General features: G+C 60.7%; 49 protein-coding genes (1 of these 49 running past the window's edge). 19 read left to right on the top strand and 30 right to left on the bottom strand.

The annotated features are described in order from the left end of the window. Positions 1–833, top strand: the 3' portion of a protein-coding gene (locus J4D28_RS18470) for a VWA domain-containing protein (RefSeq protein ID WP_007926886.1). The gene continues 346 nt to the left of window position 1, outside the view; 833 of the gene's 1,179 nt are visible here — the last part of the coding sequence; its start codon lies off the left edge, out of view; the stop codon is at positions 831–833. A 128-nt stretch (positions 834–961) separates the two neighbouring features. Here the strand turns inward: J4D28_RS18470 and J4D28_RS18465 are convergent, their stop codons facing one another. The 4 genes from J4D28_RS18465 to J4D28_RS18450 form a co-directional block, all read right to left on the bottom strand. Then, entirely contained in the window at positions 962–1,876 is a 915-nt protein-coding gene (locus tag J4D28_RS18465) for a biotin-dependent carboxyltransferase family protein (protein WP_103331389.1), read from the bottom strand. Next, positions 1,873–2,577: an allophanate hydrolase subunit 1 gene (locus J4D28_RS18460; protein WP_103331390.1), complete on the bottom strand. Its 705-nt coding sequence runs from the start codon at positions 2,575–2,577 to the stop codon at positions 1,873–1,875. Before J4D28_RS18460 ends, J4D28_RS18465 begins: the two co-directional genes overlap by 4 nt. Further along, positions 2,574–3,323 carry a 5-oxoprolinase subunit PxpA gene (locus J4D28_RS18455; protein ID WP_103331391.1) on the bottom strand — a complete coding sequence of 250 codons (750 nt, stop codon included), beginning with the start codon at positions 3,321–3,323 and terminating at the stop codon, positions 2,574–2,576. Before J4D28_RS18455 ends, J4D28_RS18460 begins: the two co-directional genes overlap by 4 nt. Before the next feature lie 69 nt (positions 3,324–3,392). Next, complete coding sequence (locus J4D28_RS18450; protein WP_103331392.1) at positions 3,393–4,679, bottom strand: MFS transporter; 1,287 nt, start codon at positions 4,677–4,679, stop codon at positions 3,393–3,395. A gap of 140 nt (positions 4,680–4,819) precedes the next feature. Here J4D28_RS18450 and J4D28_RS18445 point away from each other — a divergent pair, with 140 nt between their 5' ends. Next, complete coding sequence (locus tag J4D28_RS18445) at positions 4,820–5,734, top strand: LysR family transcriptional regulator (RefSeq protein ID WP_103331393.1); 915 nt, start codon at positions 4,820–4,822, stop codon at positions 5,732–5,734. 297 nt (positions 5,735–6,031) lie between these two features. Here J4D28_RS18445 and J4D28_RS18440 read toward each other — a convergent pair whose 3' ends face one another. The 3 genes from J4D28_RS18440 to J4D28_RS18430 are packed head-to-tail and all read right to left on the bottom strand — an operon-like array spanning position 6,032 to position 7,882. Continuing rightward, positions 6,032–6,574, bottom strand: a complete 543-nt coding sequence (locus tag J4D28_RS18440) for a DUF2937 family protein (RefSeq protein WP_038630922.1) — start codon at positions 6,572–6,574, stop codon at positions 6,032–6,034. An 11-nt stretch (positions 6,575–6,585) separates the two neighbouring features. Continuing rightward, a complete protein-coding gene (locus J4D28_RS18435) occupies positions 6,586–7,362 on the bottom strand; it encodes a class II glutamine amidotransferase (RefSeq protein WP_016703228.1) in 777 nt (258 codons plus the stop codon). Between the two features lie 25 nt (positions 7,363–7,387). Then, positions 7,388–7,882, bottom strand: a complete 495-nt coding sequence (locus J4D28_RS18430) for a hypothetical protein (protein WP_009047575.1) — start codon at positions 7,880–7,882, stop codon at positions 7,388–7,390. Positions 7,883–7,982: 100 nt separating this feature from the next. On the opposite strand from J4D28_RS18430, the gene J4D28_RS18425 reads away from it, so the two are divergent. Beyond that, entirely contained in the window at positions 7,983–10,037 is a 2,055-nt protein-coding gene (locus J4D28_RS18425) for a S9 family peptidase (protein WP_103331394.1), read from the top strand. A gap of 92 nt (positions 10,038–10,129) precedes the next feature. Beyond that, entirely contained in the window at positions 10,130–10,603 is a 474-nt protein-coding gene (locus J4D28_RS18420; protein WP_103331395.1) for a cyclic nucleotide-binding domain-containing protein, read from the top strand. On the opposite strand, the gene J4D28_RS18415 is transcribed toward J4D28_RS18420, so the two are convergent. After that, entirely contained in the window at positions 10,600–10,905 is a 306-nt protein-coding gene (locus J4D28_RS18415; RefSeq protein WP_009047572.1) for a hypothetical protein, read from the bottom strand. The two genes, J4D28_RS18420 and J4D28_RS18415, sit on opposite strands and share 4 nt — an antisense overlap. Before the next feature lie 75 nt (positions 10,906–10,980). Between J4D28_RS18415 and J4D28_RS18410 the strand changes: the two genes are divergently transcribed. The 4 genes from J4D28_RS18410 (at position 10,981) to J4D28_RS18395 (ending at position 13,187) form a co-directional block, all read left to right on the top strand. After that, positions 10,981–11,667, top strand: a complete 687-nt coding sequence (locus J4D28_RS18410; protein ID WP_009047571.1) for a hypothetical protein — start codon at positions 10,981–10,983, stop codon at positions 11,665–11,667. Positions 11,668–11,716: 49 nt separating this feature from the next. Beyond that, on the top strand, positions 11,717–12,082 hold the full coding sequence (locus tag J4D28_RS18405; RefSeq protein ID WP_009042617.1) for a YajD family HNH nuclease: 366 nt from the start codon (positions 11,717–11,719) through the stop codon (positions 12,080–12,082). A 165-nt stretch (positions 12,083–12,247) separates the two neighbouring features. Then, on the top strand, positions 12,248–12,715 hold the full coding sequence (locus tag J4D28_RS18400; protein ID WP_007926908.1) for an RNA methyltransferase: 468 nt from the start codon (positions 12,248–12,250) through the stop codon (positions 12,713–12,715). A gap of 100 nt (positions 12,716–12,815) precedes the next feature. Continuing rightward, on the top strand, positions 12,816–13,187 hold the full coding sequence (locus tag J4D28_RS18395) for a DUF2892 domain-containing protein (protein WP_009047570.1): 372 nt from the start codon (positions 12,816–12,818) through the stop codon (positions 13,185–13,187). A gap of 125 nt (positions 13,188–13,312) precedes the next feature. Here the strand turns inward: J4D28_RS18395 and J4D28_RS18390 are convergent, their stop codons facing one another. Together J4D28_RS18390 and J4D28_RS18385 are read right to left on the bottom strand one after the other, a co-directional pair. Continuing rightward, positions 13,313–14,551: a hypothetical protein gene (locus J4D28_RS18390; protein ID WP_103331396.1), complete on the bottom strand. Its 1,239-nt coding sequence runs from the start codon at positions 14,549–14,551 to the stop codon at positions 13,313–13,315. Between the two features lie 46 nt (positions 14,552–14,597). Further along, a complete protein-coding gene (locus J4D28_RS18385) occupies positions 14,598–15,047 on the bottom strand; it encodes a YcgN family cysteine cluster protein (RefSeq protein ID WP_007926912.1) in 450 nt (149 codons plus the stop codon). Positions 15,048–15,502: 455 nt separating this feature from the next. Between J4D28_RS18385 and J4D28_RS18380 the strand changes: the two genes are divergently transcribed. Continuing rightward, positions 15,503–16,096 carry a nitroreductase family protein gene (locus J4D28_RS18380; protein ID WP_009047568.1) on the top strand — a complete coding sequence of 198 codons (594 nt, stop codon included), beginning with the start codon at positions 15,503–15,505 and terminating at the stop codon, positions 16,094–16,096. Positions 16,097–16,256: 160 nt separating this feature from the next. Here J4D28_RS18380 and J4D28_RS18375 read toward each other — a convergent pair whose 3' ends face one another. From J4D28_RS18375 to J4D28_RS18355, 5 genes are all read right to left on the bottom strand, one after another. Beyond that, positions 16,257–17,189 (bottom strand): D-2-hydroxyacid dehydrogenase, encoded by a 933-nt coding sequence (locus tag J4D28_RS18375; protein ID WP_028681865.1) that lies wholly within the window; start codon positions 17,187–17,189, stop codon positions 16,257–16,259. A gap of 127 nt (positions 17,190–17,316) precedes the next feature. Further along, complete coding sequence (locus J4D28_RS18370; protein ID WP_009047566.1) at positions 17,317–17,610, bottom strand: YcgL domain-containing protein; 294 nt, start codon at positions 17,608–17,610, stop codon at positions 17,317–17,319. Next, positions 17,607–18,740 carry a ribonuclease D gene (gene rnd / locus J4D28_RS18365; protein ID WP_009047565.1) on the bottom strand — a complete coding sequence of 378 codons (1,134 nt, stop codon included), beginning with the start codon at positions 18,738–18,740 and terminating at the stop codon, positions 17,607–17,609. The genes J4D28_RS18370 and rnd overlap by 4 nt, the downstream gene beginning before the upstream one ends. 122 nt (positions 18,741–18,862) lie before the next feature. Beyond that, positions 18,863–19,546: a class I SAM-dependent methyltransferase gene (locus tag J4D28_RS18360; RefSeq protein WP_009047564.1), complete on the bottom strand. Its 684-nt coding sequence runs from the start codon at positions 19,544–19,546 to the stop codon at positions 18,863–18,865. An 84-nt stretch (positions 19,547–19,630) separates the two neighbouring features. Next, positions 19,631–21,280, bottom strand: coding sequence for a phosphoethanolamine transferase (locus J4D28_RS18355; RefSeq protein ID WP_009047563.1), 1,650 nt, complete (start codon positions 21,278–21,280; stop codon positions 19,631–19,633). A gap of 265 nt (positions 21,281–21,545) precedes the next feature. Here J4D28_RS18355 and J4D28_RS18350 point away from each other — a divergent pair, with 265 nt between their 5' ends. Next, positions 21,546–22,328, top strand: coding sequence for a transporter substrate-binding domain-containing protein (locus J4D28_RS18350; RefSeq protein WP_009047562.1), 783 nt, complete (start codon positions 21,546–21,548; stop codon positions 22,326–22,328). Here the strand turns inward: J4D28_RS18350 and cynR are convergent. Beyond that, entirely contained in the window at positions 22,301–23,191 is an 891-nt protein-coding gene (gene cynR, locus J4D28_RS18345) for a transcriptional regulator CynR (RefSeq protein ID WP_009047561.1), read from the bottom strand. The two genes, J4D28_RS18350 and cynR, sit on opposite strands and share 28 nt — an antisense overlap. Positions 23,192–23,302: 111 nt before the next feature. Between cynR and J4D28_RS18340 the strand changes: the two genes are divergently transcribed. From J4D28_RS18340 to J4D28_RS18320, 5 genes are all read left to right on the top strand, one after another. After that, on the top strand, positions 23,303–23,962 hold the full coding sequence (locus J4D28_RS18340; RefSeq protein ID WP_009047560.1) for a carbonic anhydrase: 660 nt from the start codon (positions 23,303–23,305) through the stop codon (positions 23,960–23,962). A gap of 90 nt (positions 23,963–24,052) precedes the next feature. Then, complete coding sequence (gene cynS / locus J4D28_RS18335) at positions 24,053–24,523, top strand: cyanase (protein WP_009042607.1); 471 nt, start codon at positions 24,053–24,055, stop codon at positions 24,521–24,523. A 222-nt stretch (positions 24,524–24,745) separates the two neighbouring features. Further along, positions 24,746–25,930 carry a cyanate transporter gene (locus J4D28_RS18330; protein ID WP_009047559.1) on the top strand — a complete coding sequence of 395 codons (1,185 nt, stop codon included), beginning with the start codon at positions 24,746–24,748 and terminating at the stop codon, positions 25,928–25,930. A gap of 16 nt (positions 25,931–25,946) precedes the next feature. After that, positions 25,947–26,855 (top strand): DMT family transporter, encoded by a 909-nt coding sequence (locus J4D28_RS18325; protein WP_103331397.1) that lies wholly within the window; start codon positions 25,947–25,949, stop codon positions 26,853–26,855. A gap of 184 nt (positions 26,856–27,039) precedes the next feature. Beyond that, positions 27,040–27,978 (top strand): LysR family transcriptional regulator, encoded by a 939-nt coding sequence (locus J4D28_RS18320; RefSeq protein WP_009047557.1) that lies wholly within the window; start codon positions 27,040–27,042, stop codon positions 27,976–27,978. Positions 27,979–28,002: 24 nt separating this feature from the next. Here J4D28_RS18320 and J4D28_RS18315 read toward each other — a convergent pair whose 3' ends face one another. The 9 genes from J4D28_RS18315 to J4D28_RS18275 all read right to left on the bottom strand — a co-directional run bounded on the left by J4D28_RS18315 (position 28,003) and on the right by J4D28_RS18275 (position 40,566). After that, entirely contained in the window at positions 28,003–28,365 is a 363-nt protein-coding gene (locus J4D28_RS18315; RefSeq protein WP_009047556.1) for a 5-carboxymethyl-2-hydroxymuconate Delta-isomerase, read from the bottom strand. Positions 28,366–28,459: 94 nt separating this feature from the next. Beyond that, positions 28,460–29,389, bottom strand: coding sequence for a LysR substrate-binding domain-containing protein (locus tag J4D28_RS18310; RefSeq protein WP_009047555.1), 930 nt, complete (start codon positions 29,387–29,389; stop codon positions 28,460–28,462). 93 nt (positions 29,390–29,482) lie between these two features. Continuing rightward, positions 29,483–30,655 (bottom strand): fimbrial protein, encoded by a 1,173-nt coding sequence (locus J4D28_RS18305; protein WP_103331398.1) that lies wholly within the window; start codon positions 30,653–30,655, stop codon positions 29,483–29,485. A gap of 188 nt (positions 30,656–30,843) precedes the next feature. Next, positions 30,844–33,870, bottom strand: a complete 3,027-nt coding sequence (locus tag J4D28_RS18300; protein ID WP_103331399.1) for a GLUG motif-containing protein — start codon at positions 33,868–33,870, stop codon at positions 30,844–30,846. A 73-nt stretch (positions 33,871–33,943) separates the two neighbouring features. After that, positions 33,944–35,629, bottom strand: coding sequence for a ShlB/FhaC/HecB family hemolysin secretion/activation protein (locus tag J4D28_RS18295; RefSeq protein ID WP_103331400.1), 1,686 nt, complete (start codon positions 35,627–35,629; stop codon positions 33,944–33,946). A gap of 64 nt (positions 35,630–35,693) precedes the next feature. Next, complete coding sequence (locus J4D28_RS18290; RefSeq protein WP_371920943.1) at positions 35,694–36,437, bottom strand: molecular chaperone; 744 nt, start codon at positions 36,435–36,437, stop codon at positions 35,694–35,696. Between the two features lie 35 nt (positions 36,438–36,472). Then, the gene (locus J4D28_RS18285) at positions 36,473–39,040 is read right to left on the bottom strand and encodes a fimbria/pilus outer membrane usher protein (RefSeq protein ID WP_103331402.1); all 2,568 of its coding nucleotides are present in this window, start codon (positions 39,038–39,040) and stop codon (positions 36,473–36,475) included. Positions 39,041–39,210: 170 nt separating this feature from the next. Further along, positions 39,211–39,978, bottom strand: a complete 768-nt coding sequence (locus tag J4D28_RS18280; protein ID WP_009047549.1) for a molecular chaperone — start codon at positions 39,976–39,978, stop codon at positions 39,211–39,213. A gap of 24 nt (positions 39,979–40,002) precedes the next feature. Continuing rightward, positions 40,003–40,566, bottom strand: coding sequence for a fimbrial protein (locus J4D28_RS18275; RefSeq protein WP_009047548.1), 564 nt, complete (start codon positions 40,564–40,566; stop codon positions 40,003–40,005). 520 nt (positions 40,567–41,086) lie between these two features. Between J4D28_RS18275 and J4D28_RS18270 the strand changes: the two genes are divergently transcribed. After that, positions 41,087–41,716, top strand: a complete 630-nt coding sequence (locus J4D28_RS18270) for a response regulator transcription factor (RefSeq protein ID WP_009047547.1) — start codon at positions 41,087–41,089, stop codon at positions 41,714–41,716. A 109-nt stretch (positions 41,717–41,825) separates the two neighbouring features. On the opposite strand, the gene J4D28_RS18265 is transcribed toward J4D28_RS18270, so the two are convergent. Further along, entirely contained in the window at positions 41,826–42,314 is a 489-nt protein-coding gene (locus J4D28_RS18265; protein WP_028681853.1) for an Hpt domain-containing protein, read from the bottom strand. Between the two features lie 787 nt (positions 42,315–43,101). On the opposite strand from J4D28_RS18265, the gene J4D28_RS18260 reads away from it, so the two are divergent. Next, positions 43,102–49,083: a VCBS domain-containing protein gene (locus tag J4D28_RS18260; protein ID WP_103331403.1), complete on the top strand. Its 5,982-nt coding sequence runs from the start codon at positions 43,102–43,104 to the stop codon at positions 49,081–49,083. A 583-nt stretch (positions 49,084–49,666) separates the two neighbouring features. Here J4D28_RS18260 and J4D28_RS18255 read toward each other — a convergent pair. Continuing rightward, entirely contained in the window at positions 49,667–52,078 is a 2,412-nt protein-coding gene (locus tag J4D28_RS18255; RefSeq protein WP_009047544.1) for a membrane-bound PQQ-dependent dehydrogenase, glucose/quinate/shikimate family, read from the bottom strand. 293 nt (positions 52,079–52,371) lie between these two features. Between J4D28_RS18255 and pqqA the strand changes: the two genes are divergently transcribed. Then, positions 52,372–52,446, top strand: a complete 75-nt coding sequence (pqqA, locus tag J4D28_RS18250; protein WP_080684161.1) for a pyrroloquinoline quinone precursor peptide PqqA — start codon at positions 52,372–52,374, stop codon at positions 52,444–52,446. A gap of 82 nt (positions 52,447–52,528) precedes the next feature. Here the strand turns inward: pqqA and J4D28_RS18245 are convergent, their stop codons facing one another. The 3 genes from J4D28_RS18245 to J4D28_RS30730 form a co-directional block, all read right to left on the bottom strand. After that, positions 52,529–54,412, bottom strand: a complete 1,884-nt coding sequence (locus tag J4D28_RS18245) for an FUSC family protein (RefSeq protein WP_232290996.1) — start codon at positions 54,410–54,412, stop codon at positions 52,529–52,531. 119 nt (positions 54,413–54,531) lie between these two features. After that, a complete protein-coding gene (gene mdtN / locus J4D28_RS18240; protein WP_037005677.1) occupies positions 54,532–55,584 on the bottom strand; it encodes a multidrug transporter subunit MdtN in 1,053 nt (350 codons plus the stop codon). A gap of 9 nt (positions 55,585–55,593) precedes the next feature. After that, positions 55,594–55,863, bottom strand: a complete 270-nt coding sequence (locus J4D28_RS30730; RefSeq protein ID WP_087945447.1) for a YtcA family lipoprotein — start codon at positions 55,861–55,863, stop codon at positions 55,594–55,596. Between the two features lie 224 nt (positions 55,864–56,087). Between J4D28_RS30730 and J4D28_RS18230 the strand changes: the two genes are divergently transcribed. Beyond that, complete coding sequence (locus J4D28_RS18230) at positions 56,088–57,371, top strand: CdaR family transcriptional regulator (RefSeq protein WP_009047541.1); 1,284 nt, start codon at positions 56,088–56,090, stop codon at positions 57,369–57,371. Positions 57,372–57,671: the final 300 nt, after the last annotated feature.

Here is a 57,671-nt window from a genome sequence, read left to right as displayed (position 1 = left end):
AACGCCTGGAAGAACAGAAGGAACGCCACGCCGGCGGCAACAAGTGGATCGGCACCGGCGGCACCAGCCCCTTCGGCTCCGGCGGCTTCAACCCGGAAGGCATCCGCGTCGGCGACGCCGGCAAGCGCCAGGGCAAGGCGGTCAAGGTCTGGGACCAGCGCGAATACAAGAACCTCGACGACTCGGTGGAACTGGGCACCCGCAACATCAAGGTGGCCCTGCGCCGTCTGCGCAAGTTCGCCCGCCAGGGCGCGGCGGACGAGCTGGACATCGATGGCACCATCGACCACACCGCCCGCGACGCCGGCCTGCTGAACATCCAGATGCGCCCGGAGCGGCGCAACAGCATCAAGCTGCTGTTGCTGTTCGATATCGGTGGCTCGATGGATGCCCACGTGAAGATCTGCGAGGAGCTGTTCTCGGCCTGCAAGACCGAGTTCAAGCACCTGGAGTACTACTACTTCCACAACTTCATCTATGAGTCGGTGTGGAAGAACAACCTGCGCCGCGGCTCGGAACGCACCTCGACCCAGGACGTGCTGCACAAGTACGGCGCCGACTACAAAGTGATCTTCGTCGGCGACGCCGCCATGGCGCCTTACGAAATCACCCAGGCCGGCGGCAGCGTCGAGCACTGGAACGAAGAAGCCGGCTACGTGTGGATGCAGCGCTTCATGGAGAAGTACAAGAAGCTCATCTGGATCAACCCCTACCCGAAAGACACCTGGGGCTATACCGCCTCGACCAACATCGTGCGCGAGCTGATCGAAGACCAGATGTACCCGCTGACCTTGCGCGGCCTGGAAGAAGGGATGCGGTTTCTCTCCAAATAGGATCCCGTCCAACGCGATCCCTGTAGCCGCTGCCGCAGGCTGCGATCGGCTGCGAAGCAGACGCGCTCTTGAGTCCGCTTGAAGGCCCTTCGGGCCTTATCGCAGCCTGCGGCAGCGGCTACATCGGTTCAGACAAACCGCCGTAAAAACTCGATCTGCTGCCGATACGCCGTCTCCTGCACCACCGGCATCAGGCGCACCTCGCTGCCCGGCAGGCATTGCGCCAGCCGCGCCAGCGCCAGGGGCGTCAAGGCTCCCAGCCGTGGATACCCGCCAATGGTCTGCCGGTCGTTGAGCAGGACAATCGGCTGGCCGTCCGGCGGCACCTGGATCGCCCCCAGGGGAATACCCTCGGAGATCATCGGCGCCCCTTGATAGCGCAGCTGCGGCCCCAGCAGACGCATGCCCATGCGATCGGCGCGGCTGTCCAGGGTCCAGGCGCTGAAGGCATCGAACAGGCTCTGCCCGCTGAACTGGCCGATCTGCGCCCCGAGAATCACCTCCAGCGGCGCCTTCGATTGCAGGTCCGGCAGTTGCTTGCCCGACAGTTCCTTGAGGTTCACCCCTGCCCCGGAATACTCCAGCCGCGCGCCCTCGGCCAGCGGCCGGCCGAAACCGTCGAGCCCGCCCAGTTCCTCGCGGACCACGCTGGCGCAACTGCCCAGCACCTTGGGCGCATTGAAACCGCCGGGCGCCGCCAGATAGGCCCGCGCGCCCAGGTACGGCTGGGTGAAACGCAGCCGCTGGCCTTTTTGCAGGATAAAACTGCGCCCCGGGCTGAGCGGACGCTCATCGATACAGGCCCCCAGGTCGGCCCCCGCCAGCGCCAGCAGGCACAGCTCCTCGGCGACCATGCTGAAGCCGCCCAGGGTGATCTCGATCACCGGCGCATCCAAAACGTTGCCCAGCAGCCAGTTGGCCCAGGACATCGACACCCAGTCCAGCGCGCCACCCTGGGTCACGCCCAGGTGCCGCACGCCAAAGCGACCGGCGTCCTGCAACAGGCACAGCGGTGTGCTGGCTTCGATCGTCAGGCGGCTCATGCCGGCACCTCCAGTGGCGTGTCGTCGCCGCCCAGGCGGATGAATTCGGCGTGTTCCACCGCGGCGAAACGCACGCTGTCGCCCGGTTGCATCAGGCTGTAGCCGTCGCGCTCGCGATCGAACAGCCGGCTTGGTGTGCGCCCGATCAGGTTCCAGCCACCCGGCGACACCACCGGATAAGCCGCGGTCTGCCGCTCGGCAATCCCCACGCTACCGGCCGCCACGCGCTTGCGCGGCGTATCCAGGCGCGGCGCGGCCAGCACTTCGTCCACCAGCCCCATAAAGGCGAAACCCGGCGCAAACCCCAGGGCGAACACCTGGTATTCACGCTCACTGTGGCAACGGATCACCTCGCTCACCGACAGGCCACTGCGTCGCGACAACAGGCTCAGCTCGGGGCCAACGCTGAGGTCGTACCAGACCGGCAGCACATGGCGCTGGCCACCGGTGCGCGAGTCCGGAGTCAGGTCGGTCAGCGCCACATCGATCAGCTCCCGGGCCTGGGACGGGCTCAAGGCCCGCAGGTCGTAGTGCACCATCAGCGTGGTGTAGGACGGCACCAGGTCGATCAACTGCCCGCCGAAGGCTGCCCGCAGGCGCTCGCTGGCGGCGAGCATCCACGGCATGTTGGCCTCGGCGATGGCATCGAACAGGCGCACCATCAGGCAATCGATGGCCACCACTTCAAGGCGTATTTTCATGCTGGCAACTGCGCAAGGGCCGCGCGGATACGCTGCACGGCGGCCACCGAACTGGCGTTGTCGCCGTGCACGCACAGGGTATTGGCCTGCAGGTGCAAGGCGCTGCCGTCGCTGGCCAGCAGCGCGTTGCCACGGGCGATGGTCAAGGCCTGGGCAATGATCTTTTCCGGGTCGTGATGCACCGCCCCTGGCAGTTGCCGCGACACCAGATGGCCGGCGTTGTCGTAGGCGCGGTCGGCGAAGGCTTCGAACCACAGGGTCACGCCGAACTCGTCGCCCAGGGCCTGGGCCGCGCTGTTGTCACGGGTGGCCATCAGCATCAACGGCAGCTGCCGGTCGTAGGCGGCCACCGCCTGGATCACCGCGCGCAACTGCGCTGGGTTGGCCATCATGTCGTTGTACATGGCGCCATGGGGTTTGACGTAGCTCACCCGGCTGCCCTGGGCCCGGCAGATACCGTCGAGGGCGCCGATCTGGTAATGCAGCAGGTCCTGCAGTTCCTGGGCGCCGTAGGCCATGGAACGGCGGCCGAAACCGGCCAGGTCCTGGTACGCAGGGTGCGCGCCGATGCGCACGCCATTGGCCAGGGCCAGGCTGACGGTCTTGCGCATGATGCTCGGGTCGCCGGCATGGAAACCGCAGGCGATGTTGGCGCAATCGATGAACGGCATCACCTCGGCATCCAGGCCCATGGTCCAGTTGCCAAAGCTTTCGCCGATGTCGCAATTCAATAACAGGCGGCTCACGGTCAGTGCTCCTGTAGCGTTTGTCGTTTTGGCTGCGGGGATCGCGGTGGGATGCCCACAGATTATCAGTTAGCGCGCTTCGAGTTGCTTGCCACGGGTTTCCGGCAGGCTCAGGGCCGCCAGCACCACGATGCCGTAGGACACGGCGGCGAAAGTGCCGATGGCCGCGCCCAGTGGAATGTGCTGGCTGAGCAGGCCGATCAGCAGCGGGAACAAGGCTGCCAGCGCCCGGCCGCTGTTGTAGCAGAAGCCCTGGCCCGAACCGCGGATCCGCGTGGGGAACAGCTCGGTCAGGAAGGCGCCCATGCCGCTGAAGATCCCCGAGGCGAAGAAGCCCAGGGGGAAGCCCAGCCACAGCATCACTGCGTTGCTCACCGGCATTTGCGTGTACAGCAGGACGATGGTGAAGGAGCCGGCGGCGAACAGGATGAAGTTCTTCTTGCGCCCGAGAATATCGGTCAGATAGGCGCTGATCACATAGCCCACATAGGAGCCGAAGATCACCATGGCCAGGTAGCCGCCGGTGCTCAGCACGCTCAAGCCCCGCTCGGTCTTGAGGAAGGTCGGCAGCCAGAACGTGATGGCGTAGTAGCCGCCCTGGGCGCCGGCCGCGAGCAGCGATGCGCGCAGGGTGGTGCTGAGAATGCCGGGGGCGAAAATCTCGTAGAAACGCGAGGGGTTGTCAGGCACTTCCCGGGCCCGGGTTTGCCGGTAGACCTCCGGGTCCTTGACCAGGCGACGGACGAAGATCACGAAGATCGCCGGCAGGATGCCCAGCAGGAACAGGGCGCGCCAGGCTTCTTCCGGCGGCAGCAGGGAATACATCAGCGCATACAGCAGTGCCGTGATGCCCCAGCCCAAGGCCCAGCCGGACTGCACCATGCCCACCGCCTTGCCGCGGTTTTCCGCGCGGATCACTTCGCCGATCAGCACTGCGCCGGCGGTCCACTCACCGCCGAAACCGAAGCCCATCAGGGTCCGGGCGATCAACAACTGCTCGTAGTTCTGCGCCAGGCCACAGAGGAAGGTGAAGAAGGCGAACCAGAGCACGGTCAGTTGCAAGGTGCGCACCCGGCCGATGCGATCGGACAGGATGCCGGCGATCCAGCCGCCCAGGGCGGAGGCCAGCAAGGTGCTGGTGTGGATCAGGCCGGCCTCGGCGGAGCTGATGCCCCACAGCGCAATCAGGGTCGGGATGACGAAGCTGAGCATCTGGGTGTCCATGCCATCCAGGCCGTAACCGGCCTTGCAGCTCCAGAACGTGCGGCGTTCCTGCTGGTTGATGTCGCGGTACCAGTCGAAGGGGCCGGCGCGGCCTTTGGCCTTGCTGGCGGCGAGCGTGTCGGGCGCACTCATGGCAAATCTCCACCTTGGTTTTATTGGTATTGTTCTGGGCCCCGACGACGCTTATCGTGAGACGCAGCGATTTTTGGCGCCCGCGCCCTGCCCCGTCCAACTAATAAAAACCGCCTCCAGACATAAGAAAAGTTGATCGCATGAACCTCAAGTTCCTTGAAACCTTTGTCTGGGTCGCGCGCCTGAAAAGCTTTCGCCTGACCGCCGACAAACTCTTCACCACCCAGGCGTCGATCTCCAGCCGCATCGCCGTGCTCGAGGGCGAACTCGGGGTGAAGCTGTTCCTGCGCGACTCGCGCGGCGTGACCCTGACCCCGGAAGGCCTCAAGGTGCTCGACTATGCCGAGCAGATGATGGACACCATGCAGGCGCTCAAGCAGTCGATCGAGACCCGTTCGAGCAAGATCGGGCGGATTCGCATCGGCGTCATGGACACGGTGATCCACACCTGGCTCAGCCCCCTGGTGGCGCGGATGATGGACAGCTATCCCCAGGTGGAAATCGAGCTGGTGGCCGACACCTCGCTGAACCTCTGCGACCAGTTGCAGAAAGGCTTTCTCGACCTGGTCCTGCAAACCGACCTGCTGCGCCAGGAATCCATTCGCAGCCTGGAACTGGCCTGCCACCCGATGGGCTGGATAGTCGCCAGCCACTCGATCTACAACCGCGAGTACGCCAACCTGGCCGAGCTGGCCCGGGAACGCATCATCACCTACTCGAAGAACTCCCTGCCGCACCAGGAAGTGCTGAGCCTGATGCAGGCCAACGGCGTGAGCGCGCCACGGCTCAACTGCGTGAACTCGGTGTCGGCCATCACTCGCCTGTTGCGCGACGGTTTCGGCATCGGCGCCTTGCCGCCGGTACTGGTCAGCGAAGAGCTGGCGCGCGGCGAACTGACCCTGCTGACCATCGACCAGCGCCCGCCGAACCTGCAGGTGGTGGTGTCGTGGCGGGTGGGTGTCGAACTGGTGGAAGAGGTGGTGGTGCTGTGCCAGCAGGTGCTGGAGCAATATGCGCGCAAGGTGGGGCCGGACTATATCGTGCTGGCGGGCTGATCCACCGCGAAGGCCTTTGCAGCCGCTGCCGAAGGCTGCGAATGCGGGCGCAGCCTGCGTGAATCGGCTCGATGAGGGGTTGTGGGCCAGCCATCTTTGCGGTTGCTGCGCAACCGATCGCAGCCTGCGGCAGCGGCTACAGGGATCGCGGCGTCCGTGTAGCCGCTGCCGAGCCTGCGAGGCTGCGAACGGCAACGCAGTTGCCGCACAACCTGCATCCGCGATCTGCCTGGAAAAACGCGTCGGCTGGTTTACGACGGCTGCGCCGTCGATCGCAGCCTGCGGCAGCGGCTACGGTCACAACCCCTTCAGGTCACGCTCTTCGATCGGCCGGCTCTGGCGCAGGCGCTTGCCGCCGAGCACCACCCAGTCGATCAGGCGATACAGACACTCCAGGCCGAACGACAGCAGCAAGGCGCCACTCATGGCCCAGATCATCGCCTCCGGGGTCAGCAGGATCTGGTAGCTGTAGCCGTTCCAGGTTTCCTTGCGGATATCCGGGTCGGCGGCCAGCACCACTTGCAACAGGCGGATGTACCAGGGGCCCTGCATGGCCTGGAACTGCTTGTCCAGGGCGCGCTGGCGAACCAGAAGATTGCCCAGGCTGTCGGCATCGCTGCGGAACACCGGATCGTCGCTGGCCCGATAGTGGGCGACCAGCGCCTGCAGATCGCCCTTGAAGAACTGGTTGGCGGTGCCCTGGAACCCCTGAAGGCTGGCCTGGGCCTCGATCAGGTGAGCCTCGACACGCTTGGCGTAATCGTTGATGAACCCCGGCACCTGGACGCCGATCAACAGGCCGGCCGCAAACAACACCAGCCGCAGATAACTGAGCAACATAGGGGATGTCCTTATTCGGTCTGGCCGTGCAGCACGCATTCACCGCGCCGCCACAGGCTCCATTGGCCCGGCTCGTAGCGAGTCCAGGTTTCGTTTTCGGTCAGGGGTTCGGTGGCGATCACCGTCACCACGTCGTTGGGCGTGGTTTCCGCCTGGAAATCGACGATCACGTCGACATCCTTCAGGCGGGCCGGACCAAAGGGCGCACGGCGGGTGATCTGCGCCAGCTTGGTCGAGCAGTAGCAGAACAGCCAGTCGCCATCGCTGAGCAGGCAGTTGAACACGCCCTTGCTGCGATATTCGGCGCAGGCGGCCACCAGCGATGGCAGCAATTCCTCGACTTCCACCGGCTCGGGAAAGGCTTCGCGCACCCGGTTGAGCAGATCGCAGAAGGCCGCTTCGCTGTCGGTATCGCCCACCGGACGATAGAAGCTGATGGCCGGCTGGAAGTCCGCCAGCTGGCCGTTGTGGGCGAAACACCAGTTGCGCCCCCACAGCTCGCGCACGAACGGATGAGTATTGGACAGGCAGACCTTGCCGACGTTGGCCTGGCGAATGTGGCCGATCACCACTTCGCTCTTGATCGGGTAGCGCTGCACCAGGTTGGCCACTTCCGACTCGCTGCTCGCCGCCGGGTCCTGGAACAGGCGCAGGCCACGGCCCTCGTAGAACGCGATGCCCCAGCCGTCGCGATGCGGGCCGGTGCGCCCGCCACGCTGCATCAGCCCGGTAAAGCTGAACACGATATCGGTCGGTACATTGGCGCTCATGCCCAATAACTCACACATGCTCGGACTCTCGCTTCAATGCGTGTTACAGACGCGGCTCGATCCGCGAACGCTGGGGGTTGCTGGGCACTGGCGGGCGGCCATAACGATCGTCGCCGGCGCCGCCGAAAGGCTGGTCGTCCGGCTCTTCGGCGCGGGCCGCGGCCTTGGCGGCCTCGGCCTGTTCCTTGCGGGCCTTGGAGGCGCGCTCGATCGGCCAGCGGATCAGCACGAACACCAGGTAGATGCCGAAGGCGATGACGCCGTACATGAACAGGTCGGAAACCGCGCGCCAGGCGTTGTTGCCGACCTTGAACAGCATGTCCAGGGCGGTGATGGCCACGGCCGGGGCGAACATCTCCTTGGCCGGGTCGACCACGGTCGGGCTGAACAGCAGCACCGCCACCAGCACGCGCAGCGGTTCGCGCAGCCAGCGCCACATCCAGCGGGTCAGGCGCATCCACACCAGCAGGCAGCCCAAGGCGGCGAAGGCGTAGAGCCCCCAAGCGATCAGATAGTCGTTCTCGGTCATGGTGTCCATGGCAAGGCAGGCAAAGAGGCGCTTATGATAACGGCTTTTCGCATGTCAGGCTGCACCGCCGTCTGCGCGCCCTTAATTGTCACCGCCCCGAGAGCCCTTCATGCCCGTATCCGCCCACGTCACCAGCGCCCCGATCGCCCGCAAGGCCGAAGGCCCGGACCCGTACGCCTGGCTCCAGGAGCGCGACACCGACGCCGTGCTCGATTACCTGAAGGCCGAAAACAGCTACCAGGAAGCCGCCCTCGCCGACCAGGCGGCGCTGCGCGAAACCCTGTTCCAGGAAATCAAGGGACGGATCCTCGAGACCGACCTCTCGCTGCCTTCGCCCTGGGGCCCGTACCTGTATTACACCCGCACCACCGCCGGCGACGAATACGCCCGGCACTACCGCTGCCCGCGCCCGGCCGACGACAGCCTGAGCGTCGACGAAAGCCAGGAACAACTGCTGCTGGATCCGAACGAGCTGGCCAAGGGTGGATTCTTCTCCCTCGGCGCCTTCAGCATCAGCCCCGACCACCAGCGCCTGGCCTACAGCCTCGATACCAGCGGCGAAGAGGTCTACACCCTGTTCGTCAAGGAACTGTCCAACGGCAAGGTCAGCGAGCTGGCGTTCAGCGATTGCGACGGCAGCATGACCTGGGCCAACGACAGCCTGACCCTGTTCTTCGGCGAGCTGGACGACACCCATCGCCCGCACAAGCTGTTCCGCTATCGCCTGGACGGCACCGCCGCCGAAGAGGTGTTCCATGAGCCGGACGGGCGTTTCTTCCTCCATTGCTACCGCTCAAGCTCGGAGAAACAGCTGCTGCTGTCCCTGGGCAGCAAGACCACCAGCGAGGTCTGGGTACTCGACGCCGCGCAGCCGCAGCACGCCTTCACCTGCCTGGCGCCGCGGGTCGAGCACCATGAGTACGACGTCGACCACGGCCTGCTCGACGGCCAGTGGACCTGGTTTATCCGCAGCAACCGCGACGGCATCAACTTCGCCCTCTACCAGGCGCCGGACCTGGGCACGGTGCCAGGCCAGGCCGACTGGCAGAACCTGATCCCCCACAGCGACAGCGTGATGCTCGAAGGCCTGAGCCTGAACGACTCGGCCATGACCCTGAGCCTGCGCGAAGGCGGCCTGCCGATCATCGAGGTGCACCCCGAGGGCCTGCCGGCCTATCGCGTGCAACTGCCGGATGCGGCCTACAGCCTGCATGTGCAGAACAGCCTGGAGTTCGTCAGCCAGCGCATCCGCCTGCGCTACGAAGCGCTGAATCGCCCGGCGCAGATCCGCCAGCTGGAACTGGCCGGCGGCGGACAGAAAGTGCTCAAGGAAACCCCGGTGCTGGGCGTCTTCGACCCGGATGCCTATGTCAGCCAGCGCCTGTGGGCGACCGCCGCCGATGGCACCCAGGTGCCGATCAGCCTGGTGATCAAGCGCGAGGCCCTGGGCCGGCCGGCACCGCTGTACCTCTATGGCTACGGCGCCTACGGCGAAAGCCTCGACCCGTGGTTTTCCCATGCGCGCCTGAGCCTGCTGGAGCGCGGCGTGGCCTTCGCCATCGCCCACGTGCGTGGCGGCGGCGAACTGGGCGAAGCCTGGTACCGCGCCGGCAAGCAGGAACACAAGCAGAACACCTTCAGCGACTTCATCGCCTGCGCCGAACACCTGATCGCCCAGGGCCTGACCACTTCCGGGCAACTGGCCATCAGCGGCGGCAGTGCCGGCGGCCTGTTGATCGGCGCAGTGCTCAACCAGCGCCCGGAGCTGTTCAAGGCGGCGATCGCCGAGGTGCCGTTCGTCGATGTGCTCAACACCATGCTCGACCCCGAGCTGCCGCTGACCGTCACCGAGTACGACGAATGGGGCAACCCGGAGGAGCCGGAGGTCTATGCGCGGATCAAGGCCTACGCGCCCTACGAGAATGTCGAGGCCAAGGCCTATCCGGCGACCCTGGTGATCGCCGGCTACAACGACAGCCGTGTGCAGTACTGGGAAGCGGCCAAGTGGGTGGCCCGGCTGCGCGCCACCAAGACCGACGACAACCTGCTGCTGCTCAAGACCGAGCTGGGCGCCGGCCATGGCGGCATGAGCGGGCGTTACCAGGGATTGCGTGACGTAGCGCTCGAATATGCATTTGTTTTCAAGATTCTGGGCATCGCCTGAGGAACTCCGGCCGGCGCTCCTGTCTTAAACACAGGACCGCCGGCCCCCGGCCATACCGACCGCAACAGACACAAGAAAAAGACCGTGACGACATGCCAGAACCCACCTTGTTGAACAACGAAATCCGCGACTGGCTGATGGACTGCGGATTGTTCGATCAGCTCTTGCCGGCCGACTTCAATGCCGCCGCCGGTTACTTCAGCATCAGCAGCATCGCCCAAGGCCAGGAGATCTTCCGCGAAGGCGACGCCGGCAGCTTCATGTGCATCATCCATTCCGGCCAGGTGGCCGTGCAGAAGACCAACAGCGAAGGCGTGCGGGTGACCATCGCCACCCTGCGCAGCGGTCGGGCCTTTGGCGAGATGGCGGTGCTCGATGGCGAGCGGCGTTCGGCCACCTGCGTGGCCGCCAGCGATTGCCGGCTGCTCAACCTGGGCAAGGACTCGCTGGAAAAAATGCTCAACGACGCACCGAAGATCGCCGCCAAGATCATCCGCGCCCTCGCCGTGTCACTGTCCAAGCGCCTGCGTATGGCCGACGGGCAACTGCTGTCGCAACAAGTCTAGCCACCCGGCGTCTTGGTTTTCGTCCCGTTCTGCTCCAACCCTGGCAAGGTCTGATCCTTCGGCGGCTTGGGCATGTCGATCGGCGGCAGCAAGGGCGCACCGCCATGGGCCGTGGCCTTGGGGGTGCTGGGGGGCGTGATCTGCGGATAAGGGGTCGGGGTCGCGGTGCCGGGCGAGCCGGCGGCGGGAACCGGAGTCACGGGCACGGCCTGCAGTTCCTCGGCGTGCACGGCGCTCATCGCGAGCGCCGCACTTAGCAAGAGCGCTGTGCGGGCAATGACCGTTAGAATAGTGCGCTTCATCAATGGCTCCATCGCTATTGTCAGCCCTCAGGCTACTCCCAACCGGGCCGGTTTGCCTTCCTCATTGAGACCCTCATGAAACGTTTCGTTCTGCTGGACACCACCCCGATTCCCGAAAATGGCGGTGCCTTGTGCCTGTTCGAATACGGCGAGGATTTTGTCATCAAGATCCAGGGCGGCGACGGCGGGCAACTGATGAACACGCGCATGCACGGCTCCGAAGACGCCCTGGCGGAAATCCCCTGCCGCAAGGTCGCCGGGCGCCCGAATTCGCGGGTGCTGATCGGCGGCCTGGGCATGGGTTTCACCCTCGCCTCGGCCCTCAAGCACCTGGGCAAGGGCGCCGAAGTGGTGGTCGCCGAGCTGGTGCCGGGGGTGGTGGAATGGAACCGCGGGCCGCTGGGGGAAAAATCCGGCCGACCGCTGCTCGACCCGCGCACGGTGATCCGCATGGAAGACGTGGCCAAGGTGCTGCAGGCCGAGCCCCAGGGGTTCGACGCGATCATGCTCGACGTCGACAACGGCCCCGAAGGCCTGACCCAGAAAGCCAACAGCTGGCTGTACTCCGCCGCCGGGCTGGCGGCCTGCGCCCGGGCCCTGCGGCCCAAGGGCGTGCTGGCCGTGTGGTCGGCCAGCGCCGACAAGCAGTATTCCGACAAGCTGCGCAAGGCCGGCTTCAAGGCGGAGCAAGTGCAGGTCTTCGCCCATGGCAACAAGGGCACCCGCCACACCATCTGGATTGCCGAGAAGCTCAAGGCCTGAGCTAAACTTGGCTCATTACCGTCATTAGTCTTTGCATAAAGGTGAACCCATGAGTTCGACCAACACGTCCAAGCTCGACCGCATCCTCGCCGACGCCCAGCGCGACCGCGAGATGGGCTACCGCGACAAGGCCCTGAAGATGTACCCGCACGTCTGTGGGCGCTGCGCCCGCGAGTTCTCCGGCAAGCGCCTGAGCGAGCTGACCGTGCACCACCGCGACCACAACCACGACAACAACCCGCAGGACGGCTCCAACTGGGAACTGCTGTGCCTGTACTGCCACGACAACGAACACTCGCGCTACACCGACCAGCAGTACTTCGGCGAAGGCTCCCTGAGCACGCCGAAAGTCGCCAAGGCCACCCACAACCCCTTCGCCGCGCTGGCGGGGTTGATGAAGAAAGACGAAGAGTAACCTTCGTCCTCTGCGGTCCAACTGGACCGGCCTCTCGCGGGCAAGCGGCGCACCGGCAGACACTGATCCTGCAGGTGCGCCGCTTGCCCGCGATGCGTTTGCCGGATCCAACCGCCGGCCGACAATCCCCGTATAATCGCGATTTTTCTCGAAGGCACCCCGCTCGTGGCAAACAAAAGGTACAGCTGCATTGGTTTGTATAACCCCAAGTCACCGGAGAACGTCGGTTCGGTGATGCGCGCCGCCGGCTGCTATGGCGTCGCGTCGGTGTTCTACACCGGCAAGCGCTATGAACGGGCCCGCGACTTCGTCACCGACACCAAGAAGGTCCACCAGGACATTCCGCTGATCGGCATCGACGACCTGAAGAAGATCCTGCCCCTGGGCTGCGTGCCGGTGGCGGTGGAACTGGTGGAAGGCGCCCGCTCGCTGCCGGAGTACACCCATCCGGATCGCGCGCTGTACATCTTCGGCCCGGAAGACGGCTCCCTGGACAAGGACATCCGCGACTGGTGCGAAGACGTGGTCTACATCCCGACCACCGGTTGCATGAACCTCGCCGCCACCGTCAACGTGGTGCTCTACGACCGCCTGGCCAAGGGCAACAACACCCGCTCCGGTCCTAAGTTTTAAGCGCTGTTCTGAGCGCTGTTCCGAGTTCGCGGCACATTCGATGGAACAAGCGACGCGCCAGCGCAGTCAGCTTTATATCCATCCCCCCTGGAGACAGATCATGAGCGACAGCAAACAACTGGAACCCATCGCAACCACCCCTTTCCAGAGCCCAGCGGAGCAGAACGTACAAGGCTGGGAGCGCATCGGCTCGCTGGCCGGCGGCGTGGTGATGGTCGGCAAGGGCCTGCGCCGTGGCGGTGTGTTCGGCCTGATCCAGGTGGCCATCGGCGGGGTCGCCCTGGCCCGTGGCATCACCGGCCACAGCTCGGCGAAAAGCCTGCTGGAGAAAAGCCGCCAGGACATGCAGAACGTGCGGGCGAAGATCGAGCGCGCCGGCGCGGAGCTGAAAACCCTCAAGGCCAATGCCGAGGCGGCGAAGCGTACCGCGACAGGCAACGATTCGCTGAAATCGCCCAAGGCCGGGGTCTGATAGTCGGACGCGAAACTCGTGTTGAATGACAGGACGCTATCGCGAGCAAGCTTCGCTCCTACAAAAGCTGTGCTGCCCTGTAGGAGCGAAGCTTGCTCGCGATGACCGCAAAGCGGTCGATTCCACTAGCGCAACAAATCGCTGTCGAGCACCTTCGACGAGCCGTCCAGCACCGTCTCGCTGAGCTGGATAAACTCCTTGGTGCTGACACGCTCCAGATGCATCACCGCCCGAGTCACATCATCCAGCGAACGCTTGTTGCGGGTCTTCAGGCGGATCTCCCGATCCAGCTCCTGCAACAGCAGCACGGCCCTGGCCACCACCGACGCGTCCACCTGCTCGCCGCGCAGGCTGCCGACGCCGTGGCCGCTCTTGGCCAGCCGAGCCTCCAGGGCCTGATAACGCTCGTCGCTCATGCCGCCGGCGCGGCGCATCAATTCGATGGCGTAGTACTCCGCCAGCCCTTCGCCGATCCAGTCACTGCGCTCGCTATCGTTGATCCGGGCAAAGGCCTGGATCACCTCGCGCAACAGCGGGCTGGTGCCGCTCTCGCTGACCAGCGGCAGGCGGCTGTGCAAGAACAGCGAATCGTGTCCGGCCAGGCTGCCGCGCCACATCGGGTCGGCCGCGCCGACGATCAGCAACTTGCTTGGGTGGCGGGGAAAGGTCGCCTGGATCTGCGGCCAGACGAAGGTCAGCAGGGTCAGCACATCCATGCGTCGCATGCCCTGCCCTTGCGGCGAGGCCACCGTGACTTCGGTTTCCCCCAGCCGGGTGCGGCGGCTGCCCAGGGCGCCGGCCAGCATCCAGCCGGTGGGCCGGTCGAACAGGCGCGCGGGGTTATCGATACGGAAACGGTTCTTGCCGATCCGCGGCCAGGCGGTCTCCACGCTTTTCCAGCCCGCGGGCGACTCGAACTCCAGGCGCGACACCAACTCGATGCCGTCCTGCTGGTCGAGCTTCGCCGCCGGCACCAGCGTGTCGCCACGCAACAAGGCCCAGTGCGGGGTCATGCGGCTGTCGAAGCTGTCTTTCTTCAGGCTGTGGCTGATCCGCACCCGGTAGCTGAGGCTGGCCTTGCCGCTGGCCGGGCGCCATATGCCACGCTGCAGCGCGGAAGGCTTGGCCGCGTCGGACTGCCATTGGCCATCGGCCTTGAAGTTGCTGTAATCGCCATGCTTGCCCAGGTTGAAATCCAGGCTGCGCACCGCCGCGCCGTCCGCCAGGGTCAGGCGCACTTCCGCCTGGTCGCTCTGCGGCAACAGACGCACGTGGTAATCCAGATCGACTTTTTTCGCCGCCCACCCCGGCGCACTGAGCACCAGCAGCCAGCCGGCCAGCGCCAGCCTTGCCCCCACAGCCATACACACTCCTTCGTGAAACAACCTTGAACGCGAGCGCGGCGTACCTTCAGCCGGCGCGGAAAATCAGATGATCTTCCCAGTCCTCTTCGGCCACGCTGCCTTCGGCGAGCATGCGTCCGGATTGGGAAATACGCTCGTGGTGCACCGCATCGCGGTCACCGCACACCAGATGGTGCCAGAGCGGCAGGTCCTTGCCTTCGCTGACCAGGCGATAACCGCAGGTCGGCGGCAGCCATTTGAACTCATCGGCCTTGCCCGGGGTGAGCTGGATGCAATCCGGCACCGAGGCGCGGCGGTTGGCGTAGTCGCTGCACTGGCAGGTCTTCAGGTCCAGCAGTTTGCAGGCGATGCGGGTGTAGTAGACGCTGTTGTCTTCTTCATCCTCGAGCTTCTGCAGGCAGCACAGGCCACAACCATCGCACAACGACTCCCACTCCTCCTGATCGAGTTGTTCGAGGGTTTTACGGATCCAGAAGGGTTCAACTTTGGCGGCCATGGCTCAGGTAATCGGTATCGGACAGGGAAAAGGCCGCCAGTCTAGTGCCCAAGGCCGCGCGGGCCAAGCGCTGGCGACTGTCGGTAAGGCACTACTTGTCAGGCCGCATGCGGCGCAGTAGCTTTGCCTGTCGCAAAGCCCTATGTCCGCGTGCCAGGAGCTGAACGAAAAGTCGGCGAGCGAAGGTCAGGCAAGGCAAAAACAGGCGAGGAACGGCCGGGGTCGCGCCCGACTGTAGGGGCCTACATGAGCATTCCGAGCCTGTTTTTAACGCAGCATGACCTGCGTAGCGCCGAAGGCGCCCAGCGCGCAGCCACTTTTCGTTCAGCTCCTAACGCTCGACCGCGTCGCACCGGTGAACCGCCCAGGGCCAGGAAAAAACCCCATTGCTCAGTTCAACTGCGCTCGCCGGTTTATCCACATTTCATTCTCAAACGTAGCCAGGAATCTCTGTCATGAGCGCCAATCCCCGCGTTGCCGAGTACGCCATTCACCCACAGTTCACCGATCGCTGGTCGCCGCGCGCCTTCACCGGCGAGGCCATTCCCGAGGAAACCCTGCTGAGCTTCTTCGAAGCCGCGCGCTGGGCGCCGTCGGCCTACAACTCGCAGCCGTGGCGCTTCCTGTATGCGCGCCGCGACACGCCGAACTGGGAACGTTTCCTCGGCCTGCTCAACGAGTTCAACCGTGGCTGGGCGCAGCACGCCTCGGCGCTGGTGATCGTGATCTCGAAAACCACCTTCACCGCGCCCGGCGCCAGCGAAGAAACCCCGGCCCTGTGGCACACCTTCGACACCGGCTCGGCCTGGGGCCATCTGGCGCTGCAAGCCAGCATCAGCGGCTGGCACACCCACGGCATGGCCGGGTTCGACCAGGAACTGACCCGCAAGGAGCTGAAGATTCCAGAAGGTTATGCCCTGCATGCCGCCGTGGCCGTCGGCAAGCTGGGTGACAAGGCGAGCCTCGCCGAATACCTGCAGGCCCGCGAAGAGCCAAGCCCGCGTCGCCCGCTGAGCGAAACCGCGGCCGAAGGCGACTTCAGCCTGTAAGCCTGCTGCAATCCCTGTAGCCGCTGCCGCAGGCTGCGATAAGGCCCGAAGGGCCTTCCGAGGCCCTCAAGAGCACGTCTCCTTCGGAGCCGATCGCAGCCTGTGGCAGCGGCTACAGGGTCCACGCAAAAGGCGGCATCAGCCCCCTCTGCGCAGCGCCTCAATACCCCCGCGCGAAATCCACTTCGCCACGCAACGCCGCATTGGCCTGATAGGCCTGCAGGTTGTCGATGAACAGCTGCGCCATCAGGGTCGGCGAAGTCGGCGCCGAGCTGTGGCCGGTCAGCAGCAGGCCCCAGGCAGTCCAGAACGGATGGCGTTGCGGCAGCGGTTCCTGGCGACAGACGTCGATCACCGCCCCCGCCAGATGCCCTTCCTTCAAGGCTTCCACCAGATCCGCATCGACCACCGCGACACCGCGACCGACGTTGATGAACAGGCCGGTCGGCTTGAACTGCTTGAACAGCGCCGCGTCGTACAGGTCATGGGTGTGCGGGGTGTTGGGCAGCAGGTTGATCACATAATCCACCTCGCCGACCAAACGTCCCAGGTCCGCCAAGGCCGCCACTTCGATAAACGGCGCCTGCTCCCGGGCTTCGCTGGCGATGCCGTACAGCTCGACGCCGAATGGCAGCAGGAACTGCGCCACGCTCTGGCCGATATCGCCCGCACCGACGATCAGCACCTTGCGCCCGGCCAGGCTCTGGCCCGTGCGGTTATCCCACTTGCGCTCGACCTGGCTGACCAGGCGCGCGAGGACTTCGCGCTCGTGGCCGAGCATGTAGGTGAGCACGTATTCGGCCATGACCTGGCCGAAGATCCCCACGGCGCGGGTCAGCCGGTAATGACGCGGCAGGCCGTCGGCGAGCAGCGGCGTGATGCCGGCCCAGGTCGATTGCAGCCACTGTGGCTGGTGGCCCTGGCGCAACAGGGTGGCCAGCAGGTCCGGCTGGCCGAGCCAGACCGGACAGTCCGCAGCCAGCTTCGACAATTCGGCGGAATCGCCGCTGGTGAGCACTTCCAGGTCAGGTGCCAGCTGACGCAACAAACGGGCATAAATAGCGTGATCGTGTTCGGCAATCAGAACGCGCATGGTTCAAACCTTACAAAACGGTGCAGGCGGCCGCCGACGGAGTATCGCTCCATCGATCGCGACAGCCGCCAGATAGAGTCAGTTCCATTTTCAACGATGCCCTGGACAGGGCATCTACAGGTGTCCGTCAGACCGGATCATTACGGCGCAACAGCTCTTCGGGCAGGTGCTCGATGTACTCGTCCTCGGCCGGTGGCATCTGCAGGTGGTAACCCTGCTTCTCGAGGTTCTCCAGCACCTGGTGAATGTCCTCGCGCGACAGCTTGCGCTCCGGGCTCAGCACCAGGTCGAAGGCGTGCTGCGGCTTGCCGAACGCCAGCAGCAGGTTTTCCGGCACGCGCTCCAGGGCATCGCTCTTGAGCACGTAGAGGTACATCTCGTTCTTGCGCGGGCTTTTGTAGATCGAGCAGATACGTTTCATGGCTGTTCTCCGGCGGTGGCCAGGCTGTCGAGCAGCGCCTGGCCCATCAATTCGCGGCGCCAGCCACGCAGCGAATCGGGCAATTGGTAGGGTCCGTTGGGGAAGCCGCTCTTGAGTAGGCTTTCCAGGGTTTTCTTGCGCAGCATCAGTTCCGGGGCGATGCCCAGGCGCTCGGCTTCGGCCTGGCCCACGGCGCGCAGGCGCTTGAGCAGAGGCGAGGCGTCCATCGGCAAGGGCTCGGGCACCACCGGCGGCCACTGGTCGGGGCTGACGCTGGCGGCACGCTTGATCAGGCCCAGCAGGAACTCGCCGTCCTGGCGCACGGTGCGCGGGTGCATGTCTTCGATTTTCGCCAGGGCGCCAAGGCTGTCCGGCTGGCTCTTGGCCAACGGCCACAGCGAGTGCTCGCGCACGATCCGGTTGCGCGGCAAGTCCCGCGCCCGCGCCTCGCGCTCGCGCCAGGCGCAGAGTTCACGCAGGACTGCCAGCTGCGCGCGGGACAGTTTCCAGGCCAGCTTGGCCTCGCGGTAGACCTCGTAGGGGTCGACTTCGCGGCGCAGGTTGGCCACCAGCTCGGCGCCGTCTTCCAGCACCCAGTTGTATTTGTCCTCGGACAGTTTCGGCCGCAGCTGAGTGAAAACCTCGGCCAGGTGCACGGCGTCTTCGGCGGCGTAGCTGACCTGGGTTTCCGAGAGCGGACGCTGCAGCCAGTCGGAACGAGTCTCGCCCTTGGGCAACTCGATGCCCAGCACTTCCTGGACCAGCCGCGAGTAACCCATGGAGAACCCCAGGTTCAGGTAGGCGGCCGCCAGTTGCGTGTCGAACAACGGCGCCGGCAGGCTGCCGGTCAGGCGCAGCAGGACTTCGAGGTCCTCGCTGCAGGCGTGCACCACCTTGACCACCGCGCTGTTCTCCAGCAAGGCCGCCAGTGGCTGCCAGTCGTCGATGGTCAAGGGGTCGATGAGGTAAGCACGCTGGCCATCGCCAACCTGCAACAGGCCGGCGATCGGATAAAAGGTGTCGACCCGCATGAATTCGGTGTCGAGGGCGACGAATGGCAGCTTCTGCCACTCGGTGCAGAATTGACCGAGGCTATCGTTGTCGCGAATCCAGTGAATATCGATGGCCACACGGCTCTCCCTTGAAGAATGGCGCGCAGTATATATCGCCCTCGGCGATTTCTGAGCATTCACTCGACAAGAGCCTGCGCGAAATCGGCACCCGGCCACAAGAATAATCCGCCCGCCGTCGGCTAACCCTGTTTGCGCAGTACGTAAACCCGCCAGGCGGCACAGCCGGGAATGAAATCCTGGTGGCTGAGCACTTCGAATCCCGCGTCCTTGAACTCGGCCTCGACCCGCGCCCGGCTGGTCTGCCCCCATGGTTCAGGCTGCAGTTGCCGGGTGTGGTCGCCCAGCAGCCGGTCCTGCAGCCCCTTGAGACGACTGTCGATGCGCACCGCGAGGATCACCGAGTCGCGGCTGACCCGATGAAACTCGCCCAGCAACGCCAGGCGCGCCTCGCTGCTGGCGATATGCGGAAACAGTTGCAGGCAGACGATGCAATCCACCGCGTTGGCCGACAGGCCGATGCTGAACGACGAACTCTGGAAAGTCCTGACCCGCCTGAGCAGGCCGGCCGGGTGGTGGGTCTGGGCGTGGTTGAGCATGTCCTGGGACGGGTCCGCCGCCAGGATCACCCGATTACCGTGTTCGCCCAGCACCGGCCAGAAGCGCCCCGCGCCACAGGCCAGGTCGAGAATCAGCCCGGGCTCGCCCGCCACCTTCAGCGCGTGGCGGACCAGCCATTCGTCGCGCCACAGCGACAGGCGCCGCCCCAGCCCGAGCGGACGTTCGTCGCCACAGACGCGCGCATGCGCCTGGTCATAGCGCCTGGCGAACTCGAGCTCGAGGGGGGATGGAGGGTGCGCGGACATGAATCTGCTGGCTCTTGTAGGTCTTGGATGAAAAACAGGTTACCGCCCCGATCGTGAAAAAAAGGTCGAACGCCGATCAAGGCTTCATTGCCGCGCCAGCACGCCATCGACCACGCTGCCCCGGCAGCCGGCGAACAGGTCCAGGTCGGGCTGGTAAACCTGGCTGTCGACCTCCAGCAGGCCAAGCATCGAGTGGAACAGGTTGTCCTGGCTCAGCGGTTTTTCCCGGCTCAGTTGCAGGCAATGGGTGTCCACCGAGAACGCCTTCTGATAGCTGTCCGAGAACCAGGCCAGCATCGCCACGTGTTTTTGCTGCGACGGCGCAAGCATGTAGGGCGTGCCATGCAGGAACAGGTTGTATTCGCCCAGTGACTCGCCGTGGTCCGACAGATAGAGCATGGCGGTATCGACTTTGTCCTGGTTGCTGCGCAGCAGGTCGATCAGGGTCGCCAGCACGTGGTCGGTGTACAGCAACGTATTGTCGTAGCCGTTGACGATGCTCTCGCGGCTGCAATTGTTCAGGGCATTGCTCTGGCACACCGGGGTGAAGCGTTCGTATTCCTTGGGGTAGCGCTTGAAGTATTCCGGCCCGTGGCTGCCCATCTGGTGCAGGACCAGCACGGTGTCCTTGTCCAGGCTATCGATGAAATGCTGCAGGCCCTGGAGCAGGATCTCGTCGCGGCATTCGCTGTTGGCACAGAGCACCGGGTCCTTGAGGTTGCTGACATCGTCCAGGGTCACCCGGTCGCAGGTGCCCTTGCAGCCGGACTGGTTGTCCCGCCAGATCACCTCGAGCCCGGCACGCTTGAGCACGTCCAGCAGCCCTTCTTCGTTCTTCGCCTTGCTGGCGTCGTAGTTCTTGCGCCCCATGTTGGAGAACATGCAGGGCACCGAGACCGCAGTCTCGGTGCCACAGGACGACACGTCGGTGAAAGCGATCAGGCCGTTTTCCTGGCTGAGTTTCGGCGTGGTGTCGCGCTCGTAGCCCAGCACGCCGAAGTTCTCGGCCCGGGCACTCTCGCCGACCACCAGCACCGTCAGCGACTTGCGCGCGTGGTTTTGCCAGGTCGGATTGCGCTGGGCATCTTCACCGATCTTGACGAAGGGCTGGCGCGCCGAGACCACTTGCTCACGCAGGTAACCGAAGGAAGCGCCCACGTAGTTGCTCGGCACGATCATCAGGCGCAATTCATGGTGATTGCGAAACAGCGAGGCCAGCCCCTGATAGTTGGCCAGGGCGACCCCGCCAATGGCCGCCGCGCAAATAAAGGAAACCAGCAACTTGCTGAATAACTCGCGGTGCCAGCGTCGATAATTAATCGGGGTTTTCCACAATAACCAGGAAGGCAATACGCCCAGCAACAGTATATAAACAAGCAACTTCAGCGAGAGTAAGTCACGCACTTCCGTTGCATTGGTTTCGGCAAAGTTGCGAAACATTCCGGCATCTATCAGCACTCCGTACTGGTTCATGAAATAAGCTACGCCGGCACTGACCATAAACAACAGAACCAGCACCGGCTTAAGTACTCGGCGAAACGCCAGCCAGGTCAGAATGAGGTTGAAGGCGCAGAAGATCATCACCCCGAAGGCCACGCGCATGGCGATACCACGGGCGTCCGAGGCGGTAATGCTAAACAGGTGCTGCCAGAGCACAAAGTTGCAGCCCAGTAATAAAAAGGCGCAGGCAATCAGCGTCACCCATTCAGGACGCAGGGGTTTGATGTTTAGCATGATGATCGGCGTGTTCCTTGAAAGAAGTGCGTCGTCAACATGCCCGTTATTCAATGACTGCCCACGACAGCACGAACTTTAGGTAGCCGACCATCAACGTTTCGTGAAAAAGAAGCCAACAAATAGTTGGCATGGCCCTTTGCCAAAACTTTTTCGGCGAAAACAATCCGCAACGCCCTGGCAAGCGATGCGCCTTGCCCCGTTCGAGCCCGGCGCAAATAATGAGCCGCCCTCGGCCACTCCCTCGTCATCAAGGATCGACCGCATGAAAGCACGCCTCCTGCTCTGCTCGCTGCTGACCCTCAGCGCCCCGGCATTTGCCGCACCCAACGCCTCGCACCTGGACCAGGTCATCGAACGTGGCCACCTGAACGTCTGCACCACCGGCGACTACAAGCCCTACACCTACCTGCGCGCGGACGGTGCCTACGAAGGCATCGATATCTCGATGGCGCAGTCCCTGGCGCAAAGCCTGGGAGTCGAGGTGAAGTGGGTGAAGACCACCTGGAAAACCCTGATGCCGGACTTCCTGGCAAACCAGTGCGACATCGCCGTGGGCGGTATTTCCGTGTCCCTGGAGCGGCAGAAGAAAGCCTTCTTCAGCGACACCCTGGGCGTCGACGGGAAGATCCCCCTGGTGCGTTGCGCCGACAAGCAGCGCTACCAGACCGTCGAGCAGATCAACCAGCCTTCGGTGCGCCTGATCGAGCCACCGGGCGGCACCAACGAAGTCTTCGCCCGGGCCCACCTGCCCAAGGCCAGCCTGACCCTGTTTCCTGACAACGTGACCATCTTCGAGCAACTGCTGGAAAACAAGGCCGACGTGATGATCACCGACGCTTCCGAAGCGCGCTTCCAGCAGAAGCTCAAGCCGGGGTTGTGCGCGGTGAACCCCGAGCGGTACCTGCAATACAGTGAAAAAGCCTTCCTCCTGCCACGGGACGACGTCGCCTGGAAAAGCTACGTCGACCAGTGGCTGCACCTGAGCAAGGCCACCGGCTTCTACACCGGCGTGGTCAATCAGTGGCTGGCGGCGCCCACGCCCTGAGTCGTCAGCAGCTCGCGAAAAGCCTGGCACGCGGCGCTGCGATAGGCGCCCTTGCGCCCCAGCAACGCCACGCTGCGGGGCGCCAGGGCCGGTTGCAGGAGCACCGGGCGCAGGCCCGGCTGTTCCTGGGTGATGGCCAGCGGCAGGATGGTCGCCAGTTGCCCGCGGCGGACGATCTCGACAATGGCGCCGATGGAGTTGGCTTCGATGGCGATGCGCGGCGTGATCCCCTGCTCGCGGCAATAACGGTCGATATGCTGGCGGGTGGCGAAATCACCGCTGAGCAACACCAGCGGCTGCCGCTCCAGCTCGGCCGCCGTCAGCTGCCGCGGTCGCTCGGGCTGTTGCTCGCGGCTCACCATCAGGCTCAGGCTCTCCTCGAACAACCACTGGCTGTCGATGTCCGGCAGGTGCTGCCCGGCAAAGGCGATGCCCAGGTCCAGGCGATCTTCGGCCAGGGCCGCTTCCAGCCGGTCCTGGGTCATTTCTTCGAGGCTCAGGGCGATTCCCGGATAACGCTGGTTGAAACGGGTCAGCAGCGGCCCCGCCAGGTAAGTGATGAAAGTCGGGGTCATGCCCAGGCGCAACGATCCGCGCTGCAGATCCTGCACGTCATGCATCGCTCGCTTGGCCGCCTCCAGCTCCTGCAGGGCCCGCCGCGCATAACGCATATAGGCCTCGCCGGCGTCGGTCAGGCGCACGGTGCGCCCCGAACGATCGAACAGCGGCGCGCCGAGGCTGTCCTCCAGCTGCTTGATCTGTTGCGACAGCGTCGGCTGGGACACGTGCAAGGCTTCGGCGGCGCGGGTGAAGTTGCAGTGCTCGGCGACGGCCAGCAGGTAACGGATATGGCGTAGCAGCATGCTGGACTCCAAACTATAGGCAGTACTTATGGAGATCATAACAAGCCGGTCTTGGACGCTATAGCTTAAATTTTCCATCCTTGCACCATCAGCGATGCAAGGAGAACCACCATGCAGCACATCATCGACGGCTTCCTCAAGTTCCAGCGCGAAGCCTTTCCCAAACGCAGCGAGCTGTTCAAACAACTGGCCACCACCCAGAACCCGGGCACCCTGTTCGTCACCTGCTCCGACAGCCGGGTGGTGCCGGAACTGCTGACCCAGCAGGAACCGGGCGATCTGTTCGTGATCCGCAACGCCGGCAATATCGTGCCCTCCTACGGGCCGGAACCGGGCGGCGTGTCGGCCACCGTGGAATACGCAGTGGCCGTGCTCGGGGTTAGCGACATCGTGATCTGCGGGCATTCGGACTGCGGCGCCATGACCGCCATTTCCACCTGCAAATGCCTGGACCACCTGCCCGCCGTGGCCAGCTGGCTGCGCCATGCCGAGTCGGCCAAGGTGGTCAATGCCGCCCGCAGCCATGCCTCGGACGAGGCACGCCTGGATGCCCTGGTGCGGGAAAACGTAATCGCCCAGCTGGCTAACCTGAAGACGCATCCGGCGGTCGCCCTGGCCCTGGAACAGGGCCGGCTGAACCTGCACGGCTGGGTCTACGACATCGCCAGCGGCGACATTGCCGCGCTGGATGGCCCGAGCCAGGGCTTCGTGTCCCTGGCCGAACACCCCGACACCTGCGCCTTGGTCGGCAAACCGCGACACGCGGCTTGAGCGCTGCCTTTCTTAACAGCTTCTTTTCAACAGCTTCTGTTCAACAACTCGTTCAACAACCGCTTCACCATCCCCAAAGAGGAACTCCACATGCTGCAATCCCAATTCGCCCAAGCCCCACGCCTGGCCCTGGCCGACACCATCATCGATGCCAAGGCGCGCAAGAACCTGTCGTGGCAACAGCTCACCGACGGCACCGGCCTGAGCCTGGCCTTCGTCACCGCTGCCCTGCTCGGCCAGCACGCCTTGCCGGCCGCGGCCGCCGACCTGGTCTGCAGCAAACTCGACCTGGACCAGGACGCCAGCCGCCTGCTGCAAAGCATCCCGTCGCGCGGCAGCATCCCCGGCGGCATCCCCACCGACCCGACCGTGTACCGCTTCTATGAAATGCTCCAGGTCTACGGTTCGACCCTCAAGGCGCTGGTCCACGAGCAGTTCGGCGACGGCATCATCAGCGCCATCAACTTCAAGCTCGACATCAAGAAAGTCGAAGACCCGGAAGGCGGTTCCCGCGCGGTGATCACCCTGGATGGCAAGTACCTGCCGACCAAGCCGTTCTGATCCCCGCCCCTGTAGGAGCGAGCTTGCTCGCGATAGCTGCGCAGCAGCGGTGTATCCGACGCTGCGCGTTATCGTTGCGGATTGATCGCGAGCAAGCTCGCTCCTACAGGGATATGCATCCACGGCAGTATTTAGTTTTTAAATACTGTCGCTGACTTTCTGATTTGCCGGCCTTGCGCCGGCCATCGCCTAATCAGCGCCTGAATTGTTCAAGGCCTGGTTATGGAAAACGTTCGTGCGACAACCCGTCCCGCCTTCTGGCTGATGCTCAGCGTGATTCTGGTGGCCTTGAACCTGCGGCCATCGATGGCCGCTGTCGGCCCCCTGCTGTCCGGCATCCGTGGCGATATCGCCCTGAGCTTCAGCGGCGCCGCGCTGCTGACCATGCTGCCGGTCATGGCCATGGGCCTGGCGATGTTCTTCGGCGTGCGCATCGGCCAGCGCCTGGGCGAGCACCGCAGCGTGGTGGTTTCGCTGCTGGTCATTGGCCTGGCCACCCTGTCACGGTTGTTCCTCGATTCGGCCGCCGAGCTGATCCTCAGCGCCGTGCTCGCCGGCCTCGGCATCGCCCTGATCCAGGCGCTGATACCGGCGCTGATCAAGTCGCGCTTTCCCGACAATGTCTCGCTGTTCATGGGTCTGTACGTCACCTCGATCATGGGCGGTGCGGCGGTCGCGGCGTCCTTCGCCCCGCTGGTGATGAGCCGCACCGGCAGCTGGCGCCTGGGCCTGGCGATCTGGGCGGCGCTGGCGGTCCTGGCGCTGCTGTTCTGGTACGCGCAACAGGCGGCCATGCCGAAACTGCCGGGCGCCGCGACCCACCACGAAGCCTTCGCCAGCAACCGCCGCGCCTGGCTGCTGGCAATCTTCTTCGGCCTGGGCACGGCGTCCTACACCTGTGTCCTGGCGTGGCTGGCCCCCTACTACGTGGAACAAGGCTGGAGCGAACAGAACGCCGGCCTGCTGCTGGGTTTTCTCACCGCCATGGAAGTGGTCTCGGGCCTGGTGACGCCGGCCATCGCCAATCGCAGCCAGGACCGCCGCCTGGTGTTGGTGGCGCTGCTGATGCTGATCATCGCCGGCTTCTGCGGGCTGATTCTCAGCCCGCAGCACCTGAGCCTGCTCTGGCCGTGCCTGCTCGGCCTGGGTATCGGCGGCTTGTTTCCCATGAGCCTGATCGTGTCCCTCGACCACCTGGACAATCCGCGCCGCGCCGGTGGCCTGACCGCCTTCGTGCAGGGCATCGGCTACCTGATCGCCGGCCTGTCGCCGCTGCTCGCCGGGATCATCCGCGACCGCCTGGGCAGTTTCGAATGGGCCTGGTGGTCGCTGACCGCGATCATGGCGCTGATGATCCTGATGGTCCTGCGCTTCGATCCGCGGCACTACCACCGCCACTTCCAATGACCCGGGACACGCTCCGATGAAACCCGCCAGCTTCCTCAACGCCCATCTCGGCATGCTGCTGTGGGCGGTACTGATCGCCGCCTCGTTCTTCGCCGCGGCCCAGGTCAGCCAGGCCGTCGACCCGCTGTTGCTGACGGGCCTGCGCCTGCTGCTGTCGGCCCTGATGTTCGTGCCGTCGCTGTGGCTCAACGGCGGTTTCCGGATCACCCGCGCCGGGTTGCGGGCGCATGCGCTGCTGGGCCTGTTGCTGGCGATCTACTTCGCCTCGCTGTTCGAAGCGCTGAGGCATACCTCGGCGGTCAACACCGGCATCCTGTTTGCCCTGGTGCCGCTGCTGACCCTGCTGTTCGAGGGTGTCCTGCTGAGCGGCGACCCTGCGAAAAACCGCCTGTTGCCGATGCTGCTGGCGGCCGCCGGGGCCATGCTGCTGACCTTCAAGGGCGGCGCCGAGGGCATGCCGTCGCTCTACGCGGTCGGCGTCTATGGGGTCGGCTGCCTGGCCATGGCCGGTTATTCGCCACTGAGCCAACGGCTGAAAGCCACCAGCCTGAAAGATCGCAGCCCGGCCGCCATGACCTTCTGGAACATGCTGTTCGGCGCGCTGTTCCTGTTCGCCTTCTGCCTGCCCGGTGGCGCCTGGCGCAGCGCCGTCCTGCTCACTCTCGACGACGGCCTGTGGCTGCTGTACCTGGCTTTGTTCGCCACCCTGGCGACCTTCTGGTTGCTGCACCGGGCCATCGGGGTGATCGCGCCGGCCACGGTGATTTCCTACATCTACCTGAGCACCCTGTTCATCACCCTCTTCCATTGGTTCGGGCTGGGCCGGCAACCCTTGCCGAGCGAGTTGCTCGGCGCGCTGCTGGTGGGCCTGGGCATGTTCGCGCTGATCCTCGGCAGCCGCCGGCCGGCACCGGCGCTCGGCTGAACGCACAAAGCACAGGGACAAGCCGCTACGCGCTGCGCCACACTGCGCAGGTCGTGTTCTCGGAATTAATTGTCCCCTTGCTGTCCATGAAACCCCGGGGCAAGGATTCAATTAGGACGATCGTTCCGTTAGCATCAGGCGAGTTTGCGCACGACCGCGCGAGGTGCTTAACGAGACGGAACTGATGCTGAACAGTAACTTGCTTAGAAAGCTCGATATGCAGGACCTGATGGTGTTCGTCGCCGTGTACGAGCAAAGCAGCGTGACCGGGGTCTCGGAAACCCTGTGCGTGAGTCAGTCGACCGTCAGTTACTGCCTGAAAAAACTGCGCACCGGCTTCGAGGACGAGCTGTTCATCAACACCCGCACCGGCATGCGTCCGACCTACAAAGCCACCACCATGTACAGCCACGTGCTGAAGATTCTCGAGAGCATCAACCTGTGCCACTCCGGGGTCCAGGCTTTCGACCCGACCCGCCAGGCCGTCACCTTCAACATCTGCGCGCCGGAATATTTCGAACTGCTGATCCTGCCCCGCCTGCTCAAGGGCTTCGACTTCGCCGACCTGCCGGTGTCGGTCAATGTGCACAAGCTGGAAACCGACATCCCCGCCGATGAGCTGCGCGACGGCAGCCTGGACCTGGTGATCTGCTTCGGCCCGAACTTTCACCACAACCACCCCGACCTCAAGTCGCAGGTGCTGCTCGAGGATGACCTGGTGTGTGTCTTCGACAAGCGCGCGACGCCGCCGCTGGAGCCGCGTTTCAGCCTGCAGTCGTTCGTCGAGCGCCGGCATGTCTACCCCACGCCCTGGACCTCGACCACCAACATGGTCGACGGCTGGCTGGCCCGCCAGGCCCACCGGCGGCAGATCGTCGCGCGCTCCAACAGCTACAGCGCGGCGCTGAAGATGATCACCGGCACCGACTTCATCCTGACTCTGCCGCGGCGCATCCAGGCGCTGCTGACCAACGACGCGGTGTTCAGCCATTGCGAAGCGCCCAACGGCCTGCCGGGCTTTACCCTGGACATGCAATGGAGCGCGCACACCGACCAGGACAGCGCCAACACCTGGTTCCGCGAGCAGGTGGTCAAGGTCTGCGCGCAGCAGGGCCTATTGTAGGTTCAGGCCCTGCCGCATTCCGGCTCAGTGACCGATGCTGAGCTTGCCGTAGGAGTCGCGGTCGATATCGAGGATCTCCACCGCCAGTTGCAACTCGACGCCGGCCGGCCACTCGCAGAGTTCCTGCAGCACCGTCAGCAGGCTTTGCGAAAGCTGCTTCTTGATCTGTGGCGAACGCCCGCTGAGCAACGACAGCTTCACATGCACGAACCCCCGCTCGCCGAGACCGGTGCCGACGCGAAACGTCTCGACCTTGCGCGCGCGGCTCTTGATGTCGTATTCAGCGAACTGCCCGGACGCCACCAACGCGTGGTTGAACCGCAGCAGGGCCTTGTCGGCATCCAGTTGCGGCAGGTTGGCGGTGTATTCCATATACAGATGAGGCATGGCAGAGCTCCCTGAAAGGTGGCGTGAAAAAGGCGCTCCATACTACACGCCCCGCGACGGCCTGCCTGAAATCATCGACCCAGGGATAGGAAGCTCAACGGGCCTTGAGCGGCGCCTGGTCGCGGTCGCTCATGAACGCCTCCAGCCGCGAACGCAACCAGCGCTCGGCCGGGTCGGTATCGACATGGCTGAGCCAGACCATGGACAGGTCCAGGGTCGGGGTCTTGAACGGGAACGGCTCCTGGAACAATTGCCCCGACGCCGCCATGGCCGCCGCCGCGTAGTCCGGCAGGCTGGCGATCATGTCGGTCCCCGCCAGCAACGCCGGCAGCGCACTGTATTGCGGCACCGACAGCACCACCTGGCGCTGCCGGCCGATCTCGGCCAGCCACTCATCGGCAAAACCGCTGACATTGGCTGTGTGCGACACCAGCACGTGCGGGCGGGAACAGTATTCGTCGAGGGTCAGCGGCGTGTCGCTGGCATCGGCGCGCAGCACGCTGGGCTGGATATGCCGCAGCAGCTTGCGCTTGGCGTTGGCCGGCAGCCCACGGGTCTGGCTGATGCCCACGGTGATGTCGCCGGCGGCCAGCAGGTCCGGGATCCGCCAGTAGTCGGCATGTTGCACCACGAACACCACCTTCGGCGCTTCCTGGCGCAAGGCCCGCAACAGCGGCGGCAACAGGCCGAACTCGACGTCGTCGGACAGGCCGATGCGAAAGGTCATGGTGCTGCTGGCGGGATCGAAATCATGGGTCAGGCTCAAGGCCGAGGACAAGGCATCCAGCGCCGGCGACAGGTGCTGGATCAGCTCCTCGGCGCGGGCGGTCGGCTCCATCCGGTGGCCCACGCGAATGAACAGCGGATCGTTGAAGATCGCGCGCAAGCGATTGAGCGCCGAGCTGATGGTCGGCTGGCCGAGAAACAGCTTCTCCGCCGCCCGGGTCACATTGCGCTCGAGCATCAGGGTTTCGAACACCACCATCAGGTTGATATCGGCCTTGCGCAGTTCGTTGCGATTCATCCGTGTGCTCCATCCCCAGGTCGGAGCCCAGTGTAGAAAGGCCCCGCAATGGCGTCCATCGTCATCGAAGGGCCTTCATTCAAGCCTGAATGGCTAAGGGAAGGTAAAGGTGAACTCCGCCGCGCCATCGGCATCGCCGACCTTGACTTCGGCATCGCTGCCGGTGCGGATGTAGCCGGCCCGCAGCGGGATGATCGCGCTGTCGCCCACCCGTTGCATGTCGTAGAGGGTGCCGTCGTACTTGATCCGCTGCTGGTTCAGGTCGTTGATCATGATGATGCCGAAGCCCTTGGCGCTGTTGGGCGAAGCCGTCAGGTTGAGCACCGACGGGTCGGTGTGACCGGCGACCTTGTCGGTGAAAGTGATTTGTGGCTTGGCATTCAACGCGCACTGGCTCAGCTCGATGCGAAATGGCACCGGTGACGAGGTGGAACCCACCTTGGGAAAGTCCGCCAGGGAGAAACGCCCGAGCTTCACCGGGATGGTCTTGTACGACTCCACCTCGCATTTGTTGGGAATAATGGGCCCGGGCCCGCCACCCATATTGATGATGGCGGGCCCCATCAACGGGTAGGGTTTGCGGCAGATGCCGATGGGTATGTTGTCGTTCGGGATGCTGACCTCTTCGCCCAGGCTAGCCACACCCTTGAGCAAGTCGACCGCATACAGCGTCAGCCGCGAGCTGCCATCCACCTGCTTGACGATCAACTCGCCGCTGGGTAACTGGCTGGGGGGAACCGTCAGGATCAGAGACTGTATGTAGTTGGTCACCATCACCGAGCGCTGGTTCTGGCCAGCGCCGGGGTCAAACATGACCTGGTTCTTTTCCTGCGCGACGGGTTTGTTAGTCTGGGAAATCTCCCTGAGCACTCCGTCCGAGGAGTTCACGGCAATCTTGAAACCGATGCCGCTGATATTGGTTGGCGCAATGCCATCGGGCAATGGCGTGCCCGCGCTCCAGTGCCCGGCAGATACCAGCTCATGGGCCTTGTTGCCGGTGCCGCCGCCATATTTGTAGTTGGTGATCAGGGCCACCGGTCGTTGCCACAGGACGGCGCCTACCGGGGTGGCGCTGGTCAATGGCGTCACTTCCACCCAGGGCAGGCCGGCGTTGTTACTGAACGAGCAGTCGATCGCCTGGCTTTCCACCATGTCAGCCTGTGCCGTCGCACCGATCAAGCCCGGGAGCAGGCACGCCAATGCCTGGACAGTACGGTAAAGCCGACGCCTGCGGCAGCCAGGCCTGAACGCCAATGGGTGGATCATGGGGGGCATTCTCCATGTTCTGCTTGAGCGCGGCCGTGTTGGCCGACCGGCCTTGGTTGTGCATGGACGACCCGCGTCGCAGGGCATCCGGAAAGAGGTAATGGATCCTGAAAAAGCCGATACGCCATGCCGCGGCATGGCGTATCGAGAACCCGCGATACCTGGGTATCAGCGGGTCGTGCTGCTGGTTACTGAATGACCCCGTAGTTGAGGCCGGCCAGAGGTACCTGGGCCGCTTCACCCGATACCGAGTTGAACCTCATCTCGCCGTAGTTGACGCCCACCAGACCGCCGTAGGTCTGGCCGATACGAGGATTGAAGTTGATCTTGCCGGTGGCCACCGATTGACGAACGTTGCCCATGTTCAATCCGACCAGACCGCCCAGGTTGGCGTAGTAACCACCACTCACCGTGCCCAGGGCCAGGGAGTTGAGGATCTGGCCATGGTTCTGCCCTACCAGCCCGCCGACATTGCTGCGTTGGTCACCAAAGACCGGGCCCTTGGCCGTGGCGGTTTCGATGTTGGCGCCCTGGGTGCGACCGTTGGTGCCCACCAGGCCACCCACGAAGCTGTTGGTCCCGCCCCTGACTTCGCCACTGGCTTCGACCGAACTCAGATCGCCGTCGTTGTTGCCGATCAATCCACCGACATGGCTGTTGGTGCCCGCCATGACCTTGCCACGGGCCACTGCGTGACTCACGGTACCGCGATAGTTGTTGCCGATCAGGCCGCCGGTGCTGCTGTTGGCGCCGGCGGTGACATTGCCCAGAGCCTCGGCGGTATCGATCTGGCCGTAGTAGTTCTGGCCGACCAGGCCGCCCACGTTGGCGCCCGAGTTGTCATAGACTGCACCGGTGGCCTTGACGTCGTTCAGGGTGCTGTTCTGGTTGTAGCCGACCAGACCGCCTGCCGAGGCACTGCCGTAGCCAGTCACCGCGCCGCTGGCGCTGGACTCCCTGATCGCACTGTTGGTGTTGAACCCGACCAGGCCGCCGATGTTGCTGGCGGCATTACCCCGCACCGCTGCCGAGGAGCTCGAGCGCTCGAGCGTGCCATTCTGGTTGTAGCCGACCAGACCGCCAATGTTCAGGCCGCCGTAGCTGCTGGTGATGGTGCCGCTGCTCGAAGAGTCAGCGATATAGCCACCCTTGTTGCTGCCCACCAGCCCGCCCACGCTACCTGTGGTATTGCGCTGCATGTAACCCGAAATATTGACGTTAGTCGTGCTGTTGGTGATGCTGCCGACTCCGGCCAGGCCGATAATGTTTTCACCGACAAGCCCACCGATCGAAGAGGTGTAGGTGTTGCCGGTCACGTAGGAGGTAGGCCCCACCGACGCACGATCGATAGCGCCACCCGCGTTGAGACCGACCAGGCCGCCCACGACGTTGGTGTTCGCCGCGCTGGCGTTGACGCGCAGGCCAGTGGCGCTGATGTTGGTCAGCGTGCCGCTGTTGAGTCCTACCAGGCCACCGATATTGCTGAAACCGGTCCCCGAGGTAGTGCCATTGACGGTCATGCTGGCCAGCTTCAGGTTGCTGATGCTGCCCGAGTTGGCGGCAAACAGACCGACGTTAGGCCCGGTATTGGTCACCGTGAAACCGCTGACGGTGTTGCCCAGGCCATCGAAAACGCCAGAGAACTGGCTATTGCCGCCAATGGACTTGAAGGCGCCGTAACCCTTGATATTGGTACCCAGGACATACAGGCCGTTGAGGTTGTTATTGACCGCCTGCAACTGCGCGGTGTTCTGGATGACGCCATATTGCGAGCCATTGGAGTCGAACGCCGCGCCCGTACCGGACAGGGTCACTGTTGCGTTCTGCCCCAGGGCATAGCCATCGCCATGGTTCAGCCCGAGGCTACCGTTGGCCCCGCTGAGGGTCACGTTGCCATTGAGCCGGACCCTTTTCTCGGCGTTCATTTCGACCCGGGCATTGGCTCCGGTGGCGGTCAGCCCGCCATTGAGTTCAATATCGCCCTTGGAAGACAGCTTCAACCGATTGCCGCTGTTCCAGGTGACAGGACCGCCCACCACCACATCGCCGGAACTGCTGGCCAGCTCGATATTGGTGGTCGCCAGATTGCTCGACAGGGTATCAGCGTAGGCCGTATCGCTGCCCGATGCCGCGGTCGGGTTGACCTTGGCGGTGTTCGACGTGATCTTCCAGTTGCCTGTCTGGCCGTTGCTGGCCTGGGTATTGACCCGGCTCGCCAGTTGCACCTCGGTGTTCGCGCCCTTGGTCTCGATCAAGCCGCCGTTGCCCACGGTACCGATAGCACTGGCGGTCATGGAGCCAGCCACCAGCACCTTGCCCACATCGCCACCGTCGAGGGTGATCTTGCCGGCGTTGCCGCGCAGAGTATTGGCCTCGATGGAGCCCTGGTTGTTGACCACGGTCTGCAACATGTCGCTCGCGCTCTTGGCGGTCATCAGCACCTGGCCGCCGTCGGCCTTGAGCAGGCCGCCGTTTTTCACCAGGGCATCCACTGCGGCACCCTCGACTTGCAGGTTGAGCAGGTTGTTGCCGTCGAAGTTCAGGGTGAACTTGTCCCCCGCGCCCAGCGCCACCCGGCCCATTTGCGCCTGGATCACCCCATCGTTGCGCACGTTGGCCCCCAGCAGCGCGACGTTGCCGCCCTGGGCGGCAATGATGTCGCCGTTGTTGATGATCTGCGCCGGCGAGCTGCCCGAGAACGTGTAGTTGCCGGCCTCGAAGTCTTTATTGTCAATGTCCCGAGTCGAAGCCACCAGGCCACCCACGTTGACCTGGGCACCCTGGCCGAACACTACGCCGTTGGGGTTGACCAGAAACACCTGGCCATTGGCATTGATCTGGCCCTGGATATCACTGGCATTGGTACCGACGACGCGGTTCAGTGCAACCGAGTTTTTAGTGGGCTGGTGGAAGGAGACCTTCTCGCCCTTTTTGACGCTGAAGTCGTTCCAGTTGGTGATCAGCTTGTCACTTTTCTGGTTGATCGACATTTCCTTGCCATCGTTGAAGGTCAGGATATTGGCTTCCCCGGAGACATGGGTATTTCCCGTCGGCAGAGCGAATGCCGACGACATGGCGCCCACTCCCAGCAGGCTGACAGCCGCCACGACCATGCCCTTGCGCGCACCCGACTTGCGCCGGCGACGTGCCCCTTCATGAGCCACATTCCAGCACGCCAGGGCCTGGTTCCAAACCAGTGCATACATCTTGTTCACGATGCTTCCTCTTCTTTAAAAAACGCTCTGCAAACCATTTGCAGGGCGACACCACTCCTGCTACGAGCAGGTACTAGAAATATTGCGTCGCGTTCATCCAGACCTGGGGACGGCGCTCCGGCTTATCCCGGGTCTTGCCGTTGTCATGCAACGGCCAGGCGAGTGTCAGGTTGACTTGCTGCGAAGGCCCCACCCAGTTGGCGCCGATACCGGTCGCGGTGATCCGGCGGGTGTTGTTCTCGGAGGTCCAGGGCTGGCGGTTGACCTTGACCGTGCCGCTGTCGGCGAAGGCGCTGAGCTGCCAGCGCGGTGCCAGGGCATAGCGCAGTTCGGCGCTGGCCTGCCAACCCTGGTCGCCGCTGCCGGCGCCCACCGGATAGCCGCGCACACCGTAGGGGCCGCCAAGGCCGAGCTTTTCCGAGCTGTCCAGGTTGTCGTTGGCCCATTGCGCACTCAGCCGGGTGTAGAGCTGGAAGCGATCGCTCAGGCGCTGCAGGCGCGCCGCATTGAGATTGAGCTTGGCGAACTCGCCCGAGGTGCCCGCGGTGCGGCCATCCTGGACTTCTTCCTCGCGGTCGCCGAAGCGCAACCGCCCGCTGCCGTAGGACAGATCGAAGAAGTTCTGGCCGCCCCCGAAAAAACGGTCCTGGCTGTTGCCGCTGAGGCTCAGGGTCCACAGGTCGATCTGTTTGCGACTGCTGAATTCGACCAGGTCGATGTCGTCACGCAGCCGCTTGTCTTCGTATTGCAGTTGCGCAGTGAGGTCGAAGGTGCGGCTGCGCACCAGCGGCTGGGCGACGAAGAAACTGCGGAAGCTGGCGACACCGTGGTAATCCAGTACCTCGAAGTTCCTGCCCAGGCGGTAGCTCATTTCCGAGTACGCCCCGCCGATGCGGGTCGACCAGGGGCCGACCGGCAACTGGTAGGCCGCGCGGAAATAACGCTGCGACTCGTCGCTGCGCATCGCGCGCAGGCTCAGCTGGTCGCCAAGACGCAAGGGGTTGTTGAGGTTGAGGCTGCCCCCCAGGCGGTATTCGCCGGTGTAATAACCGCCGAAGTTGTCCGCCTCCAGGGTGCCGTTCAACAGTGGCCCGGATTCGGTATCGACCACCAGGTCGGTGGTCCCGTATTCCTGGCCAGGACGCAGGGTACCTCGGGCCTGGACCCCGGGCAGGTCGCTCAACAGCAAGAGACTGCGTTCCAGGTCCGCGTCGTATACCGCCTCGCCGCTGTTCAGCGACGACAGCGGCGCCCGCACCACTTGATCCAGGGCGCGCGAACGGTTCTGCACTTCGATGCGCCCGTAACGCCCCTCGACCACAGCGATCCGCACCAGGCCGTTTTCAATGTCCTGGGGTGGCAGGAAAGCGCGGGCCAATACATAACCCTGCTTCTGGTAATAGTCGGTAATCCGCTGTGCAGCTCCACGCAAACCAGCCAGGTCCAACTCCTTGTCGTGCAGGTCGGCCAGCAGTGCCTGCAAGCGCTCGGTGGTGAAAACCTGGTTGCCCTCGATGGCAAACGTCTTGACCTGCAGCCGGATTCCGGAGGTGTCCGGGGCTGCCGGCGCGGCGGGTGTCTCGGCCTTGGGCAGGTCCAACTCCAGCTCCGAAGGAGCAGGCTGCGCCGGCTGGACCGACTCGATGTCACGCATCGCCTGGCCGGCGTTGGGCACCTGCAAAGCCAGGGCGATATCGGGTACTGCCAGTGGCAGCAGCGCCGCCAGGACCAAACACGACCCGCGCCACCCCGGACTCATGCCCACAGGCGCTCGGCCACTGCCGCATGGCGACGTACTCGTCACGAATCTGCCCATCGCAAAACTACTGTTGTAACCGCGCACTTCCACTCAGCGTCTCCCCGCTGTCTACCGCCACCTGGTAACGAACGACCGTCGCACTGGCGACGGCTGCCTTTTTTGCTGCGGGCAGGGCGATACGGGTCGTGCCGAAAGGCTCGAGCGTGATCCCCTGCCAACTGATCGATTGAGTCCCGCTGCCCAGCTCCAACTGCGAGATGGACACGTAGTAAGGCGCCCGACTGGTGGCCAGCAGCGCCATCTGCCCGTCCGGCCCCGGGGTCTTGTCGAGGCTCCAGAGCACCTGCCCGATTGCCTCGTTCGCCTTGCCGGCAAGGCCCGCAGGGCGGTACAGCAGCTTCATGCGCATGCGATAGGCCAGGCGCAGCACATTGCTGTCGGTGGTCGTCACCGGCGGCACTTCGAGGAAGTTGATCCAGAACACCGACTCGCGATCGCCGGGCAAGGGTTCGCCGGTGTAACGCACCACCAGGGCGCTGCGCTGTTGTGGGTCGAGCCGTGAAATCGGTGGCGACAGGACGAACGGCACCGTCAGGCGACTCGGGTCGGTGTGCGTATCCCCCCGGTCCAGCCAGGCTTGCAGGAGGATCGGCGCATCGCCGGTGTTGCCGACCCTGACCGTCAACGCCGAGGCATTGGCCGGGTAGATGAAGCGCGTGCCGGTAATGGCCAGCGCCGCCTGGGCGTCGACGCACAGCGACATCAGCAACCAGGCCGACAGCAGGCCGCCACGGATCCGCCGAGCCATGGCCGAGGAGCGGCGCAAGCCGCATGCCTGTTGCATCAGCCGTTCCTCGCCTGGGCGGGTGCCCCGCCAGCGTCGGGAGGTACCGGGCGGCATGGCAGGTCGAACACCTCATAACCCTTCGCCTCGACAGTCTTGGCAGGCGCCGCATCGCGCTCGGGCAGGCGGTAGTCGATCAGGCATTGCTGCCCGGGCTGGTCACCCCATTCGACGCGGATCGAACCCTGGTTCTTTTCGCTGCGCAGCACCAGGCGACTGCCCTGGCCGACCGCGCCCATTTCCCCCCCGCTCTCGGCATCGGTGGCGATCGCGGCAAACGGCAGGAGCGCACCATTGGGTTGCAGGCTGTTGATCAGGAACGAGCGCGCCTTGCGGGTCGGGTACGACAGCATCACCACGGCCCCCGCCACCGGCGCGGTGTTGCGCGAGCTCACCTGCAGCTCGACGTCGTCGGGCATGCCCTGCGGGTCGATATCCACGGTGTTGAGCTGGAAAGGCGTCAGGCTGGGCACCACTGCGTAACCGCTGCCATTCACCCGCGCGCCGCTGTAGCCGACCCCTGCGCCCTTGGCATGAGGCGCGTAGACCAGGCCGCTGGTCTCACTCAGGGTCTGGGCAAACGTCAGCCCTCCGGGGTGCAGGATCATGCCGCCGGAAGCGCCGATGGACGCCTGGCGGTAATCGCTGCCCTGGGAAAAACTGGAACTCAAGGCCACCTGGGGCAAGGAATAATTGAGACTGGCGTTGTGGCTGGTTTCCCGTTGCTTGTCATCACGGGAAACGGCCACGGCATAGGAGGCTTTGCCCGCGTCGTCCACTGTTCCGGAAACGCCGCTGGTCAAATGGGTTCCCGTGCTCTGGTCGTGACTGACGAAGTTATTGAGCACCGTTGCACCCCGGGTCTCACGGCCCAGCGGGATCGTAAGGGTCAAACTCAAGGTCGTATTGCTACTGACTGCCCGACGCCCTGAAGACCGGTTCTGTCCCAAGGTGCGCTGTACGGCGAAGGAATAGCTGTTGCCCCGCCACTGATTGCTATAACCCGTGGAAAAACTCAGGGTCTTGCCTTGTCTATTCCAGTAATTGAGCGCCGAACCACTGGCATAGAAATGCCCACCAGTGGCCTTCAACTGCTGGCTGATATTCACATCCAGCCGGTCACGCATTCGGGAGAAGGCTTCCACCCGTTCGCCGTCCTCGACGAAGTCCTGCAACGCGACCGCGTCATGCAGTCCCAAATAACCACGGGTCGAGTAGCGATAAGCCAGTAACGAGAAGTTGGTACCGCTATTGGGCAGGTTCTTGCTATAGGAAAGACGCAGGCTCGTCCCCTTCAGACGACCCCTTCTGGGCACGTTGGTTTTGGCCTGGGTCACATCGAAGGCAAAGCCCCCCACATCGGTATTGAGCGCGCTCCCCATCAGTACCGACATATAACTGCCCGTGACAGCACTGCCGATGTATCCGGTAATGTCGTTATCCAGACCGTGCTGGGCTGTCCCTTGCAGCACATACTGGTTACTGCCGCGCAGCCCGGGATCGATGATCTGGCCGGCGGTGAAGCTGTATCGGGAGTTTCCAGGGCGCAGTAATTGAACAGTCGTGGCGAAGGGCACGGTAAAGCTGCTTCTCTTCCCGTTGGCCTCGGTCACAGTGACGTTCAAGTCGCCGCCGAAGCTGGCGGCTTGAAGATCGCTGATTTCGAACGGTCCCGGCGCAACGGACGTTTCCGAAATCAAGTAACCACGTTGATAAATAGAGACCTTGGCGTTCGAGCTGGCCGTCCCCCGGACAACAGGCGCATAAAAACGCTCGTTGTCGGGCAGCATCCGGTCATCGCTGGTCAGTTGGGCGCCGCGAAACGATACGGAGTCGAACAGATCGGCATTGGTGACGCTTTCGCCCACCAGCAACTGTGAGCGCCATGCCGGCAATTCGGTCTGGCCGTAGATGGAGCCACGCTGATAACGGCTACCCGCTTCCGGAGACCAGGTCAGGGTGCCGTTATGCCGCAAGCGCACCGACCCCATATTGAGCCCCATGTTCAGACCGGCGTAAGCGTCGGTCTGGGTTCGGCCGTTATTCTGTGCACTGAACAGGTTGGTGTTGTAGTTGAGCAGCCCTGCAGAAATGCCGCGATCCCAATTCGCCGGATCGACATAGGTTTTCGACCGGCCTTTCTGCAGGAAATATTGCGGGACCGAAAGATCGATCGTCAGCTTCTTGAGATCGATCTTCGTGGTGAGACCAGGAATGTAGCGAGCCAGGTCGGCGCAGTAGGTGCCCTCCGGCATGCTTTCGGCGGAAGGTTGCGCCGAAGCCTTGTCCAGATCGATACCGGCACGGACCAGCAACGAACGCTCATAACAGGGCTGGCCCCCTTGCGGCCCATGGGTGTCGCGAAACTCGATGTTCTGCGTGGCACGCCACTGGCCATTTACCAGCAGGTCGATGCGGTAATTGCCCGGAATGAGAAATCCCTGGCGCTCAAAGCGGCTGGTATCGATGGGGGCACCTTCGGTCTGAAACAACATCTGCGAATCGAATACCACGCCCTGCCCCGCAGGCTCGGCAGTGGAAGTTTCGGCCCATGTTTCAGTCGCCATGACAATCGCCGCCGTAGAAACAAGACCTAGAAAAAACCGAACTGGGCTCCAACCGTACGAAACTAACGCACAAGCAAAAACAGCCAGATGACTACGCTGGACGTTCAACATATTCGATACCGGCATGCAGCCAGGTCATAGAGATGACAAAAACTGCAGGGTGAGAAAAGTTACAGGGGCAATGGTTTTTCAAGCACCCGCCGCCCACCGAAGTCATTAATGACCTCGTAATGAACAGAGGCTTTGCGATAGGTCTGAGGAGCCCGTTCGGGTAATGGGAAAAACCCACTACTGAAAGGTGCGATCATTTCATCTTTAACTGCAACCCGTCGCCCATCCAGAGCAACTTCTATCTTGCCGAAAGAAACGTAATATGCAGTCGGATTAGTCACCTGAACTCCCAGGCGATTCTCGACTTTACCTTTTCCATCTGGATGCCTGGCCTGTTTGAATTGCCAATCGAGCTTGTTCGCCACCAAGTCCACATCCGACTTCAGGTTCTTGGGTCGAAAGAACACTTTGATTCGGGTTCTGAAGGTAAACTGCAAGACATTTTCATCGACTTCCTTGCGTGGAGGTGTTTCCAGTACATTGAGCCAGAACAAGGATTCCCGATCTTCTGCAAGTTTTTCACCCGTGAAGGAAACACGCAGTGAAGCTGAACTGTCCGAATCCAGGCGAATCACCGCCGGGGACACCAAAAATGGAACTTTCATTTCCTCGGGCCCCTTAGTTGAATCGCCATCATCAATCCAACTTTGGACCAATACAGCAGAGGCACCGGTATTGTTCACTTTTATTGTCACTTCACGAGCATCCGACGGATAAACCAACCGAGTACCCTGGATGACTACCGACGCCTGTACGATTCCAGAACATACGCCCAAGAACATGACGCCGAGAACGAAAGAAGAAAAAATACGCGCTTTCGGCGTCATGAATCACTCCTCGGGCGCTGGTCTTTACTTATACGACAGGGTGTATCGAACGAAGGAGTTACCCGAACCCGCGCCAACACTAGCCGCGGTTGCAACATAGTTCGCCTTGAACTTGAGGGTTGCAGTGTTGGCTGCAACGGTGGCGACCTGTGGCGTGGCTTCCGACTGACCGAGCGGGATTTTCGTGCCAGCAGCGACATTGTCGTTGAACACCTGGATCTGCACGCCGGTGGCAGGCGCTGCGCCGATCAGCTTGAGGTTTCCGGTCGCCGAGTCGACGTTGCCCACTTGGTCAAAATCAACGACGACCTTGGTTCCATTGGCACATTGCGCGCCGGACAGCACCAACGCGAACTTCTCGAACGGAGAAGCATCGCCAATGGCCTTGAAGATCGAAGGAGAGATGCGCCCCAGTTCCACGTTGGTGATGTTGTTTTCACCCGGTGCCTGGCCGTTGATATTGCAAGTCACGTCAGAGATGCTGCCAGAGAAGTTAACCACGCCATCAGTGGCATGAGATAACGAAGGAACAAGCGCAGCAAGCATCAAGCTGGAAGTTGCCAGGGACAGTAAAGATGTGCGTTTCATGTGATTTCCTTGTTCACGTTGATCGGCAAAAGAAGTGCAATCTATTTGATTGTTCTCCCGGTTCAGCCATGACCAAATCACACCGGCCATGGCAGCCCAAGCCTCTCTCACTCAAAGTCTAAGTCAATGGGTCGACAACAATAGCAAGCTCCTTTAGGTGCCCCATGAAGAACCCCCAAAGGAAGCCGTAGCTTACCGATCAGCCTTCGAATTTGAATTGAGAGACGGCCGAAGCACCCATCAGAAATATCTTAATAAACCGCTCATTGATTTCGTCTTTACTTATGAGACAAGACTGTGTACTTCTTCAACGCGCGCGTGTTAGCTGAACTCTACCAAGTGCTCGCATCGCAGTAGCCTGAACCAGGCCAACTCGCTACTCAATAAAAAATTAAAGGAGTCTACCCGTAGGCCTGCGCAATGAGCGCCGACAAAAAGGCCCAACCTCAATGAGAAGAATTGAATATAGAGAGTAAGAATATAAAACCTACACGCATAACCAATATAGAGAGAGCACACTATGGGATCCATAGTCATAGTCGACGACCACCCCCTGGTCAGGATTGCATTGAAAGTCATACTTGAGCGTAACGGGCACCATATCGCCGCCGAAGCAGACAATGGCGTCGACGCCATTCAAGTTGTTCGTACCCATAAGCCGGACTTGGTAATACTTGACCTCGATCTACCGCAACTGGACGGGCTATCCGTACTTACTCACTTCAAGGCCAATAACTTCCTGGTAAAAACACTGATATTGACTTCCAGCGACTCAAAGAACTTTGCCGTACGTTGTTTGCATGGGGGCGCAGCAGGGTTCATCTGCAAGGACGAAGCGCTGGATGAGGTGGGAGATGCAGTAAAAGCATTGTTATCAGGACATACCTATTTTCCTGAAAGTTCTCTGCTCCTGTTGCAGGAAAGCATTCACACCAACCAGATGCAAAGCATTGCCGCCTCCCAGCTGACCAACAGGGAAATCACCACATTAAGGTTATTGGCACAGGGTCTTAACAACAGGGAGATTGCAGCGACTCTGCTTATCAGTCACAAAACGGTCAGTACTTACAAAGTAAGACTCTTGAAGAAGTTCAACACCACCAACCTTCTGGCCCTGATTGAAATAGCCAGGCAGAAAGGAATCATATAGGCCTCTTGCGAACCCCAGCAACGCATGGACATCTGTCTGTTCCAGAATCAGCGTCTTATCGGTTTTGCGACGGGACATCGAGCACTACTCCCTTGGAGCAGCAGAGGAATCAGCGCTCACGAGGCAGTTCTCTCAGATTGATTGGCCCATCATCCTGTATGGCTACAAGACAGATGTCCTTGAGGTTGAGCAGCGCCTGCTCGACCCACTGCGCCCTTTCCAGCAGCACTGGCCAGGTCCCTGCGATACTGATTTCCCTCAGGCGCTGGCAGCTGGAGATCAGCGGCTGGTACTTCAATACACAAGCCGCACCCGCCATCTTGTGGCACAGCCTGGCAATGGCTTGCCGATCTTTTTGTTCGCAGTACGCCCGCAACAGTTCAAGGTCTTTGATCTGGTAAGTCCGTACCTCCTCGATGAGCCGTCGGGCGACTTGCTCATTGTCGCCAGCAAGGTCCATGAGCCTGCCAAGCACCTCCAGCAACGACTCGGCGGAACCGACCCGAATAGCGTGAAACACCTCCTCATCCACGCTTCCCCCTGCGTTGAAGCTTGGTGTCTCCGGCGTTGCGCCGGCCTGTGCATCCTGCCTATTCATATCTGCCTCCTTGCTCACTTGAATATGCCGCAGCCCGTTCATCGAATACGGGTCAGGCTAGGCAAAACTCCTGGAGGCGAATATCAGACGTTTCTCAAAGCGCTGAATAGGGCGGCTTTACTGAGGGAGTCCCCAGACATTGAAGTCCGGAGAGCATGAAAAAACCCCGCCAGAAAAATGCTCTGCCGGTTTTTTTTAATAACTGACGCTGCAACTTGCGGCCACCCAGCACTGGCATGAGTCAGCCAGCCCTTGCCGCATAAGGGTTTCAGCCAATTGAGCCGCATCAGTGCCGGGTACCTGCGAGCATTTCGCCAAAAACACATCGACACAATATTGACACCAAAACACCCGCCCGTCGGAATATTGGCACTTCGTACTGTTACTCCCGGTTAACACCTTTACAAGGCCTGCCCCCACAACTAAACAACTATCCAACTGATATCAGGAATGGCCGTATCCCTGGATCAGAATGACCCAGATTCATCCAGCCATTACTTCAGGAGTCCCTTTCATATGGGTGCTCTCAGGCTATTGCGCACCCTGCGCAGCGCAGCTCCAGGCTTGGGCTCATGTTCGCCCAACCGCTCCTGCGACTCGCTTTTCAAGTACGGCGAACTTCTTCACCTGCACGCCACCTGCGTCCCTCTTCCGGCAGGCCCAGACGGCCGACGATGTCCGGGATCAGCTCGCACCGCTCCTTGACACCCTGAGCGGTACAAGCATGGGACTTCGTCCTGTCAGCAGGACCTGGCGATTCTAAAAAAAGCATTCTCGGGAGAAAGACATGGCTACCACTACAACGACCAGCGGCGGCACCACCACTTCGTTTTCCAATACACCGCAGGCGCAGGACGACATTTTCACTACAGGTGTCATTGGCACGAGCAGCGCAGCCATCACTGAAGACCTGCTGGGGATCGTGTATCTGGACGTCATGTCCAATGACCTGGGCGGCAATGCAAAGACACTCTGGTCACTCGATAACGCGACCAGCCTTTCTACTGCTACCAAGATTTATGCTCCGGCCGATCTCCTGGTCCAGGACACGAGCAGAGTCGAGGCGACGAGTTCCGACACCAGCTTCAATGGTGCAAAAATCTGGATTACGTCGGATGGAAAAGTCGGCTACGACGCCGCGACCTTATCGACGGCTTTCAAGGCGCAACTTCAAGCGCTTGCTGCCGGAGCGTCCCTGACAGACAGCTTTACGTACGCGATTCGTCTCGGCAATGGCACACTCAGTTGGGCCACTGCGCAGGTGCAATTTGCCGGTGCGAATGACAGTGTGACGATGAGCTTCGGCACACAGGCCGGTACCGTGACCGAAGATGCGGCCACGACAGCGAGCCCGACCGACTCGCACAGCGCGACGGGCACGATTGCCTTTAGCGATGTCGATCTGAGCGACACGCATACCGCCTCGTTCGTGGCGGCACAAGGCAATGCCACAGCGCTGGGCAACTTCGCCCTCGCCTCTGTGACGGAAGCCGCCGATACGGCCAACGGCACCGTCAACTGGACTTACACCCTGGATAACGCGGCAGCCCAGTCCCTGGCTCAGGGTCAGACGGTCAGCGAAACTTATGTGGTCACCGTCAGTGACGGGCATGGCTCGTCGACAACGCAGAATGTGACCATCACCATCACCGGTACCAACGACCAGGTGCAGATCACCAGCGGCGTACAGAGCGGAGATGCCAAGGAAGACAGCGGCGACTACGCTGCCAGCGGCAACATCACCTTTACCGACGCCGACCTGATCGACAGCCACAGCGTTACCGTCACGCCGGGCGCTTCGGGCTACCTGGGCAGCTTCACTACAGACCCGCTGAACGACAGCACCGGCACGGGCAGCGGCTCGCTGGACTGGCACTTCGCGGTAGACAACGCTGCCCTGCAGTTCCTCGGCGAAGGCCAGACCGTCACCCAGACCTATAACGTGGCGATCGGCGACGGCACGGTGCAGACCGTGACCATTACCCTCACCGGTACCAACGACCGACCGACGCTGACGATTGCCGACACTACCGGCGCCATGAGCGAAGGCAACGCTGCGGCCACACTGAGCGACAGCGGCGCCCTGAGCTTTGCCGATCTGGACAGCACCGACGTGGTGACGGTGTCGCACACCGCCAACGGTGACATCGCCTGGAGCGGTGGCACGCTCGATGCGGGTGTAGCTTCGGCACTGGTGGCCGGCTTCTCGGTCGATCAGAACAGCTGGGACTACAGCAGCAGCCAGAACCTCGACTTCCTCGGCGCGGGTGAAACCATCACCTTCTCGTACAGGGTGGTCGCCACCGACAACAGCGGCGCGGCCAACGCTGCATCGGCGACGCAGACCGTCAGCATCACCATTACCGGCAGCAATGACGCGCCGGTACTCAGCTTCGCCAGCGGCAACGATGCCGGCGCAGTGCAGGAAGACACTACCCTCAGCGTCAGCGGTCAATTCAGCTCGACCGATATCGATCATGCCGCCACCGCTACCTGGAGCATCGTCGGAGCAAACACCGGCTCCTTCGGTTCGATCGCCGTGGACAGCAGCGGCCAATGGACCTACACCTTGGCCAACGGCACCGATGGAGTCTCCAGTGCCGTGCAGTCGCTGAAGGCGGGCGAGAGTTACGACGAAGTGTTCAGCGTGCAGGTCAGCGACAGCCTGGGCGGTGTCGACACCCAACAGGTGACCATCACTGTCACCGGTAGCAACGATGCGCCGGTACTCAGCTTCGCCAGCGGCAATGATGCCGGCGCAGCGCAGGAAGACACCACCCTCAGCGTCAGCGGTCAATTCAGCTCGGCCGACATCGATCACGATGCCTCCGCTATCTGGACCATCAATGGCTCGCCAACTGGCAGCTACGGCTCGATTGCCGTGGACGGCAGCGGCCAATGGACCTACACCCTGGCCAACGGCACCGATGGCGTTGCCGGTGCGGTGCAATCGCTCAAGGCGGGCGAAAGTCATGACGAAGTGTTCAGCGTGCAGGTCAGCGATGGCCTGGGCGGCGTCGACACCCAGCTGGTGACGATCACTGTCACCGGTACCAACGACGCCGCCGTACTGTCCTCGGCCAGCGTCACGCTGAGCGAAACCAATGCTCCATTGACTACCGGCGGCAGCCTGACCGTCAGCGATATCGACAGCCCGGAAAGCTTCCAGGCGCAAACCGACACCGCTGGCAACTACGGCAAATTCTCCATCGACACCGGCGGTGCCTGGACCTACGTCGCCGACTCCGCGCACAACGAGTTCGCCGCCGGCACCACCTACACCGACACCTTCGCCGTGAGCAGTGCCGATGGCACCCTCACATCGGTCACTGTACATATCCTCGGGACCAACGATGCCGCCGTGCTGTCCGCCGACATCGCCAACCTGACCGAGACCAATGCCGCCGTCGACATCTCCACCGCCGGCACCCTGACCATCAGCGACGTCGACAGCGCCGCGACCTTCGTCGCGCAAACCGACACCGCTGGCAACCACGGCAAGTTCTCCATCGACACCAGCGGTGCCTGGACCTACGTCGCCGACTCCGCCCACAACGAGTTCGCCGCCGGCACCACCTACACCGACACCTTCGCGGTAAGCAGTGCCGATGGCACCCTCACTTCGGTCACGGTGCATATCCTCGGCACCAACGATGCCGCCGTGCTGTCCACTGGCATCGCCAACCTCACCGAGACCAATGCCGCCACCGACATCTCCACCGCCGGCAGCCTGACCATCAGCGACGTCGACAGCGCCGCAACCTTCATTGCCCAAACCGACACCGCTGGCAACTACGGCAAATTCTCCATCGACACCGGCGGTGCCTGGACCTATGTCGCCGACTCCGCGCACAACGAGTTCGCCGCCGGCACCACCTACACCGACACCTTCGCCGTGAGCAGTGCCGACGGCACCCTCACCTCGGTTACCGTGCATATCGCCGGCAGCAATGACTTGCCGACCATCACCTCCAACGGTGGTGGTACGACGGCTTCGATCAACCTGGAGGAGAACACTGCAGCGGTCACGACCGTGGCGGCAACCGATGCCGATCTGCCGGCACAGATATTGAGCTACAGCATCGTCGGCGGAGCGGATGCCGCGAAGTTCTCAATCGTTACCAGCACAGGTGCATTGAGCTTTATCTCTGCCCCCAACTTTGAAGCACCGACCGATTCGGGAACGAACAATGTCTATGACGTGATTGTGCGGGCGTCGGACGGCACGCTGTTTGACGACCAGACGATCGTGGTAACCGTGACGGGCGTCAACGACAACAGCCCGGTGATCACCTCCAACGGCGGGGGTGCGACGGCTTCGGTCAACGTGGCGGAGAACACCACGGCAGTCACGACGGTGGTGGCGAGCGATGCCGATCTACCCGCGCAGACACTGAGCTACTCGATCCTGAATACGGCCGGCACGGACTTCAGCAAATTCTCGATCAGTTCGAGCGGAGTGCTGACGTTCAATTCGGCCCCCGATTACGAAAATGCCCAGGATATCGGGGGTACCGACGGCGACAATGCCTACGTTGTGGACGTCCAGGTGGCCGACGGCAATGGCGGAACCGACACGCAGACCCTTACGGTAAACGTGCAGAACGTTGTCGAGACGCCAGTCGATAGCGTACCGCCAACGGTGACAGTGACGGGAACGGCCTTGGGCAGCTCGATCGGCTCTACGTCGACGGTCACATTCCAGTTCAGTGAGGCAGTGAGCGGTTTCAGCCTTTCGGATGTCTCGGTGACTAAGACGAGCGGAGCGCCCCGCGGAACCTTCAGTAACTTTACCCAGGTCGATGGCGATACCTACACCGCGACGCTGACCAGAACGCTGGGCGGTAGCGTGAAAGTCGACGTTGCCGCGAACAGCTACACCGACCTGGCGGGTAATGCTGGGGCTGCCGGGAGCAGTGCAAACCTTCCGGCAGGCGTTGCCGGCGAGCCCATCAACCTGGCCCTCGACATTCCACCGGCCGAGATTGACGGCCCCGTAACGGTGGCCATCAGCGGCGTTCCTTCGGGGTGGGTGTTCAATGCAGGAACCGACAATGGCGACGGCACCTGGATCGTGCAGACCAACGATCCCGGTGCCTTGACCGTGACAACCTCAAGCGACTTCGCGGGTGCGTTGGTGCTTGAGGTCAACCTGTACTGGAGCAACAGTGACGGCAGCAGCGCAAGCGCCTATGTGTTCAACAACGTCGAAGTCTATGCCCCCGGCTCGCCGATCTTCGCCTTGTCCGCTGACGACAACCTGACCGGCTCATCCGGTGCCGACACGTTCGTCTTCGCCCAGCCGATCGGTAACAACCAGATCTACAATTTCGACGTCGCGGCGGACAAGATCGACTTGATCGGCTTCACAGGCGTCACCGCCTTCGCTGATTTGAGCATCAGCAACGACGCAAACGGCAATGCCCTGGTCAGCATCGGCTCCGGCCAGACGGTCACCCTCAAAGGCGTCGATGCGGCGGACCTGGGCGAAGCGAACTTCCGGTTCGATACGGACCCACTCACCCACAACAGCGGTACCCTCACCATTGCCGACGGCGCGATCATGCCGTTCGGTGGCGGCCTCCATAACAGCGGCACCATCGAACTCGGCTCCGCCGGCAACGAGACCAGCCTGGAGATTCTGTTCCGTGGCGCGACCTTGACCGGTGGCGGCCAGGTACTGCTATCCGACAACGCGCAAAATGTGATTTTCGGCGGCAGCGCCGACACCGTGCTGACCAATGTCGACAACCGCATTTCCGGCGCCGGCCAGTTGGGTGCAGGGCAAATGATACTGGCCAATGCGGGGCTGATCCTGGCCAGCGGCATGAACAGCCTGGTGCTCGACACCGGCACCCACACCATCAGCAACAGCGGTGTACTGGAGTCCACCGGCACAGGCGGCATGACAGTGGCCAGCGCGGTCGAAAACACCGGCCATCTGTGGGCCAACGGTGGCGACCTGCGCCTGCTGGCCGACGTGACCGGCAATGGCAGCGCGACCATCGACGGCGACGCCAGCCTGACCTTCGCCGGTGCCGCACACACCTCCGTCGCCTTTCACGGCGCAGGCGCCGGCTCGCTGGTGATCGCCCAGGCTGAAGCAGCGGGGTCGCTGGTCGGCATCCTCGGCCTCGAGAGCGATGACTTGCTGACGTTCGGCGATCTCGCTTTCGGTGCCAATACCCAGCTCAGCTACACCGCCAACGCCTCTGGCGCCGGCGGCCTGCTGACGGTGGACGACGGCGCACATCGAGCCGAGGTGAACCTGCTGGGACACTACTCGGCGGAAGACTTCCAGGTCACCGATGGCGGCGAAGCCGGCACCCAGGTCAGTTACCACGGCCAATCCAGCGGCACACTGGTGGGCAGCATGCTCGCGGACACGCTCAGCGGCAGCGACGGCAACGACATCATCGTGGGTCGTGGCGGCGAGGACAGCCTCAGCGGCGGCGCGGGAGCCGACATGTTCGCCTACCTCAACGCGAATGAAGGCGGCGACCATATCCTCGACTACAACTTCGCCGAAGGTGACACCCTCGACCTCTCCACGCTGCTCAACGCCAACTTCGTCAGCGGCACCAGCCAGGTGGCCGACTTTGTCCAACTGGCGCAGTCCGGCAGCGACATAACGGTGCAGGTGGATCCCGATGGCGCCAATAATGGCAAGCACTTCGTCGATGTCGCGGTGCTCGACCACATTGGCACGCCCGGCCCCGATCTGGTGCGCACCTGGTTTGGGGAAGCCGACCATACGCTGACGGCGTGATGCATTGGGCTGGAGTTGACTGGGAGGGTCAGTATGCTCGATGTGAATCGAGTGGCCCCTCAGTCAACTTTTCGAAATCCAGATGGGGGAACACGCGAGGGAAATAAAACAGCCAGAAACGCAAAAGCCCCGTAAATACGGGGCTTTTCGTGAAAATAACGGGAGAGAGGGACTCACCACAGGTGTCACTCCTTCAACCTGATCTACTGCAAAACAAACCCAGTAAAATAGCTATTGATTACATGGTAATCACATCATCCAGAAATCATTAGCAGCCCCAAAAAACAAAACAAAAAACGTCAAATCCTAGCTTTAAAAAGATGATCTCCAGCACATTCCACGCAACCACCAAAAAAACACCTAGAAAAAACAACTCACAGATCAACCTCAGAAACTTAGACATTTTGAATCCGCCTAAAATTCAGTTAAGAGATCAGCCTATAGCTTTCTGAGCAGCCTCCACAAACAATGGAATAACAAGAATTCCAACAATCATAGAAATATCAGAACTTAAAACACGGAGGTCAGAAAAACTGACCTCCACGCTTCACCACAAGATCAAATGAAAGCAACTTTGCAGAGCCTACTCAGGCAATGCATATGCTATTACATAGTCTCCGACCGGGGTCCTCATAAAATGATGGCCATCAGCAGTAATTACCAGATACTGCTTCCCATTTATCGAGTAGGTCATCGGGGTGGCCTGCCCTCCCGCAGGAAGAACGTCATCCCAGACAGTTTTTCCTGTTTTTATATCAATGGCGCGAATCAAACCGTCAGTAGCTGCCGCAATAAAAACCAGCCCCCCCGCGGTAATGATGGGACCACCATTATTCGGTGTACCAACCTCAACCGGCAGATAGGTCGGAAGTCCGAATGGCCCGTTTGCCCGGGCTGTTCCCAGTGGCTTTTGCCAAATGACTTTCTGATTATTCATATTGATCGCAGTAATCATACCGAATGGCGGTTCATTACAAAGAACCTGCGTCAGCGGCATTAAAAACGGCGTCACATCAATACCATAAGGCGTTTCAGCCATCGCGCCCGCACCTTCGGCACCTCCGGAGGAAGTATTAAACTTAGGGTCGTCAATTGGACGAAGTCCACGCCGATCAGACTCTTCACGACTCAAGAGCTGATCATACATAGGGGTATTGTTCCAGTTTGCAATCAGCACCCCGGTAAGCGGATCATAAGAAACGCTGCCCCAGTCACTACCACCGTTATAGCCAGGATATTCAATCCAAGGTCGTCCTATTACAGGCGGAGTAAACTCGCCTACATAGTGAGCTTGTTTGAATTTGGTCCTGCAGTACATCTGGTCAAACGGCGTCATCCCCCACATCTTTTCTTCCGTTAGATCGGGAAACCCCAGGCGAGGCATGCCAACGGACCAAGGTTGTGTGGGTGAACGAGGGTCTCCGGGTACGTTACCTGCTGGCGCTGGGCGTTCCTCTACAGCGGTGAGAGGCTTTCCACTTCTCCGATCAAGAACGAAAGTTTGCCCCCGCTTGGTCGGTATTATAATTGCCGGAACTTTCTCTCCTTTGTCGGTAAAGTCAAAAAGAGTGGATTGAGAACCTATATCGTAATCCCATACATCCTTGTGAACGGTTTGAAATACCCAGCGCTCTTTGCCTGTGGTCGCATCCAGCGCTACAACGGAAGAGGAAACTCTGTTTTCGTTCTCGCTTCTCAACGCACTGTAATAGTCGGCTGCTGAGTTCCCCATTGGAACGTACACCAGGCCGAGCTGTTCATCCCCTGTCATCGGCCCCCAAGAGTTTGGAGTACCACGGCTATACTCCTCTCCTGATTCAGGCTCGGTGGTAACTCCCGGACGGTTGACATCCCATGCCCAGAGAAAAGCGCCAGTATCTGCGTTATATCCCCTGATAACACCTGATGGCGCCCATCGTTTCTGCCCATCCAGCACTTGATGGTTTACAACAACTGCACCATTGACAATAACAGGCGGAGATGTAGAGGCTACAAAACCAGGTACTGTTTCTCCCAACCCTTTCAACAGGTTTACCTGACCATTCTCACCGAACTGTTGACACGGTTTCCCTGTATCTGCATCGACGGCGATCAAACGCATGTCCAACGTCGATTCAACAATTCGATTATGGCATTGGGCGTCAGGCGCGGTGGTTTCCGATCGGTAATAACTTACTCCGCGACAGGCTGCGGTATAAGGCACACTTTCATACTTGGTCCCGGCATCAAATGTCCATATTGGTTTTCCGCTAACCGGATCCAGCTTCGCAAGGTTATTGGTAGCCGTACAAATATAGACACCGTCACCGATTTTTATCGGCGTAGTTTCAGCGGCCCATTTATTCGTTTTGCCCTTGGGTGGAAGGTCTCCTGTTCTGTAAACCCAGGCGACCTTGAGATCGCGGACATTGCTTGTATTGATCTGGTTCAGTTGCGAATAGCGAGTTGCATTCTTATTCCCGTACTCGCTCCAATCCACATTTGCCAGCTTATTAGCCTCAACTGGGCTCTTCACTTGCGCAGATGGATAGTTGCCCAGGTCATAAGAGGTCTCCTGTGGAATCCAGGCGAGCCCAAAAGCAATGGCTGAACATACCCCACATAGGCCGATTAAAACTTTACGCCAAAATAAACGAGGGGTGGGATCGTTCTTTCCACCCTTCAGCTCTGGAAGAACGATACAAACCAATACTGCAAGTACGGTTAGATAGCCTACGCGCGGTACCCACCCCCATATTCTGGAGCCAACCTCCCATACGGTCCAACCAAGGGTTATTGCATAGACCAAACAGAACAGCCACGCTCCGACCAGCCTGGATCTATAAATCAATACGCCAGACGCTAGAATTCCCACGCCTGCTGCCACGTAGTAGGTTGCCCCACCAAGTAATGCTAAATAACCTCCTTGGATCAGGAACAAGAGCCCTGTCACAATCAACAGGCCCGATACTAGAACACGCAATCTAGATTGCCGAGCGATCGTCTTGATTTCCATACCAATCATACCTCATGCCAGGTTTTTATATTAAAACAACCAAAAGCACCTTCATCCCCTCCGTTGAGAATCAGACTATGTTTCAAGCATCTTCAACCACATCAAAACCCACACCGCTCAAATAAAAACATAACCAACAAGACACAGGCAGCCGCAAAAAGAACATGGCCTCCATGTCTATTTGAAAAGTCACAGCATCATATTTCTTGAAGAAAATTATTGACTCACATAGCCAGCCACCTCCTCATACTGATATATAATCAACCTGCAACAACCACCCTGAGGTTCTCATTATGAAGTGGACAAAACCCAGCTTTACAAACCTGCGCCTAGGTTTCGAAGTGACTCTTTACTTCGCAAATCGCTGATACCTTCCGCCCCAGTTCGCCGGGGCTTCTTTGGCCTGGCGAACCCATATCTATCAGCAGCGCACACAAGCTTTCCGCTGATTTACAGCGAATAAGGTAAAAGCTTGATATTCAAAAGAAGATTTCGCATGCGCGACTCCAACAAAGAGCTATTCGCATTGGTTCCCGCATAGCTGTCCAATACTTTAAGCGCCTCTACATCGGGTCTTTTAAAATCAGCTTTTCTTAGAATCTCGGCATATTTTTCCAGATAGCCTTTTGCGCTTTCGAGCACCTCAGGCAATACCGAGGCAAACTGATCAGGCTGTCGAGCATGGGCTAACTCCACTTGCAGAGCATCGCTGGCCATCACAATCGAACGTATTCGCTCCAGTATTTCCTGCAAGTGAAATATCAGCACCTCTTGTTTGCTTTCTCCGGTCTGCCACCCAGGCTCCAAGGCAACCCTCGCCAACATTGCCTCGCAGTCACGAAGTTCGCTCCAGATGTTCAGATCAAGAGAGTTCTTATTCGCAGATCGGTTTATCTGCAATGAACCGGAAACACTGCTTATTAGCTTCGCCAGGCGATTGAGTAAGCTTTGCCCTTCCGCTTCCGGCCATAGATATCGATGAATGACCAGCGATATACCAACCCCTAGCAGGACCCCAATCAGACGATCACGTATATCAGTCAAGTCCGTATTGGGGGTGAACTGTTCCAGCAGTGCCAAGGAAAAAGTAAAAATAATCTGGATGCCTGCATAACTGACTCTCTCCGAACCTGCCGCGATCCAGGCCCCAAGCCCCATTACTGGTAGAACCATAAACAGCAGGCCAACAATTCCATCAATATCAGGTACTACCCAGATCATCGCCACCAAGGCAAGAAACCCGCCCACCAGCGCGCCGCCTAAACGAAGGTATGCGCGCTGGGCGGAAGCGCCTAGAGTTGGCTGGGCGACTATCAAGCATGTGAGCATAATAGTGTGGATGCCCTGCCAGTCGCTGGCGGTGTAAAACAGATAGCAAATTAGTGCAGCAAACAGCGTCTTCAGGGAAAACTGCACATACGCTGGATTAACAAAGGCATCCGCCGCGAATAGACTCTTGGACTCTTTCGCTGGAGCCTTTATAGAGTCGAAAAATTCACCTTCCTGAATTTGAAGTAATGCCAGTTGTAGCTCCTCATAAGCTCCTGGCAAGCTCAAGACGCTTAACTGTGGTGTTTCTTGCGATCCGTCATGAGAGCGAGTCGTGTGCATAGATACATTTACAGCAAGCACGGCTCGACGTAGGTTTTCTATTTCCGGCGTAATAATTGATTTGGCGGGTAGCTGCGAAGCCAATACAAGGAGACGTGAGATAGCGCCAACGCGCGAAAAATACGCGGTGTGCCTAGTGAGAAATCGAGAGTCGCGCATATTAATAAAACGCAAGAGTTGCTGCGAAGCCAGCAGGCTCCGCTGAATGTTCTCCGGCGACAGGTCCGCCGTACTTCCTGTCCCGTCAATACGACCGGCTACTACTCTTAATTGACCACGCAGATGGTCCTCCAGTTGTCTTGCCGGCTCCACAGGTAGCAACAGGGTATTGATCAGCAATGTCAGGAGTATCGCGTAGCTAACAGCGACCCAGACCCACATCACAAGGCGCAAGACCAACTCAGCCTGATCGGTAAGATCAGCAAAGGTCTGCACATAGATGACTACGATTCCAACGATGAAAAAAACAACGCCAATCTTGGTCACGCGCATCAAGTAAACGCTGAAAAAGAACAGCGTACTTGCCCCCAGCACTCGCAACAAAGGGTAGGCATAAGTGAACTTCAGAAGAAGAATGGACAGGCCTATGGCAAGAGTCACACCTAGGATAAACAGTGTTCCTACCATTCGCGTCAAAACGACGTTGGTCTGCGTCACATAAAATACGACGATCAAAGACAGAGCGAGGAAAGGGACCTGTAGAGCCATTGATATGATGATCACCAAACTACAGCTTAGTAGTGTTCGCATCATCAAATTGAGCCGACCAGGATAGGGCCGCATCTGAGCCATTAGAAATCGGTACAGACGCTCGGGCCCGCTATACAGATCAGGGCTCGTAGTCATTTGCTGTTTTCTGCCGTTTCGCGAGGGCTCAGTACCGCTACCGCAGAGGCTCCAACTCGAAAGAGTTCCGGATCAGGGTCCAGTACTGAGATCTTCACCGGGAAACGCTGAGAAACCCTTACCCAATTAATGCTGCGTTGGACGCGTGGAAGCCCTTCCACCACGGTTCCGCCGTCATCAGGGAGAACACCAAAGCTGATAGAGTCGACTTGGCCATGGAAGCGCTTACTGGTATCGCCGAGCAAATAAAGATTAGCTGGGGTCCCCGCCTTGATGTCCCGCAGATCTGTCTCACGGAAATTGGCTACTACGTACCAATGCCGCGAATTGATGAGTGTAAAGATGGCTTTATTGGCTGTGGCAAACTGTCCGACAGTGGTTCGAAGCGAAGCCACTCGCCCATCGAAAGGCGCGCGCACTTCGGTGAACTCTAGATTCAGTTCAGCAATAGAGATCTGGGCCTCTACTTCGGCACGTTGAGCGACCAGGGCATCCACCCCGCTGATGCCCGCGGAGGCTCGCTTGGCCTGCAACATGGCCGTATTCAGTTCAGCGGCCGTTGAGCGCTGAAGGGTACGCGCCTGGTCAACCGCCTCCACCGAAACGAAACCTCGAGCCAGCAACTTCTCCAGCCGCTGCAGCGTATCGTTTGCTTGTTTGGCCTGAGCACGGGCCCGCTCAATCACCGCAACTGCGGATGCTGCTTCATATGTCTGGGCATTTACACTTCGTTGGGTCAGCGCTATTTGATTATCAAGAGTGACCAAGCGCGCCTTTGCCTGATCCAATGCATCCTGATAGGGGCGCGCATCGACACGGAGAAGTAAATCGCCTTTCCTGACTAATTGGTTATCGTGCACCGGCAATTCAACGATACGGCCATTTACTTCCGGGACGACATCGATTGAGTCGGCATAGACATAAGCATCATCAGTGCTGGGGCTGTTCTCTATCTGCCAGATCACATAACCCAGCGTTAAAAAAGACAATAGGACTATCAGGAAGACAGGTAGGCGGCTTCGACGAGGAGTTGCAATAGCTTCGGTCATGCAAGGCCCCTACTGATGAAAAACCGCGAGCCACAGCAGCGTCGCCAGCAAGCTAGTGAGGGCTGGATAGCTTAATGCTAAGGGAGAGAAGCGTTCGTGCGCGTTGTACAGTCCTAAAAACAGGTGAATTATCGTCACCCCGAGAATGCCTCCGACGATGCAGAACAACCAGTCGGGAAATGCGGCACCGAAAAGTACAAGTGAAGGTGAAATGCTACATCCGCCAAGTAGCAGACTGACAAGCAAAAGTGCCTGCTTGGAGAGCGTGGGTGATGGCATTCTGATCCCCAAGATGACGACTGGTGACCACCAGCAGCCTGATTGAACATTTCTTATCTAAACTATCTGCAGCATCAGGCTCATGGAATAGGAATAATTGACAACCAATTTGTGAAAACTCACAAAGACATTTCACCATTTAGACAGGAAGATCTGCCGATTTGCTATACGAAACCAAATGCAAACTGGATTTGCCTTACTGGCCCTAAATAGCGGTGAAAGACATGAGCAATGCACGAGGAGCTAACATACTGGTCACAGCTCCCCAAATCAGCCCACAACTCAGGCAAATCACACAGGAAATCGCCAATAGTCCGACGTCAATAACCGGTAAAATTCACCTTGTACTCACCCAAATGGACGGCTATACGGACCTGACCACCGAAGCTCGAAAAGATTTAGAGGACTCACTCGACTTCGTTGCACGACTTTGGTGCGAATCATTATTAACTAGCCAGTGCTTATCCAACGAATCGCGCAACGCATTAGAAGAAATTGGCAGGCGGCGCTTCCATCAAGGCGTTCCCCTTCCATCGCTGATGCGAGGATTCAGCCTTGGATTGCGCGAAATATGGTTGGGTTTTCTTGATCGTGCAAAAGATGACAACGACCTTCTCAAGGAAATGTTGTTCAATATATCCAGCTTTATGCTTGTGTACTTTGACGAAGTCACGGAAGAAATACTTCAAGCCTACTTGAATGAACAGATACAAAATACTCGATGGAGGGAAAGCCTGAACCAACGGCTCTATCATATTTTGTTTCATTCGCCCCAGGATATGGAAGGATTCCAGGAAATCCTGTTGGCTCTTGGCCTTGACCCAAGTGCTCCGTGGGTGGCATTGGCGCTGGATGTCTTATTGCAAACGGAACAGCCTTCTCTACGAGAGAGTGAACTCGACCGGCTACTCCTGTCAGTTTCAAGAAACTTCAAGATACCTGCAAAAGAACTGGTCAGAACCTGGTATCACGACAAATTAATAATCTGGATGCCCCGGGTTCACGGCGAGACTATAAGCCAATGCGACCAGCGCATCGCCAAATCAGCCACTTCTTTATTCCCCTTGATCCCGAACCTGAAAAGAGTCGGGATTGGCCTAATGAATCAAGGTATTTCCGGATGGATCAGCTCTGCAAGCGAGGCCATCAAGGCTATTGATTTCTATCCAAATGACGACTCCGGCATTCGTATTCGACGTTATTCGAGCATCCTGATTGAAGATAGTGTACGAGGCAGCGAGAACATACTGAGATTCCTTGTATCACTAATAGAACAACTGGCTAACGAGCCGGAACTCCTCTTGACCCTGGAGACTTACTTCCTTCAGAGTCGACGTCGCACCCCTACTGCAAAGTATCTGGGAATCCATCCAAACACCCTTAACTATCGACTGGGACGCATTGAAAGCATACTGTGCGCCAGCCTGGATGACATTAACTGGGTTAGCCGGCTGGATATAGCCTTGAAACTTCGCCGACACTCGCTCAACAAGTCGATAAAAGAATAGATACCCTTAGACCGAAATTTGAAAACATTCAGAAAGTGCCAGCTGATTACTGACCATAAAACAACCATAGAAAAGCGAAAATGTATAAAAAAATCAAAACAAGGCATTTTCGCCTGCTTTTCACTTCCAATATACTTTTCATCTTGTCTTTATCCGTCCCGACCATCCCTTACTGGGGACCGGTTTTTGGATTTCTACTAGCAACTTGCACATCCTTCCTCATTCTGAAAGACGACAAACCCGCAAAATCAATCTATACTATCGGAATTTTAAACCTAATAATTTACGTCCTGGGGTTTT

This window comes from Pseudomonas sp. GW531-T4 (genome assembly GCF_017349615.1).
Lineage (GTDB): Bacteria > Pseudomonadota > Gammaproteobacteria > Pseudomonadales > Pseudomonadaceae > Aquipseudomonas > Aquipseudomonas chlororaphis_I.
This window is presented reverse-complemented; position numbering and strand designations above follow the sequence as displayed.

Excerpts from the sequence above, each read along its gene's own strand:
- J4D28_RS18465 (WP_103331389.1), bottom strand. The coding sequence starts at position 1,876 with ATGAGCCGCCTGACGATCGAAGCCAGCACACCGCTGTGCCTGTTGCAG.
- J4D28_RS18460 (WP_103331390.1), bottom strand. The coding sequence starts at position 2,577 with ATGAAAATACGCCTTGAAGTGGTGGCCATCGATTGCCTGATGGTGCGC.
- J4D28_RS18450 (WP_103331392.1), bottom strand. The coding sequence starts at position 4,679 with ATGAGTGCGCCCGACACGCTCGCCGCCAGCAAGGCCAAAGGCCGCGCC.
- J4D28_RS18445 (WP_103331393.1), top strand. The coding sequence starts at position 4,820 with ATGAACCTCAAGTTCCTTGAAACCTTTGTCTGGGTCGCGCGCCTGAAA.
- J4D28_RS18440 (WP_038630922.1), bottom strand. The coding sequence starts at position 6,574 with ATGTTGCTCAGTTATCTGCGGCTGGTGTTGTTTGCGGCCGGCCTGTTG.
- J4D28_RS18435 (WP_016703228.1), bottom strand. The coding sequence starts at position 7,362 with ATGTGTGAGTTATTGGGCATGAGCGCCAATGTACCGACCGATATCGTG.
- J4D28_RS18430 (WP_009047575.1), bottom strand. The coding sequence starts at position 7,882 with ATGGACACCATGACCGAGAACGACTATCTGATCGCTTGGGGGCTCTAC.
- J4D28_RS18425 (WP_103331394.1), top strand. The coding sequence starts at position 7,983 with ATGCCCGTATCCGCCCACGTCACCAGCGCCCCGATCGCCCGCAAGGCC.
- J4D28_RS18420 (WP_103331395.1), top strand. The coding sequence starts at position 10,130 with ATGCCAGAACCCACCTTGTTGAACAACGAAATCCGCGACTGGCTGATG.
- J4D28_RS18415 (WP_009047572.1), bottom strand. The coding sequence starts at position 10,905 with ATGAAGCGCACTATTCTAACGGTCATTGCCCGCACAGCGCTCTTGCTA.
- J4D28_RS18410 (WP_009047571.1), top strand. The coding sequence starts at position 10,981 with ATGAAACGTTTCGTTCTGCTGGACACCACCCCGATTCCCGAAAATGGC.
- J4D28_RS18405 (WP_009042617.1), top strand. The coding sequence starts at position 11,717 with ATGAGTTCGACCAACACGTCCAAGCTCGACCGCATCCTCGCCGACGCC.
- J4D28_RS18395 (WP_009047570.1), top strand. The coding sequence starts at position 12,816 with ATGAGCGACAGCAAACAACTGGAACCCATCGCAACCACCCCTTTCCAG.
- J4D28_RS18390 (WP_103331396.1), bottom strand. The coding sequence starts at position 14,551 with ATGGCTGTGGGGGCAAGGCTGGCGCTGGCCGGCTGGCTGCTGGTGCTC.
- J4D28_RS18385 (WP_007926912.1), bottom strand. The coding sequence starts at position 15,047 with ATGGCCGCCAAAGTTGAACCCTTCTGGATCCGTAAAACCCTCGAACAA.
- J4D28_RS18380 (WP_009047568.1), top strand. The coding sequence starts at position 15,503 with ATGAGCGCCAATCCCCGCGTTGCCGAGTACGCCATTCACCCACAGTTC.
- J4D28_RS18375 (WP_028681865.1), bottom strand. The coding sequence starts at position 17,189 with ATGCGCGTTCTGATTGCCGAACACGATCACGCTATTTATGCCCGTTTG.
- J4D28_RS18370 (WP_009047566.1), bottom strand. The coding sequence starts at position 17,610 with ATGAAACGTATCTGCTCGATCTACAAAAGCCCGCGCAAGAACGAGATG.
- J4D28_RS18360 (WP_009047564.1), bottom strand. The coding sequence starts at position 19,546 with ATGTCCGCGCACCCTCCATCCCCCCTCGAGCTCGAGTTCGCCAGGCGC.
- J4D28_RS18355 (WP_009047563.1), bottom strand. The coding sequence starts at position 21,280 with ATGCTAAACATCAAACCCCTGCGTCCTGAATGGGTGACGCTGATTGCC.
- J4D28_RS18350 (WP_009047562.1), top strand. The coding sequence starts at position 21,546 with ATGAAAGCACGCCTCCTGCTCTGCTCGCTGCTGACCCTCAGCGCCCCG.
- cynR (WP_009047561.1), bottom strand. The coding sequence starts at position 23,191 with ATGCTGCTACGCCATATCCGTTACCTGCTGGCCGTCGCCGAGCACTGC.
- J4D28_RS18340 (WP_009047560.1), top strand. The coding sequence starts at position 23,303 with ATGCAGCACATCATCGACGGCTTCCTCAAGTTCCAGCGCGAAGCCTTT.
- cynS (WP_009042607.1), top strand. The coding sequence starts at position 24,053 with ATGCTGCAATCCCAATTCGCCCAAGCCCCACGCCTGGCCCTGGCCGAC.
- J4D28_RS18330 (WP_009047559.1), top strand. The coding sequence starts at position 24,746 with ATGGAAAACGTTCGTGCGACAACCCGTCCCGCCTTCTGGCTGATGCTC.
- J4D28_RS18325 (WP_103331397.1), top strand. The coding sequence starts at position 25,947 with ATGAAACCCGCCAGCTTCCTCAACGCCCATCTCGGCATGCTGCTGTGG.
- J4D28_RS18320 (WP_009047557.1), top strand. The coding sequence starts at position 27,040 with ATGCTGAACAGTAACTTGCTTAGAAAGCTCGATATGCAGGACCTGATG.
- J4D28_RS18315 (WP_009047556.1), bottom strand. The coding sequence starts at position 28,365 with ATGCCTCATCTGTATATGGAATACACCGCCAACCTGCCGCAACTGGAT.
- J4D28_RS18310 (WP_009047555.1), bottom strand. The coding sequence starts at position 29,389 with ATGAATCGCAACGAACTGCGCAAGGCCGATATCAACCTGATGGTGGTG.
- J4D28_RS18305 (WP_103331398.1), bottom strand. The coding sequence starts at position 30,655 with ATGATCCACCCATTGGCGTTCAGGCCTGGCTGCCGCAGGCGTCGGCTT.
- J4D28_RS18295 (WP_103331400.1), bottom strand. The coding sequence starts at position 35,629 with ATGAGTCCGGGGTGGCGCGGGTCGTGTTTGGTCCTGGCGGCGCTGCTG.
- J4D28_RS18290 (WP_371920943.1), bottom strand. The coding sequence starts at position 36,437 with ATGGCTCGGCGGATCCGTGGCGGCCTGCTGTCGGCCTGGTTGCTGATG.
- J4D28_RS18285 (WP_103331402.1), bottom strand. The coding sequence starts at position 39,040 with ATGGCGACTGAAACATGGGCCGAAACTTCCACTGCCGAGCCTGCGGGG.
- J4D28_RS18280 (WP_009047549.1), bottom strand. The coding sequence starts at position 39,978 with ATGACGCCGAAAGCGCGTATTTTTTCTTCTTTCGTTCTCGGCGTCATG.
- J4D28_RS18275 (WP_009047548.1), bottom strand. The coding sequence starts at position 40,566 with ATGAAACGCACATCTTTACTGTCCCTGGCAACTTCCAGCTTGATGCTT.
- J4D28_RS18270 (WP_009047547.1), top strand. The coding sequence starts at position 41,087 with ATGGGATCCATAGTCATAGTCGACGACCACCCCCTGGTCAGGATTGCA.
- J4D28_RS18265 (WP_028681853.1), bottom strand. The coding sequence starts at position 42,314 with ATGAATAGGCAGGATGCACAGGCCGGCGCAACGCCGGAGACACCAAGC.
- J4D28_RS18260 (WP_103331403.1), top strand. The coding sequence starts at position 43,102 with ATGGCTACCACTACAACGACCAGCGGCGGCACCACCACTTCGTTTTCC.
- J4D28_RS18255 (WP_009047544.1), bottom strand. The coding sequence starts at position 52,078 with ATGGAAATCAAGACGATCGCTCGGCAATCTAGATTGCGTGTTCTAGTA.
- mdtN (WP_037005677.1), bottom strand. The coding sequence starts at position 55,584 with ATGACCGAAGCTATTGCAACTCCTCGTCGAAGCCGCCTACCTGTCTTC.
- J4D28_RS30730 (WP_087945447.1), bottom strand. The coding sequence starts at position 55,863 with ATGCCATCACCCACGCTCTCCAAGCAGGCACTTTTGCTTGTCAGTCTG.
- J4D28_RS18230 (WP_009047541.1), top strand. The coding sequence starts at position 56,088 with ATGAGCAATGCACGAGGAGCTAACATACTGGTCACAGCTCCCCAAATC.